Raw genomic sequence first — 55,265 nt, forward strand, 5'->3', positions numbered from 1 at the left:
GCGATCGATCGCGGTGCCCTGGCCGATACCGTCATTGGCAATGGCGTGAAGCTGGACAACCAGATCCAGATCGCCCACAACGTCCAGGTTGGTGATCACACCGCCATGGCTGCTTGTGTGGGGATCTCCGGCAGTACCAAGATCGGCAAGCACTGTATGCTCGCCGGTGGCGTTGGCCTGGTTGGGCATATCGATATTTGCGACAACGTATTCCTCACCGGGATGACCATGGTGACCCACTCGATTACCGAGCCGGGGGCCTACTCTTCCGGTACGGCCATGCAGCCTGCTGCCGAGTGGCGCAAAAGCGCGGCACGCATCCGCCAGTTGGATGACCTTGCACGGCGCTTGCGTCAATTGGAAAAGCGCGTTGGGGACGTGACCCCCGACGGCAATGCTTCATCTGATGGCTGATACCATTTCCATATCAAGTGTGCACAGCCGCTAGACTGCCTCCTTGATTTGCTAGAGGAGCGTGCGTTAGTCGCGCGCTCCCACTCTTTACTACAGGCTTCCCCCCGAAATGATGGACATCAACGAGATTCGCGAATACTTGCCTCACCGTTACCCTTTCCTGTTGGTGGATCGGGTAGTGGACCTGGATGTTGAAGGCAAGTGCATTCGTGCCTACAAGAATGTCAGCATCAACGAACCGTTCTTCAATGGTCACTTTCCTGCGCACCCGATCATGCCGGGCGTGCTGATCATCGAGGCCATGGCTCAGGCTGCGGGCATTCTCGGTTTCAAGATGCTCGACGTGAAGCCCGCCGACGGCACCCTCTATTACTTCGTCGGTTCCGACAAGCTGCGCTTCCGCCAGCCGGTGCTGCCGGGTGACCAGTTGATCCTTGAAGCCAAGTTCATCAGCTGCAAGCGCCAGATCTGGAAGTTCGAATGCCAGGCTTCGGTCGACGGCAAGCCGGTGTGCTCTGCCGAGATCATCTGTGCGGAACGCAAACTATGAGTTTGATTGACCCTCGCGCAATCATCGATCCGACGGCCGTCCTGGCCGACGACGTTGAGGTTGGCCCGTGGTCGATCGTCGGCGCTGGTGTGGAAATCGGCGAGGGTACAGTGATCGGGCCCCATGTGATTCTCAAGGGCCCTACCCGGATCGGTAAGCACAACCGCATCTACCAGTTTTCGTCGGTAGGTGAGGACACGCCTGATCTGAAATACAAGGGCGAGGAAACCCGCCTGGTGATCGGTGACCACAACGTGATCCGCGAAGGCGTGACCATTCACCGTGGCACCGTCCAGGATCGTTCCGAAACCACTCTGGGTGATCACAACCTGGTCATGGCCTATGCCCACATCGGCCATGACAGCGTTATTGGCAACCACTGCATCCTGGTCAACAACACCGCCTTGGCCGGCCATGTGCATGTGGATGACTGGGCGATTCTCTCCGGTTTCACCCTGGTGCATCAGTATTGCCATATCGGCGCCCACAGCTTTTCCGGCATGGGCACCGCGATCGGCAAGGACGTGCCGGCATTCGTCACCGTATTCGGCAACCCCGCCGAAGCCCGCAGCATGAACTTCGAAGGCATGCGCCGCCGCGGCTTCAGCGAAGATGCGATCCACGCGCTGCGTCGTGCCTATAAGACGGTCTATCGCCAAGGGTTGACGGTTGATCAGGCCTTGGCCGAGCTGGCCGAGCCGGCTGCACAGTTCCCTGAAGTCGCAGTCTTTCGTGACTCGATCCAGTCCTCGACTCGCGGCATCACCCGTTAATCATGAGCACTCTGCGTATTGCGCTGGTGGCTGGCGAAGCCTCCGGCGACATTCTCGGCGCCGGTTTGATGCGAGCTCTCAAGGCTCAGCACCCGGCTGTCGAATTCATAGGGGTCGGTGGTCCGCTGATGGAGGCCGAAGGCCTTGTTTCCTACTTCCCCATGGAGCGCCTGGCGGTCATGGGGCTGGTAGAGGTGCTTGGGCGCCTGCGTGAGCTGCTGGCTCGACGCAAGAAGCTGATCCAGACCCTGATTGCTGAAAAACCGGATGTGTTCATCGGTATCGATGCCCCGGATTTCACCCTGAATATCGAACTCAAGCTGCGTCAGGCCGGGATCAAGACCGTGCACTACGTCAGTCCTTCGGTCTGGGCCTGGCGGCAGAAGCGGGTGCTGAAGATCCGCGAAGGCTGCGACCTGATGCTGACCCTGTTCCCCTTCGAAGCCCGCTTCTATGAAGAGAAGGGGGTACCGGTGAAGTTCGTCGGTCACTCTCTGGCCGATGCCATTCCGCTGGAGGCCGACCGGGCCGCTGCACGCGCGGAGCTGGGGTTGCCGGACGGGCCGTTGGTGGCCTTGATGCCCGGTAGTCGCGGTGGCGAAGTAGGGCGCCTGGGCGCCTTGTTCCTCGATGCCGCTCAGCGCCTGCGGGCCATGCGCCCCGGCGTGCGTTTCATCATGCCTTGCGCCAGCCCGGAGCGGCGGGTACAGCTGGAGCAGTTGCTGGCCAATCGTGATCTGCCACTGACGTTGCTCGATGGCCAGTCCCACAAGGCCCTGGCTGCTTGCGATGCGGTGTTGATCGCCTCCGGTACCGCGACCCTGGAAGCCTTGCTCTACAAGCGCCCGATGGTCGTGGCTTATCGCCTGGCGCCGCTGACCTTCTGGATTCTCAAGCGCATGGTCAAGAGCCCGTACATTTCCCTGCCGAACCTGCTGGCCCAGCGCCTCCTGGTGCCTGAGCTGCTGCAGGACGATGCCACGGCCGATGCCCTGGCCCAGACCTTGTCGCCGCTGATCGAAGGTGGCCAAGAGCAGACTCGCGGCTTTGACGAGATCCACCGAACCTTGCGTCGCGACGCATCCAACCAGGCCGCGCAAGCCGTGCTTGGGCTGATCGGCAAATGACTGTGAGTAACCCGAAAATGCAAATGGGCCTGGATTTCACCCTGGTGGCGGATGCCGAGGACCTGGTGGCCGGGGTCGATGAGGTCGGTCGTGGCCCTTTGTGTGGGGCAGTGGTCACCGCGGCAGTGATTCTTGACCCGAAGCGACCGATTCTCGGCCTCAACGATTCGAAGAAGCTCACCGAAGCCCGGCGCGAGAAGCTGTTCGACGAAATCTGCGAAAAAGCCCTGAGCTGGTGCATCGCTCGGGCTGAGGTCGAGGAAATCGACGAGCTGAACATCCTCCATGCCACCATGCTGGCCATGCAGCGCGCCGTGGAGGGGCTGAGTGTGACCCCGAAACTGGCGATGATCGATGGCAACCGTTGCCCGAAGCTGGCGATGCCGGCTGAAGCTGTAGTCAAGGGCGACAGCAAGGTTCCGGCGATTGCCGCGGCATCGATCCTGGCCAAGGTCAGCCGTGACCGCGAAATGGCCGCTTTCGAGCTGATCTACCCGGGTTATGGCATCGGTGGCCACAAGGGCTACCCGACCCCGGTGCATCTGGAAGCCCTGGCCCGCCTGGGGCCGACGCCGATTCACCGGCGCTCTTTCGCTCCGGTGCGGCAAGCCTACGAAGCCCGCGAGGCGCTGGGCGAGATTCAGTCCTGAGGCTGATGTTTTAGTCGAGGCCCGGTACAATCCGGGCCTTGTTGTTTTCGCGCTTATTACAGGATCACTATGCCGGCTTCATTCGTTCACCTGCGCCTGCACACTGAATATTCCCTGGTCGACGGTCTGGTGCGGATCAAGCCGCTGGTCAAGGCGCTGGCCGGCATGGGCATGCCGGCGGTGGCGGTCACCGACCAGAACAACATGTGTTCCCTGGTCAAGTTCTATAAAACCAGCATGGGCGCGGGGATCAAGCCGATCTGCGGCGCCGACCTGTGGCTGTCGAACAAGGACCCGGATAACCCCCTGAGCCGCATCAGCCTGCTGGTGATGAACGCCGTGGGTTACCGCAACCTGACCGAGCTGATTTCCCGCGGCTTCATCGATGGCCAGCGCAACGGCCAGATCATCATCGAGCGTGAGTGGGTGGCGGAGGCCGCGGAAGGCCTGATCATGCTCTCGGCGGCCAAGGAGGGCGAGATCGGCATGGCCCTCATCGCCGGCGATCTCGAGGTTGCCGAGACCCTGGCCCGGGAGTGGATGGCGGTATTCCCCGAGCGCTTCTACCTGGAAGTACAGCGTACCAACCGCCCCAACGACGAAGAGCAATTGCACGCCGCGGTGGCCCTGGCCGACAAGATCGGCGCGCCGCTGGTGGCCACCAACGATGTGCGTTTCATCAAGCAGGAAGACTTCGAAGCCCACGAAACCCGGGTTTGCATCGGTGAAGGCCGGGCCCTGGACGATCCGCGGCGCTCAAAGAACTACAGCGATCAGCAGTACCTGAAAAGTGCCGAGGAAATGGCCGAGCTGTTCAGCGACCTGCCTGAGGCCTTGGAAAACACTGTCGAAATCGCCAAGCGCTGCAACATCGAGGTCAAGCTGGGCAAGCACTTCTTGCCTGACTACCCGATTCCCGATGGCATGACCATCGATGAGTACTTCCGCAAGGTTTCCTTCGACGGCCTGGAAGAGCGCCTCAGCGTGCTGCTGCCCAAGGACACCACCGAGGACTACGAGGCCAAGCGTCAGGTCTACGTCGACCGGTTGAATTTCGAACTGGATATCATCATCCAGATGGGCTTCCCCGGTTACTTCCTGATCGTTATGGACTTTATCCAGTGGGCCAAGAACAACGGCGTACCGGTAGGCCCGGGCCGGGGGTCGGGTGCCGGTTCCCTGGTGGCCTATGTGCAGAAGATCACCGACCTCGACCCGCTGGAATACGACCTGCTGTTCGAACGTTTCCTTAACCCGGAACGGGTCTCCATGCCCGACTTCGACGTCGACTTCTGCATGGACGGCCGCGACCGGGTGATCGACTACGTGGCCGAGAAATACGGCCGCAACGCGGTGAGCCAGATCATCACCTTCGGTTCCATGGCGGCCAAGGCGGTGGTGCGTGACGTGGCGCGGGTCCAGGGCAAGTCTTACGGCCTGGCCGACCGTCTGTCGAAGATGATCCCCTTCGAAGTCGGCATGACCCTGGAAAAAGCCTACGAGCAGGAGGAGATCCTGCGGGACTTCATCAAGGTCGATGAAGAGGCGGCGGAAATCTGGGAGATGGCGCGCAAGCTCGAGGGCGTGGTGCGTAACGTCGGCAAGCACGCCGGGGGCGTGGTGATTGCGCCGACCAAGCTTACCGACTTCTCGCCGATCTACTGCGACGAAGAAGGCGGCGGCCTGGTGACCCAGTTCGACAAGGATGACGTCGAGGCGGCCGGCCTGGTGAAGTTCGACTTCCTCGGTCTGCGGACCCTGACCATCATCGACTGGGCGCTGAAAACCATCAACCGCGACCGCGCCAAGGTCGGCGAGGAACCGCTGGATATCGCCTTTATCCCGCTGGACGACAAGCCGACCTACAGCCTGTTGCAGAAAGCTGAAACCACCGCGGTGTTCCAGCTTGAATCCCGGGGCATGAAGGAGCTGATCAAGAAGCTCAAGCCCGACTGCCTGGAAGACCTGATCGCACTGGTGGCCTTGTTCCGTCCGGGGCCGCTGCAATCGGGCATGGTGGATGACTTCATCAACCGCAAGCACGGCCGCGCCGAGCTGGCCTACCCGCACCCGGACTATCAGTACGACGGCCTGCAGCCAGTACTGGCGCCGACCTACGGCATCATCCTGTACCAGGAACAGGTGATGCAGATCGCCCAGGTCATGGCCGGCTACACCCTGGGCGGTGCGGACATGCTGCGTCGAGCCATGGGTAAGAAAAAGCCCGAGGAGATGGCCAAGCAGCGGGGCGGCTTCATTGAAGGTTGCGCCAGCAACAACATCGATGCGGACCTGGCGGGCAACATCTTCGACCTGGTGGAAAAGTTCGCCGGCTACGGCTTCAACAAATCCCACTCCGCCGCCTACGGCCTGGTGTCGTACCAGACCGCCTGGCTCAAGGCGCACTACCCGGCGCCGTTCATGGCGGCGGTACTCTCCGCGGATATGCACAACACCGACAAGGTCGTGACCTTGATCGAGGAAGTGCGGATCATGAAGCTGCGCCTCGACGCGCCGGACGTGAACACCTCCGAGTTCAAGTTCACGGTGAACGACGAAGGTCGCATCGTCTATGGCCTGGGGGCGATCAAGGGCGTCGGCGAGGGGCCGGTGGAAGCCATCACCGAAGCCCGCGAGGCAGGGCCTTTCAAGGATCTGTTCGATTTCTGCGCCAGGGTCGACCTCAAGCGCATCAACAAGCGGACCCTGGACGGCTTGATTCGAAGCGGCGCCCTGGACCGCCTGGGGCCGCACTTCTTCGATGAGCCCAAGGCCTACCAGGCCAATATCGACCAGAACCGCGCCGTGCTGCTGGCGGCCATGGAAGAGGCGATCAAGGCCGCGGAGCAGACCGCTCGTACCCACGACAGTGGTCACGCCGACCTGTTCGGCGGGGTCTTCGTCGATGAGGATGCGGATGTCTACGCCAACCATCGCAAGGCCAAGGAACTGACCCTCAAGGAACGCCTGAAAGGCGAGAAAGATACCCTGGGGCTGTACCTGACCGGGCACCCGATCGACGAGTATGAAGGCGAGATCCGTCGTTTCGCCCGCCAGCGCATCATCGACCTGAAGCCGGCCCGGGATACCCAGACCGTGGCCGGCATGATCATCGCCCTGCGGGTGATGAAGAACAAAAAAGGCGACAAGATGGGCTTCATCACCCTCGACGACCGCTCGGGGCGGATTGAGGCCTCGCTGTTTGCCGATGCGTTCCACTCGGCGCAGTCACTGCTGCAGACCGACGCCATGGTGGTGGTGGAGGGCGAGGTCAGCAACGACGACTTCTCCGGCGGCCTGCGCCTGCGGGTCAAGCGGGTGATGAGCATGGAGGATGCGCGGACCAACCTGGCGGAAAGCCTGCGCCTGAAAGTCCACAGCGATGCCCTGAAGGGCGATCAGCTACGCTGGCTGGGTGATCTGTTCAAGCGTCACCGCGGCGCATGCCCGATCACCATGGAGTACACCCGGGATGACGCCAAGGCCCTGCTGCAGTTTGGCGAGAACTGGCGGATCGATCCGGCGGACAGCTTGATTCAAGCCCTGCGTGACCAGTTCGGGCGAGACAACGTCTTCCTCCAATACCGTTGACGGTGAGGTGCCATCATTGCGCCTCATCGTCACTTGAATTTTTAATCTCGACCTCAACGCGTCCGTCCCTTAAGGTAGGGCGCGAATAGACAACCGGCCGGCCCAAGCTCCCTTGGACGTCGAGCCCAGACGGACGCCTATGAACCCGAATTTTCTTGATTTCGAACAGCCGATCGCCGACCTGCAAGCCAAGATCGAAGAGTTGCGCTTGGTCGGTAATGACAATTCGCTGAATATCGGCGATGAGATTTCCCGCCTGCAGGACAAGAGCAACACCCTGACCGAGGACATCTTCGGCAAGCTCACCAGCTGGCAGATCGCACGTCTGGCGCGGCACCCGCGTCGCCCGTACACCCTGGACTACATCCAGCACATCTTCACCGAGTTCGACGAGCTGCATGGCGATCGCCATTTCTCCGACGATGCGGCCATCGTGGGTGGCGTTGCTCGCCTGGACGAGCAGCCGGTGATGATCATCGGGCACCAGAAAGGCCGTGAAGTACGGGAGAAGGTCCGCCGCAACTTCGGCATGCCGCGTCCGGAAGGCTACCGCAAGGCCTGCCGCCTGATGGAAATGGCCGAACGCTTCAAGATGCCGATCCTGACCTTCATCGACACGCCGGGCGCCTACCCGGGCATCGACGCTGAAGAGCGCAACCAGAGCGAAGCCATTGCCTGGAACCTGCGGGTCATGGCGCGCCTGAAGACCCCGATCATCGCCACCGTGATTGGCGAGGGTGGTTCCGGCGGTGCCTTGGCTATTGGCGTTTGCGACCAACTGAACATGCTGCAGTACTCCACCTACGCGGTGATTTCGCCGGAAGGCTGCGCCTCGATCCTGTGGAAAACCTCGGAAAAGGCTGCCGATGCCGCCGAAGCCATGGGCATTACCGCCGAGCGTCTGAAAGGCCTGGGCATTGTCGACAAAGTCATCAGCGAGCCGTTGGGCGGCGCCCATCGTGATCCGGCCGCTGCGGCAGCCTCGATCCGTGCCGAACTGAGCTCGCAACTGGCAATGCTCAAGGAAATGGATAACGACACCCTGCTGGCCCGTCGTTATGACCGCCTGATGAGCTACGGTCTCTGATCGAGCACTGCCTCCTCTTGTAGCGGCACGCTCGTTCGCGACCCAGGCGCCGCCATCGATTCGATGGCGGCGTTGCTGTTTATACGGGCAAGCAGCATGCCACCTGGCCGCTCCTACAGGTCTTGAACACCTCATGAACGCTCTCGCCGCCAAACTGCTGCACAGCCTAGCGCCCTGGCGCGACTCCAGGCGTTGGCGCGTGGCGTTCTCCGGTGGTCTGGATTCCACCGTCCTCTTGCATCTGCTCGCCGATCTGGCGCAACACCATCGCTTTCCTCCACTTTCGGCCGTGCATATCCATCATGGGCTTCAGGCTGCGGCCGACGCCTGGCCGGAGCATTGTCAGGCGTTCTGCGATGCGCTGGGGGTGCCGCTGCAGGTGCTTCGCGTCCAGGTGCCAGCCGGTGCCAGCCTGGAGCGCGCCGCCCGCGAGGCACGCTATGGCGCTTTCGCGCGGCTCACGGCGAGCAGTGAAGTGCTGCTGACGGCGCAGCATCGTGACGACCAGGCGGAAACGCTGCTGTTTCGCCTGCTGCGCGGTGCCGGAGTCAGGGGCTTGTCGGCAATGCCGTCAGCGCGGCCGCTGGGCGACGGGCACCTGCTGCGACCCTTGCTTGATGTGTCACGTGCCGACCTGCAGTGCTACGCCGCGGAGCATCAGTTGAGCTGGGTCGAAGACCCATCCAACGCCGATCATCAGTATTCGCGCAATTACCTGCGCCACCAGGTCATGCCGGCGATTACCGCGCGCTGGCCCCAGGCGGCACTCAGCATGAGCCGCAGCGCCGCGCACTTGAATGAAGCCCAGGGCCTGCTCGATGAGCTGGCGATCATGGACCTGGAGGCAGCCCGGGGGGCTAGTGTCTGGCCCTGGCTGGATCTGCCCTCACTGGCCCTGGCACCTTTGCAGTCTTTGTCCGGCGCGCGTCAGCGCAATGCCTTGAGCCATTGGTTGAGCCGGTTTGGCCGTTTGCCGGATACCGATCACTGGCGTGGCTGGGACAGCCTGCGAGATGCGGGTGCCGAAGGACGACCGGTGTGGCGTTTGGCCGATGGCGAGTTGCATCGTGCGGCAGGGCGAATCTGGTGGCTGTCCGGCAGTTGGCTGCAACCGGTCGACGGACGGTTGCAGTGGCTCGATCCGCAAAAGCCCTTGCATCTGCCGGGCAACGGTCAGGTGTCGTTCCTTGGGCCAGTGCCGACCGGGTCGCTGCATATCCGCTATCGCCGGGGTGGCGAGATCATGCACCTGGACGGGCGCGGCCATCGGGACTTGAAACGCTTGCTCAATGAAAATGGGTTGCCGGGTTTCGTCCGTGGCAGATTGCCGCTGCTGTATCAGGATGACCGCTTGCTCGCGGTGGCGAACCTGCCGGCACTTGCGACAAACCCCCAGGCCGGCTGGACATTGCAATGGCTGCCACCAACCAGCGATCAAGGTTTGAGCTGAAAGGGGCTTTCCGGTAGACTACGCTCCCTTCTTGATACAACTTCTGTGGATTCGCCTGAATTGCAGGAGTTGCCGATTACCAAGCAGTCTTTGCTGGGCGATTCCAAAAAATGTGTAGCGAGCAACCTACCGGTGTTTTTGCATCCGGTCTGTCACCACGCGGCGGTTTTTTTGAAAGGTGCACTGTGATTAATGCAGGTGATCGGGGGCTTCGGCCTTCCTTCGCTTTCCCCGGCGGCACTGACCGCTTTAACGCAGACTTCTAGGGTTTTTCATGACGCGCTACATATTCGTCACGGGCGGTGTTGTTTCTTCATTGGGGAAAGGCATTGCCTCGGCTTCATTGGCGGCCATCCTGGAGGCGCGGGGGCTTAAGGTCACCATGCTCAAGCTGGACCCGTACATCAACGTCGACCCGGGCACCATGAGCCCGTTCCAGCACGGTGAAGTGTTCGTCACCCACGACGGCGCCGAGACCGACCTGGACCTGGGCCACTACGAGCGGTTCATCCGCACGACCATGACCCAGAACAACAACTTCACCACTGGCCGTGTCTACGAGCACGTACTGCGCAAGGAGCGCCGTGGTGATTACCTGGGCGCCACTATCCAGGTGATTCCGCACATCACCGACGAGATCAAGCGTCGCATCATCAAGGGCGCCGGCGATGCCGACGTGGCCCTGGTGGAAATCGGCGGTACCGTGGGTGACATCGAGTCGCAACCGTTCCTCGAAGCCATCCGTCAACTGCGTGTGGAAGTCGGTTCCAAGCGCGCGATGCTGATGCACCTGACCCTGGTTCCGTACATCGCCACCGCTGGCGAGACCAAGACCAAGCCGACCCAGCACTCGGTAAAAGAGCTGCGCTCGATCGGCCTGCAGCCGGACGTGCTGATCTGCCGCTCCGACCATCCGGTGGATGTGTCCTCGCGCCGCAAGATCGCGCTGTTCACCAACGTTGAAGAGCGTGCGGTGATTTCCCTGGAAGACGTCGACACCATCTACAAGATCCCGGCCGTGCTGCATGCCCAGGGCCTGGACGATTTCGTCGTCGAGCGTTTCGGCCTGCAATGCAACGGTGCTGATCTGTCCGAGTGGGAAAAGGTGGTGGACGCCAAGCTCAACCCAGAGCACGAAGTCACCATCGCCATGGTCGGCAAGTACATGGAGCTGCTGGACGCCTACAAGTCGCTGATCGAAGCGATGAGTCACGCCGGCATCACCAACCGCACCAAGGTCAACCTGCGCTACATCGATTCCGAAGACATCGAGAACCAGGGCACCGCGCTGCTCGAAGGCGTCGACGCGATCCTGGTTCCAGGCGGTTTCGGCCTGCGTGGCGTGGAAGGCAAGATCACCGCGGTGCAATACGCTCGCGAGAACAAGGTGCCCTACCTGGGTATCTGCCTGGGCATGCAAGTGGCGGTCATCGAGTTCGCCCGTAACGTCATGGGCTGGAAAGACGCCAACTCCACCGAGTTCGATCGCGCCAGTGGCCACCCGGTCGTCGGCCTGATCACCGAGTGGGAAGACGCCACCGGTGCCGTTGAGGTCCGTAACGAAGCTTCCGACCTGGGCGGCACCATGCGTCTGGGCGCTCAGGAATGCTTGCTGGAAGCGGGCTCCAAGGTTCACGACTGCTACGCCAAGGACGTGATCATCGAGCGTCACCGTCACCGTTACGAAGTGAACAACAAGCTGCTGCCGCAACTGATCGAGGCTGGCCTGAAGATCTCCGGTCGCTCGGGTGACGGCGCGCTGGTTGAAGTGGTCGAGGCCCAGGATCATCCATGGTTCGTCGCTTGCCAGTTCCACCCCGAGTTCACCTCGACTCCCCGTGACGGTCACCCACTGTTCAGCGGTTTCGTCAAAGCAGCATTGGCTCAACACCAGAAGAAGGCGTGACCCTGATGGCGCAGAAGATCATCCGCGTAGGCAGCATCGAGATCGCCAACGACAAGCCGATGGTACTGTTCGGCGGCATGAACGTGCTGGAAAGCCGCGACATGGCGATGCAGGTCTGTGAAGAATACGTGCGGGTCACCGAGAAGCTCGGTATCCCCTACGTGTTCAAGGCCAGTTTCGACAAGGCCAACCGTTCGTCGGTGACCTCCTACCGTGGCCCGGGCCTGGAAGAAGGCATGCGGATTTTCGAAGACGTGAAGCAGGCCTTTGGCGTGCCGATCATCACCGACGTCCACGAGCCGGCCCAGGCTGCCGTGGTCGCCGAAGTCTGCGACATCATCCAGCTGCCGGCCTTCCTTTCACGGCAGACCGACCTGGTGGTGGCCATGGCCAAGACCGGCGCGGTGATCAACATCAAGAAGGCCCAGTTCCTCGCCCCCCAGGAAATGAAACACATCCTGAGCAAGTGCGAAGAGGCGGGCAACGATCAGTTGATCCTCTGCGAGCGTGGTTCCAGCTTCGGCTACAACAACCTGGTGGTGGACATGCTCGGCTTCGGCATCATGAAGCAGTTCGAATACCCGGTGTTCTTCGATGTGACCCACGCCCTGCAGATGCCGGGTGGTCGCGCCGACTCCGCTGGCGGTCGCCGGGCCCAGGTCACCGACCTGGCCAAGGCCGGCATGAGCCAGTCTCTTGCCGGGCTGTTCCTCGAAGCCCATCCGGATCCGGACAACGCCAAGTGCGACGGTCCTTGCGCCTTGCGCCTGGACAAGCTCGAGCCGTTCCTGGCCCAGCTCAAGGCCCTGGACGAGCTGGTCAAGAGTTTTCCGACGGTAGAAACCGCGTAAAACCGATTTCTCCGGTAAAGTACCGCACGATTATTGCTCAGGCCCCCCGGCCTGAGCCTTCTCGTCTGCAAGACTGCCCGCTTTCCCCGCCTTGCCGACGGTAAAAGATTTCCTACAGCTGCGTCGTTTTCGTCAACTTTGGAGTGTTTACAACAATGGCAAAAATCGTCGACATCAAAGGTCGTGAAGTTCTCGACTCCCGTGGCAACCCCACTGTCGAAGCGGACGTGCTTCTCGACAACGGCATCATCGGCAGTGCATGCGCGCCGTCCGGTGCTTCCACCGGCTCGCGCGAAGCGCTGGAGCTGCGTGATGGCGACAAGAGCCGTTACCTGGGCAAGGGCGTGCTCAAGGCAGTAGCCAACATCAACGGTCCGATCCGCGACCTGCTGCTGGGTAAGGACCCGATCGATCAGAAGGCCCTGGATCAGGCCATGATCAAGCTCGACGGTACCGAGAATAAGGCCACCCTGGGCGCCAACGCGATCCTTGCCGTGTCCCTGGCTGCTGCCAAGGCCGCCGCTCAGGACCAGGACCTGCCGCTGTACGCCCACATCGCCAACCTCAATGGCACTCCGGGCGTCTACTCGATGCCGGTACCGATGATGAACATCATCAACGGTGGCGAGCACGCCGATAACAACGTCGACATCCAGGAGTTCATGGTGCAGCCGGTTGGCGCCAAGTCCTTCTCGGAAGGCCTGCGCATGGGCACCGAAATCTTCCATCACCTCAAAGCCGTGCTGAAGGCCCGTGGCCTGAACACCGCAGTGGGTGACGAAGGCGGTTTCGCACCGAACCTGGCTTCCAACGAAGACGCTCTGAAAGTGATCTCCGAAGCCGTGGCCAACGCCGGTTACACCCTGGGCACCGACGTGACCCTGGCCCTGGACTGCGCTGCCAGCGAGTTCTATGAAGATGGCAAGTACAACCTGTCCGGCGAAGGCCAGGTGTTCACCGCCGAAGGTTTCGCCGAGTACCTCAAAGGCCTGACTCAGCGCTACCCGATCATCTCCATCGAAGACGGCCTGGACGAGTCCGACTGGGCCGGCTGGAAAATCCTTACCGACAAGATCGGCGAGAAGGTTCAACTAGTCGGCGACGACCTGTTCGTGACCAACACCAAGATCCTGAAAGAAGGCATCGACAAGAAGATCGCCAACTCGATCCTGATCAAGTTCAACCAGATCGGCACCCTGACCGAAACCCTGGAAGCCATCCAGATGGCCAAGGCTGCCGGCTACACTGCGGTGATCTCCCACCGTTCCGGTGAAACCGAAGATTCGACCATCGCCGACCTGGCCGTGGGTACCTCGGCTGGCCAGATCAAGACCGGCTCCCTGTGCCGTTCCGACCGCGTTTCCAAGTACAACCAATTGCTGCGTATCGAAGAGCAATTGAACGGCAAGGCCAAGTACAACGGTCGTGGTGAGTTTCGCGGCTAAGCAGTAGATGGTAAAAAGACACCGGATTGTGTCGGGAAAATCGCTACAGCGAGTTTTTTGCCACTAATCTGATGCCTTAAGAGCACAAGCCTGGGTCTTCCAGGCTTCGTGCTATCAGTAGGTCCGAAGTTGTTGGCATGGCTGTCTTTTTTCACTGGATACCCGATATTCGATGCGCAGTCCCAATTGGTTGTTCCTGGTCTTGCTCTTGCTGCTGGCTGGCTTGCAGTACCGCCTGTGGGTGGGGAACGGCAGCTTGGCCCAGGTTGCTGACCTGACTCAGCAGATTGCCGACCAGCACGCTGAAAACGAGCGTTTGCTGGAACGAAATCGCGTACTCGATGCGGAAGTCATGGAGCTGAAAAAAGGCATGGAGACCGTGGAAGAACGGGCTCGCCATGAGTTGGGTATGGTCAAGGAGGGTGAAACCCTCTACCAGTTGGCCCAATGAGCGACGTATTGCCGGCCTTCTGGGCCGTGATTCCTGCCGCGGGCGTTGGGGCCCGCATGGCCGCGGACCGCCCCAAGCAGTACCTGCAACTGGGCGGACGCACAATTCTTGAACACAGCCTGGGCTGTTTTCTCGACCACCCCGGCCTCAAGGGGCTGGTGGTCAGCCTGGCGGTTGATGATCCTTACTGGCCGGCCCTGGCTTGCGCCCATGATTCGCGGATCCAGCGGGTCGAAGGTGGTGCTGAGCGTTCCGGCTCGGTGCTCAATGCCTTGCTCCATCTGCACGCCCAGGGCGCTGCCGATGACGACTGGGTGCTGGTTCACGATGCCGCCCGGCCCAATCTTTCCCGGGATGACCTGGACAAACTGTTGGGTGAGTTGGTGGATGACCCTGTGGGGGGGCTGCTCGCAGTTCCGGCCCGGGACACCCTGAAACGTGTGGACAAGCACGGTCGAGTGCTGGAAACCGTTGACCGCAGTTTGATCTGGCAAGCCTACACACCGCAGATGTTCCGCCTCGGTGCCCTGCATCGTGCCCTGGCCGACAGCCTGGTAGCCGATGTGGCGATCACTGATGAGGCTTCGGCGATGGAATGGGCCGGCCAGGCGCCGCGTCTGATCGAAGGCCGCTCGGATAACCTCAAGGTCACCCGTCCCGAAGACCTGGAATGGTTGCGCCAGCGCTGGTCCAACCGCCGCTGACTGCTGGCTTGCGCTGCGCCTTGTAGCCGCTGGTGCAGGCTGCGAACGATTTTTGAGGCCCTGCGGGCCTTTTCGCAGCCTGCGGCAGCGGCTACAAATCGCGGTATTCCGGGCGCTGCGCCAGGCCTTGTTTCAGATAATCCACCAGTTTGCGCACCTTCGGTGACAGATGCCGTTGCTGCGGGTAAAGCGCCCAGACTGCGGTGTTGGGCGGCTGGTGAGCTTCCAGCAAGGAAATCAGCGTGCCGTTCTGCAGGTGCTCCAGGACGTAGTAGTCCGGCAACTGGCACAGCCCCACCCCTTGCAAGGCCGCGTCCAGCACCGCCTGCCCGCTGTTGCAGCGCCAATTACCCTGCACCCGTTGCGAGAATTCGCGCCCATCGACTTCCAACTGCCAGATATCCGAGCTGCCGATCAGGCAGTTGTGCCGGCTCAATTCCGACAGGCTGTGCGGGCGTCCATAACGTTCCAGATAGGAGGGCGAGGCGCATAGGTACATGCGGCGTGGGGCCAGGCGAGTGGCGACCAGGCGCGAGTCCTGCAGGCGCCCCAAGCGAATCGCCAGGTCCAGCCCTTCGTGCACCAGATCCAGGGGGCGGTTGCTGAGCTCTATATCCACTCGCAACTGCGGATAAAGGCTCATGAACCGGGTAACCAGCGGCACGATAAAGCGCTCGCCGTAGGCCACTGCACAGGTCATGCGCAGCATGCCCTTGGGCTCGCTGGTCAAGTCCCCCACGGCCCGCAGGGCCTCCTCGCGACCATCCTGCAAGCGTTGGCAATGCTGGAGAAAGGTCTGCCCGGCCTCGGTCAGGGTCACCCGGCGGGTACTGCGATACAGCAGGCGAGTCTGCAAGCGTTCCTCGAGCCGCGCCACCTGACGGCTGATATGGGACGAAGAAACCCCCAGGCGCTCGGCGGCGGCGGTGAACTGGCTGCATTCGGCGACCGCGACAAATTCGTCGATACCTTCCCAACGGTTGTCATTCATTGATTGTCCCCATACAGCAATAATGTTTTGCTTTTGCCTGGATTATTCATCGCATTGCGCTGTTTTACACTCTGCGCCTCGTTTTTATTCGCTGGAGAGTCAGGATGATCAAGTCACGTGCTGCCGTAGCCTTCGAGGCCAAGAAGCCGCTGGAAATCGTCGAAGTGGATGTCGCCATGCCCAAGGCGGGCGAGGTGCTGCTGCGGGTCGTCGCCTCCGGCGTCTGCCACACCGACGCCTACACCCTGTCCGGCGCCGACCCGGAAGGCATCTTTCCGGCGATCCTCGGCCACGAGGGTGGTGCAGTCGTAGAAGCAGTGGGCGAGGGCGTGACCTCGGTGGCTGTGGGTGACCATGTGATTCCGCTGTACACCCCGGAGTGCGGCAAGTGCAAATTCTGCCTGTCGGGCAAGACCAACCTCTGTCAGGCCATTCGTGCCACCCAGGGCAAGGGTCTGATGCCTGATGGCACCACGCGCTTTTCCTACAAGGGCCAGCCCATTTTCCACTACATGGGTACCTCGACATTCTCCGAGTACACCGTGCTCCCGGAAATCTCCGTGGCCAAGATCCCCAAGGAAGCGCCGCTGGAAAAGGTCTGCCTGCTGGGTTGCGGCGTGACCACCGGGATCGGGGCGGTGATCAACACCGCCAAGGTCAAGGCCGGTGATACCGTGGCCATCTTCGGCCTCGGTGGCATTGGCCTGTCGGCGGTCATCGGTGCGGTCAAGGCCAAGGCCGGGCGCATCATCGCCATTGATATCAACCCGGCCAAGTTCGAGATCGCCAAGCAACTGGGCGCCACCGATTGCGTCAATCCCAAGGATTTCGATCGTCCGATCCAGGAGGTCATTGTCGACATGACCGACGGCGGCGTGGATTTCTCCTTCGAGTGCATCGGCAATGTGCAACTGATGCGTGCGGCCCTGGAGTGCTGCCACAAGGGCTGGGGCGAATCGGTAATCATCGGCGTGGCCGGTGCCGGCCAGGAAATTTCGACCCGTCCCTTCCAGTTGGTGACTGGTCGCGTATGGCGTGGTTCGGCTTTCGGTGGCGTGCGCGGGCGCAGCGAGCTGCCGAGCTACGTGGAAATGTCCCAGACCGGCGAGATCCCCCTGGATACCTTCATCACCCACACCATGGGCCTGGAAGATATCAACAAGGCGTTCGACCTGATGCACGAGGGCAAGAGCATTCGCTCCGTCATTCACTTCTAAGAGCAGCGGCAAGCGGCAAGCCACAGGCGCCAAGCGGGAGTTCCCGCTTGCGGCCCATGGCTTGCGACGTGCCGCTGGAGGTCTGCCATGAGTCTGGAAAACCTTTCTTGCCAGAAAAGCTTCGGCGGCTGGCATAAACGCTACAAGCATCATTCCCAGGTGCTGGGCTGTGACATGGTGTTCGCCGTGTATTTGCCGCCCCAGGCCGAGCAGGGCGGCAAGCTGCCGGTGCTTTACTGGTTGTCCGGCCTGACCTGTACCGACGAGAACTTCATGCAAAAGGCCGGGGCTCAACGCATGGCTGCCGAGCTGGGCTTGATCATCGTCGCTCCGGATACCAGCCCGCGTGGCCCCGGCGTCCCTGGTGACCCGGACGGTGCCTGGGATTTCGGTCTGGGGGCCGGGTTCTACCTGAACGCGACGCAGGAGCCCTGGGCCCAGCATTACCGGATGCACGATTATGTGGTGAACGAGCTGCCGGAGTTGGTGGAGGCGCATTTTCCCGCTTCGCACAAGCGTGGGATCAGCGGGCATTCCATGGGCGGCCACGGGGCCTTGGTGTGCGCGCTGCGTAATCCGGGGCGCTATCAGTCGGTTTCGGCCTTCGCTCCCATCAGCAACCCGATGGATTGCCCCTGGGGGCAGAAGGCGTTTTCCCGTTACCTGGGGGAGGAGCGCTCACGCTGGCGCGAGTGGGATGCCAGCGTTTTGATCGCCGAGGCCACCGAGAAGCTGCCGTTGCTGGTTGATCAGGGGGATCGTGACGACTTTCTCGCCGGCCAGCTTAAGCCTGAAGTGCTGCAGCAAGCGGCAAAGAACGCCGGGCATGAGCTGACGTTGCGGATGCAGCCGGGGTATGACCACAGCTACTTCTTTATCGCCAGTTTCATAGACGACCACTTGCAGCACCATGCACGTGCTCTTAACGCCTAATACCCGCCAAAGCAGGTAGAATCACGCCCTGACTTTTTCGGGGCGTTTTTTTATGCGTATTGGCCACGGCTACGATGTGCACCGTTTCGCTGAGGGCGATTTCATCACGTTGGGGGGGGTGCGTATTGCCCACCATTTCGGGCTGCTCGCGCACTCCGATGGTGATGTGCTGTTACACGCGCTCAGTGATGCCCTTCTGGGCGCTGCGGCGCTGGGTGATATCGGCAAGCATTTTCCGGACACCGATCCGCAATTCAAGGGCGCCGACAGCCGTGTCCTGCTGCGTCATGTTGTCGCGCTGATTCATGCCAAGGGCTGGAAGATCGGCAACGTCGACAACACCATCGTCGCCCAGGCACCGAAAATGGCACCTCACATTGAAACCATGCGGGCCTTGATTGCCGAGGACCTGCAGGTCGAGCTGGACCAGGTGAACGTGAAGGCAACCACCACCGAAAAACTCGGCTTTGTCGGCCGTGAGGAAGGCATCGCCGTGCATTCCGTGGCCTTGTTGCAACGCCCATGAATGAACTGCAATTGTTGGGTCCGCGGGCCTATGGCGATGCCCTGGGCAGCGCCATACTCAAGGCCACTGCCGAAGACTTCCAGGTTGACGAAGTACTCGATATCCCGCTGAGCGGGGAAGGCGAGCATCTGTGGCTGTGGGTGGAAAAACGCGGCTTGAACACCGAGGAAGCGGCGCGACGGATTGCCAAGGCGGCGGGGGTGTCGTTGCGCACCGTCAGCTATGCCGGGCTCAAGGATCGTCAGGCACTGACTCGCCAGTGGTTCAGTGTGCAACTGCCGGGCAAGGCCGACCCGGATCTTGGCGCAGCGGAAAACCACACTCTGAAGATTCTCAAGGCCACCCGCCATAAGCGTAAATTGCAGCGCGGGGCTCATGCCGCCAATGGCTTTACCCTGCGCCTGACAGAGCTCAAGGCGGATCAGGCTGCCATCGATGAGCGCCTGAAGTGCATTGCCGCTCAAGGTATTCCCAACTATTTCGGCGCCCAACGCTTCGGCCACGACGGTGGCAACCTGGTGGACGCCCGTAGCTGGGCTGCCCGCCAGGCGCTGCCGGAGCAGCGCAATGTGCGTTCGCGCCTGCTGTCCACCGCCCGCAGCTACCTGTTCAACCAGGTGCTGGCGGCGCGAGTGGCGGACGGCACTTGGCAGCAGGCGCAAGTGGGCGACTTGCTGGCATTTACCGACAGCCGCAGTTTTTTCATGGCCGGTCCGGATGAATGCTCGGATCCGCGCCTGGCGATTCTAGACTTGCATCCCACTGGTCCATTGTGGGGCGAAGGCGAGTCTGCGGCGGGTGGTGCGACTCATGAACTTGAACAGCAGGTGGCCGACCGCGAGGCGGCGCTGTGCGAATGGCTGATAAAAGCCGGCATGAGCCACGAACGACGCATCCTGCGGCTGCCCATTGGCGGTTTGACGTGGCATTATCCCGAGCCTGATATTCTGCAACTGGAATTCGTCCTCCCGGCCGGATGTTTCGCCACCGCCTTGGTGCGTGAACTCGTCGATCTGGTGCCGGTGGGGCAGACGGACAGCTCATGCGCATTCTGATTTCTAACGATGATGGGGTAACTGCACCCGGTATCGCGGCGTTGCACGCTGCGCTGGCGGATTACGCCGAGTGCGTGGTTATCGCTCCGGATCAAGACAAAAGCGGCGCCAGCAGCTCGCTGACGCTCGACCGTCCGTTGCATCCGCATACCCTTGGCAACGGCTTTATCAGCATCAATGGCACCCCCACCGACTGTGTTCACCTGGGGCTCAACGGCCTGCTGGAGCATGACCCGGACATGGTGGTGTCGGGCATCAACCTGGGGGCCAACCTCGGTGATGACGTGCTGTATTCCGGGACGGTCGCCGCGGCATTGGAAGGGCGCTTCCTGCAACGCCCTGCGATCGCCTTTTCACTGGTCTCGCGCCAGGTGGAGAACCTTGCGACCGCAGCCTATTTCGCGCGCAAGCTGGTGCAAGCCCAGGGCTTGCTGGATTTACCACCACGGACGGTGTTGAACGTGAATATTCCCAACCTGCCGCTTGATCATATTCGGGGCATCCAACTGACCCGCCTGGGCCATCGCGCCCGTGCTGCGGCACCGATGAAGGTGGTGGACCCCCGCGGCAAGGCGGGTTACTGGATCGCTGCCGCCGGCGACGCCGAGGATGGCGGGCCCGGCACCGACTTTCATGCGGTGATGCAGGGCTATGTATCGGTCACGCCGCTGCAGCTGGATCGCACCTTCAATGAGGCGTTCAGGAGCCTGGATGGCTGGTTGGAGGGGCTGCGCTGATGGCTCGCGAGCAAGACGACCTGCTGCGGCGGGGAATCGGCATGACTTCCCAGCGTACCCGCGAACGCCTGATCCAGCGCCTGTATGACGAGGGGCTGTCCAACCCTCAGGTGCTGGAAGTGATTCGGCGCACACCGCGGCATCTGTTTGTCGATGAGGCCCTGGCCCATCGTGCCTATGAAGACACGGCACTGCCGATCGGCCACAACCAGACCATCTCCCAGCCTTATATGGTGGCCCGCATGAGCGAGCTGCTGCTGGCGGCCGGGCCGCTGGACAAGGTGCTGGAGATCGGCACCGGCTCGGGCTACCAGACGGCGGTGTTGTCGCAACTGGTGGAGCGGGTGTTTTCGGTGGAGCGGATCAAGGTCCTGCAAGACCGGGCCAAGGAGCGCCTGCAGGAGTTGAACCTGCGCAACGTCGTATTTCGCTGGGGCGATGGCTGGGAAGGCTGGCCGGCGCTGGCACCTTATAACGGCATCATCGTCACTGCCGTCGCCACCGATATCCCCCAGGCCCTGCTCGATCAACTCGCGCCTGGCGGGCGCCTGGTGATTCCGGTGGGGGCAGGGGAGGTGCAGCAGCTGATGCTGATCATCCGTGAAGAACAGGGCTTTGCCCGGCACGTCCTGGGGGCGGTGCGTTTTGTGCCGTTGCTCAATGGTCCCCTGGCCTGAAGGCATTTATCAGGCTGGGGTGAATTCTGTCCGGCGGGCTGTGTCTTAGTGCCGTATCGATCGTCAATGAGTGATGCGACGGTCAGAGGCAGGTTCTTGCGGCTCTCCTTGTGCTGGGCCAGCGGTAAAGCGCCTGTGTCCAGTTATACTTGCGTCACTTCACGCCTGAGTCAGGCAATCTATATCGTCAACCACCACAAAGGGAGCGGCGGGTGAGTCTCACAGTCATTGCGCAGCGTATAGGTACAACAAGCTTTCAGCGACTGATGATTGGCCTTGCCTTGAGTTCCTTGTTGGTCGGTTGCTCCAGCACCAAATCCAGCAGCGTGGGGGTGGTCGAGCGCAGTAACACTGTTGCGCCGCAGCGTCCTACGGTGACCACCGGGCAGTACGCCGTGCGTCGTGGAGACACCTTGTTTTCCATTGCCTTCCGCTATGGCTGGGACTACAAGGCGCTGGCCGCTCGTAACAACATCGCCGAGCCCTATACCATCCATCCCGGGCAGGTCATTCGCTTTGACGGCCGCACTGGTACTACGCCGGCGACGGTCGTTACCAGCACCCAGTCCAGTGCCTCTTCTTCCAGCAAGACCACGGTCATTCGTCGCCCGGCAGGCGCCACGACAACGCCTGCAACGGTCACCACCACCAGCCCAGCGAGCAAACCAGCGCCTGTTCCGGTTACGCCCGCAGGCCCCGCTCCTACCGGTTGGGGCTGGCCTTCGAACGGTGTTCTGATTGGAAAATTTTCTTCAAACGGTAGTTTGAATAAAGGCATTGATATCGCCGGAGATTTGGGACAGCCTGTTTTAGCTGCGTCTGATGGGACGGTGGTTTACGCCGGGAGTGGCTTAAGGGGCTACGGCGAATTAGTCATCATCAAACACAACGAAACCTACGTCAGTGCTTACGGCCACAACCGCAAGCTATTGGTTCGGGAGGGACAGCAGGTCAAAGTCGGACAGACAATTGCCGAGATGGGATCAACTGGTACAGACCGGGTGAAACTGCACTTTGAGATTCGCCGACAAGGTAAACCTGTAGATCCGCTGCAATTCCTGCCACGTCGTTGATCCGTTACCAGCCTGTTCCGCTCACGTAGAGGGAACAGGCTCCAGCGTTGCCAGGGATAAAGGCGCCGCTTGAGCCTGAGGTCGAACTCACCAAAGGACTATAACAATGGCTCTCAGTAAAGAAGTGCCGGAGTTTGACATCGACGATGAGGTTCTCCTTATGGAGAGCAGCATCGATATGGATTCGATGTCGAATAATGAGGGGGCAACTCCACCTTCCGTTCGCACCAAATCCAAAAGCTCCGCTTCATTAAAGCAACACAAATACATTGATTACACGCGAGCACTCGATGCGACGCAGCTGTACCTCAATGAAATCGGTTTTTCTCCATTGCTCTCCCCCGAAGAGGAAGTGCACTTTGCTCGGTTGTCGCAAAGTGGTGATCCGGCCGGGCGCAAGCGCATGATTGAAAGCAACTTGCGGCTGGTGGTGAAAATCGCCCGGCGCTATGTCAATCGTGGCCTGTCGCTGCTGGACCTGATCGAAGAGGGCAACCTCGGGCTGATCCGAGCGGTGGAGAAGTTCGATCCGGAACGCGGTTTCCGCTTCTCGACCTATGCCACCTGGTGGATTCGTCAGACCATCGAGCGGGCCATCATGAATCAGACCCGGACCATCCGGCTGCCGATCCATGTGGTCAAAGAACTCAACGTCTACTTGCGCGCCGCCCGTGAGCTGACGCAAAAACTCGATCATGAACCCTCCCCCGAAGAAATCGCCAACCTGCTGGAGAAGCCGGTGGCCGAAGTCAAACGCATGCTCGGCCTGAACGAGCGGGTTTCTTCGGTTGATGTCTCCCTGGGCCCGGATTCGGACAAGACCCTGCTGGATACCCTGACCGACGACCGCCCGACAGATCCTTGTGAGCTGTTGCAGGACGACGATCTGTCACAAAGTATTGATCAGTGGCTTTCCGAATTGACCGAGAAGCAGCGCGAAGTGGTGGTTCGACGCTTCGGCCTGCGAGGACACGAGAGCAGTACCCTTGAAGATGTGGGCCTGGAGATCGGTCTGACCCGTGAACGGGTCCGGCAGATCCAGGTTGAAGGTCTCAAGCGCCTTCGGGAGATTCTCGAGAAGAATGGATTGTCCAGTGAGTCGCTGTTTCAGTAGCCGCTGGATCGATTCACAAGAGCCCCGATCGACTCGGGGCTTTTTATTGCATGCAGGTTTTGATTTTGAATGGGCTATTGCCAACGAAGTTGGCTTAACTCTCAACCGTCATGTAAGCCAAAGATTACTTTTTCGTACGCATTCGGTTCTCGGCCACTTCTGCGTTGTCTAGTTTTGCGTAGGCTGTTTTTTATGTTGTTGATTTATATAATATTTTTTAAGAGTGACTAAGGGTTTTGACAAAGTTTCACACCAATAGTGCGATTGCTCTTGCCGGGGAACTCTTTAATATCAGTCCTGTGTCGACGGATAGACACAACCATCAAGGACGATGGTCAGGACATCGCAGGAAGCGATTCATCAGGACGATGAAAAGGAACACAGGGACTAGGGAAAAATGTGGGCGGGTCATACCGCCCCTTTTTTTCGTCTGTCGAAAAGTCCCGCGGGTGTTTCCTTGCCCCAGAAACGCAAAAAGGCCCGCAAGGGGCCTTTTGGGAACGCGGGGGGGAATCAGCGTTCGAGATCCTTGATCTTGCCTTTGACACCATCCCACTCTTCGGCATCCGGCAACGGATCTTTCTTTTCAGTGATGTTCGGCCAGATCTCTGCCAGCTCGACGTTCAACTGAATGAATTCTTGCATCTCTTCCGGGACTTCATCCTCGGAGAAAATCGCTACAGCGGGGCATTCAGGCTCACACAGTGCGCAGTCAATGCACTCATCCGGGTGAATCACCAGGAAGTTCGGGCCTTCGTAAAAGCAGTCCACCGGACAGACTTCTACGCAGTCGGTGTACTTGCACTTGATGCAGTTGTCGGTGACGACGAAGGTCATTTCTAATTCTCTCCTCAGGCGGCGGCAGCGGAGCCCCTACGTGACGGGGTCGCCAGGTTTGGGAGCGATAGTCTGCGCAACCAGGCTAATAGTCCGCAGCATCCCAAACCGCGCGAGATTCTAACAGCTTGAAGGCGTTCGCGTTAGATGCGTGTCTTCAATGTATAGAGCATTTCCAGCGCTCGGCGTGGCGTCATGTCATCCAGATCCAGCTTGGCCAGGTCATCGAGCACCGGGTGCGGCAGGCTGGCGAACATGTCGCTTTGTTGCGGAACCTGGGGTTTGCCCGGTGCCTGAGGCGCCACTTCATGGGGCAAGCTGGTGGTTTCCAGGCGGCTCAAGTGCTCCCGGGCGCGGGTGATGACCGCGCTGGGAACCCCGGCCAGCTGGGCTACCGCCAGCCCATAGCTCTGGCTGGCCGGGCCTGGAAGTACATGGTGCAGGAACACAATGCGCTCATTGTGCTCGGTGGCATTGAGGTGCACGTTGGCCACCAGCGGCTCGCTTTCCGGCAGGACCGTCAGTTCGAAATAGTGGGTGGCGAACAGGGTATAGGCGCGCAGGTGGGCGAGACGTTCTGCCGCAGCCCAGGCCAGGGAAAGTCCATCAAAGGTGCTGGTACCGCGTCCCACTTCGTCCATCAGCACCAGGCTGCGTTCCGTGGCGTTGTGCAGGATGTTCGCGGTTTCGCTCATTTCCACCATGAAGGTCGAACGGCCGCCGGCCAGGTCGTCGCTGGAGCCGATACGGGTGAAGATCCGGTCCACCAGGGACAGCTCGCAGCTCGCCGCAGGGACGAAACTGCCGATATGGGCCAGCAGCACGATCAGGGCCGTCTGGCGCATATAGGTAGATTTACCGCCCATGTTCGGGCCGGTGATCACCAGCATCCGCGTGTTGTCGTCCAGGCTCAGGTCGTTGGCCACGAACGGCGTGGTCAACACTTGCTCCACCACCGGGTGACGACCCTGGGTGATGCGCATGCAAGGCTCGCTGACAAAACGTGGGCAGTTGAGGTCCAGGTTCAAGGCGCGCTCGGCCAGGTTGCTCAGTACGTCCAGCTCAGCCAGGGCACCAGCGGTATCCTGCAACGGCGGCAAATGGCTGATCAGGGTTTCCAGCAGCGCGTCGTAGAGCATCTTTTCCCGGGCCAGGGCACGGCTCTTGGCCGATAGCGCCTTGTCTTCGAACTCCTTGAGTTCCGGAGTGATGAAGCGCTCGGCGCCTTTCAATGTCTGGCGGCGAATGTAGTCTGCCGGGGCTTGTTCGGCCTGCTTGCTTGGCAGCTCGATGAAATAGCCATGGATACGGTTGTAGCCGACCTTGAGGTTGGCCAGGCCGGTACGGGCTTTCTCGCGGACTTCCAGGTCAATCAGGAACTGTCCGGCGTTCTCGCTCAGCGACTGCAACTCGTCGAGCTCGGCGTCGTAGCCAGTCTTGAGTACACCGCCGTCACGGATCACCGCCGGCGGGTTGTCGATGATGGCCTTGGCCAGCAGAGCGGCCAGTTCCGGGTAGGTGCTGGTGGTGGCGGCCAGCTGATTGAGGTGAGCGGCCTCTAGCTCGGTCATGGCTTCTTGCAGCTCCGGCAGTGCGGCCAGGGCATCACGTAGGCGGGCCAAGTCCCGTGGACGGGCATTGCGCAGGCCGATCCGCGCCAGAATCCGCTCGATATCGCCGATTTCCTTCAACTGCGGTTGCAGCCGTTCGAAACGGTAGCCGTCCAGCAGGCAAGTAATAGAGGACTGGCGCGCTTCCAGGACCTTGAGGTCGCGCAGCGGGCGGTTCAGCCAGCGGGTCAGCAAACGGCTGCCCATGGCGGTCTGGCAACGGTCGACCACCGATTGCAGGGTGTTGTCGCGCCCGCCCGCCAGGTTGGTGTCCAGTTCCAGGTTGCGACGGCTGGCGCCGTCCAGCACCACGGTGTCATCCAGGCGCTCATGACGCAGGCTGCGCAGGTGGGGCAGGGCGGTACGCTGGGTTTCCTTGGCATAGGCGAGCAGGCAACCGGCGGCGCCGATGGCCAGGGTCAGGGTTTCGCAGCCAAAGCCCTTGAGGTCCTGGGTAGAGAACTGCTGGCAGAGGCTCTTGTGCGCCGAGTCCCGCTCGAAATCCCAGGGGGCACGGCGTCGCACACCGCGGCGTTTTTCCGCCGGCAAGCCTTGTGGCCAGTCATCGGGGATCAAAAGTTCCACTGGGTTGATCCGCTCCAGCTCGGCCAGCAGGTTCTCCCAGCCCTTGATCTCCAGGACGCTGAAGTTGCCGCTGGTGATGTCCAGCACCGCCAGGCCGAACAGACGCTCGTTGCCCAGCACGGCGGCGATCAGGTTGTCGCGGCGCTCATCCAGCAGAGCCTCGTCACTCACGGTGCCTGGCGTGATGATACGCACCACCTGGCGTTCCACCGGGCCCTTGCTGGTCGCCGGGTCCCCCACCTGCTCGCAGATCACCACCGACTCGCCGAGCTTCACCAGTTTGGCCAGGTAACCCTCAACCGAGTGGTAGGGAATGCCGCACATGGGAATCGCCTGGCCCGCCGACTGCCCGCGCGCCGTCAGGGTGATGTCCAGCAGCTTGGCGGCCTTCTTCGCGTCTTCATAGAAGATCTCGTAGAAGTCGCCCATGCGGTAGAACATCAACTGATCAGGGTGCTGGTTCTTGAGGCGCCAGTACTGCTGCATCATCGGCGTGTGGGAGGACAGATCGGAGGTATTTTTACTCATCGGTATTCAGGCGGATTCGTTGAATGGGTGAAGCAAAGGAGCGCTGAGCTCGGCTTTTTGCAGATGGCGGCAAGGTTACCATGGGTGCCCCAGCCTCGCAGGCACCAAGGCGCTCCGGTGGGTGTCCGGTAAATGCATTACATATATGCAAATCAGCATTTGTCATTGCGCAAAAGATCAAGCAATATGCGTTCTATGCAAATACGCAATGTTTCTACCGTCTTAAGAGAGCTGCTGGATCGTGACGGAATCTCCCCCACGGAGCTTCACCGTCGCACCGGTGTGCCTCAATCCACCCTCTCGCGGATTCTCAGCGGGAAGATCGTCGATCCGTCGGATAAACACATCTCGCGGATCGCCGAATACTTCCAGGTGAGCACCGACCAGTTGCGTGGGCGCGTGGATATCGCGCCTGCCCGGGCTGCTGCGCCCCGTGACGAGATTCATTCGGAACTCAAGGACATAAGCCTGTGGGACGACGATACCCCTGTCGATGACGACGAGGTGTCGGTTCCCTTTCTGCGCGAGGTTGAATTGGCTGCTGGATCAGGAAGATTCGTCATCGAGGAAAGCGAGCGCGCCAGCCTGCGCTTCGGCAAGCGCAGCCTGCGGCACAACGGCGTGCAGTTCGACCAGGCCAAGTGCGTCACGGTGCGGGGCAACAGCATGTTGCCGGTGCTGCGGGACGGCGCGACGGTGGGCGTCAATGCGGGCAAATGCGCAATTGGCGACATCGTCGATGGCGACCTCTACGCCATCAACCACAACGGCCAGCTGCGAGTGAAGCAGCTGTATCGCCTGCCCACCGGGATTCGCCTGCGCAGCTTCAACCGCGATGAGCACCCGGACGAGGACTACAGTTTCCAGGAGATCCAGGAGGAGCAGATCAGCATCCTCGGTCACGTCTTCTGGTGGGGCATGTACGCCCGCTAAGCCCTCTCTGTCAGACAAAGCCCGCCACTGAGCGGGCTTTTTTTCGCCTTCGAAAACCCTCCCACCCTGCATTTATGCGGCCTCCATGCGTTCGTGCAAATCCTGCGCATAAATAAATGCATTTACGCATTGACTGGATATGCATGGATGCATATTATCCATCTCAAGCCGTTCAACTACGGCTGCAACGACGCTCTTTAGTGGCAAAGCAAAGGCAGCGATGAATCGGCCTCGACGGTTCAGAGGGTTGGCAACTGGCCCGGGTGTGCAGCGTAAAGCACCAGAAGCAGTTATCCGGCGGACAGGGTCGCGGTCGGAGGAACAATTTGAATGGGTCCGTACCGCACCAGTAGTGCCGAAAGACCAAGGTTTGCATTACTGAAAAGCCCGGGCGACCGGGCTTTTTGGAATGCCTGCCTAACGTGGGCCACCGACAGACAGGGACCCTTTGAAACATCGTTATCAGCCTTCTATCAACCGGCCATTTCGCTGGCCTCAATCCGCACGGGAGACGTGAATGACAAACGAGCAACAAGCGTTGCTGGACATGCCGATCTGGCTGGTCATCGTCCTGGCCCTGGTCGGTGGCGTTTCCGGCGAAATGTGGCGCGCCGACAAGGAGGGCGCCCGTGGCTGGTCGCTGCTGCGGCGCCTGGCGCTGCGCTCCGGAGCCTGCGTGGTCTGCGGGGTCTCGGCGATCATGCTGCTGTATGCCGCTGGCGTGTCGATCTGGACCGCCTGCGCCTTCGGTTGCCTGACCGCCATGGCCGGCGCCGACGTCGCCATCGGCCTTTATGAGCGCTGGGCGGCCAAGCGCATCGGGGTATGCGAACCGCCTTCGCGGGATTCCCATTCGGACCAGCCTTGACTCACCGGGCGGCTACCGCCCTCAACACGGTCGTGCGCCCCGGGCTGTCGCAGCCGGGGCCGTTTCGACCTGATTCTGGAAGCAGACAATGAGCGTACTGACGCAGCTACCCGAGGCCATCACGTCCACGATCAAGTCGGCCATGCCGCATCTGCATAGGGTCGAGGCATTTCCCGAGACCGTTGATGGCTCCGCCGAGACAGCAATCTACGTTGCAATCACCGGCATTGACCCGGGAGCTGATCCGGGCGACGGCCGGAGTTGCCTGCAGGCGACCTTCGAGGCCCGGGTGCGGGTTGACCCGAGCCTTGCGCAAGCTTCTTTGCAGGCGGTCGTTCTGGCAGCGCAGCTCATGGACCTGCTGCGTTGCCAGTACTGGAATCTTGATTCTGTCGATAGTGCGAAGGCGGTGTGGGCCAAACCTGCCGGCACGGCCGTGGATTCGGCGCCGAAAACCGAGTGGACCGTGCAATGGCAGCAGTCCATCTACCTGGGCGAGGAACAATGGCCCTGGCCCGAGCAACCCCCGGGAACCCTGGTATTGGGTTTCAGCCCCGAGACCGGCCCCGGTCACGAGGGGCACTACCAGGCGCCGGAGCAGATGTCGTGAGTTACGTCACTGCAACTCACGACCGAATGCTTTCTGGCTTGATCCTGCCTTGCGCAGTGGTCGGCGTGGACCTTGCCGCGGGCAGAGTGCGGGTATCCGATGGCGCCGGCTGGACCAGCGCCTGGGTTCGCTGGCACAGCCAGGCCGCCGGCAAGGCCCGGCACTGGCGGGCGCCGAGCCTGGGCGAGCAGGGCGTGCTGATCAGCCCCAGTGGCGAGCCGGCCCAGGGCACCTTCGTTCCCGGCCTCTATGGCGATGCCGGTGCCCAGCCGGATAACCGCGACCACGTCGAGGTCTGGCGTTTCGATGATGGCGGCTCGCTGGTCTACGACTGGCAGGCCAGGAGCTACAGCATCTCCCTGCCCAGCGGCACCGTGACGATTCAGGTCGGCGCCAGTTCCGCCGTGGTGACGGACAACAGCATTACCGGCAAGGCCGACAGCATCACCCTGACGGGGGCAATCACCTTGAATGGCGAGGTGCAAATCAACGGTGCGAGCTTGAAGCATAACGGGGTGAATGTCGGCTCGACCCACATCCACCCGGGCGTGATGCCCGGCCCCGGAGCAACTGCTCCACCGCAGTGACGCCTTGGCGATCAACGCCGGCCACCCAACCTGCAACGCCGATAAACCCGATCAATCCGCCGAATGCGGATTTTTGTACCCGGAGAAAAGCATGGCAATCCCGAAAAAAAAGCCCGGCCGCACGGCCACCAGTGGCACTGCGGTCTTTCGCGACACCCTCTACACCTCGCGCATTCTGATCCTGGCGGACGGCCGCGCGCTGTCGGTGGCCCAGGGCGAGGTATCGGTACCGGTCAGCGACACCCTCGCCCGAGGTTACCTGGAGCAGCACCCGGACCTTCAGTTGCAGGAGTAACACCATGATCGGAATGGATCGCCGTACCGGCTTGCCGCTGTCCGGCATCGAGCATTTGCGGCAGTCCATCGAGGACATCCTGACCACGCCGTTGGGCAGCCGGCGGATGCGCCCGGAGTATGGCTGCAACCTGCGCCGTTATGTCGACTTGCCGGTGACCGGTGGCTGGAAAAGCGCGGTGCAGGCCGAAGTCGCCCGGGCGCTGTTGCGCTGGGAGCCCCGCTTGAAACTGGAGCGGGTAAAGGTTGTAGCGGTGGTGGAGGGCCAGGTCAGTTTCCAACTGACGGGCCGCTACCTGGGTAATGACGCGGTTTTGGAGGTGACGGCATGAGCATGCTGGATTTATCGGCACTGCCGGCGCCGCAGGTGCTGGAAGCCCTGGATTTTGAAGCGCTGTATCAGGGCAAGCTGGCGACCTTTCGCCGCTATATGGGCGACAACTGGACGGCCAATCTGGAAAGCGATCCGGTCACCAAGCAACTGGAGCTATCGGCCTACGGCGACATGCTGTTGCGGGCCCGGGTCAACGATGCGGCCAAGGCGCTGCTGCTGGCCCATGCCCAAGGCACGGACCTGGATCAGCTGGCGGCCAACGTCAATCTGCAGCGCCTGGTGATCCAGGCTGGCGACCCGCAAACGGTGCCGCCTGTAGTGCAGGTCAAGGAAGCCGACGACGCACTGCGCGAGCGTGTCCAACTGGCCTATGAAGGCCTGACCACCGCCGGGCCGCGCAACAGCTACATCCTGCATGCCCGCAATGCCTCGGCCCGGGTGGCGGACGCCGAGGCCGAAAGCCCGTCACCGGCCTGCGTCACGGTTACGGTGCTGAGCCTGGAAGGTGACGGTGCAGCAGAGCCTGAACTGCTGGCGACGGTCGCTGCGGCCCTCAATGACGAGGACGTGCGACCGCTGGGGGATCGGGTCACGGTGAACAGCGCCCAGATACTGCCGTATCGCATCGACGCGGTGCTGTACATGAAAGGGCCGGGCCCGGAAAGCGATGCCGCCCTGGCAGAGGCCGAGCGCAAGCTGGCCGCCTGGGTCAACCCACGTCGGCGCCTGGGCATCGAGGTGGCGCGCTCAGCCATCGATGCCCAGCTGCATGTGGCCGGCGTGGCCCGGGTTGAACTGCGGGGTTGGCAGGACATAGTCCCGAGCAAGGCCCAGGCCGCGTATTGCACCGGCTACAGCGTTACCTTGGGGAGCTGATATGACCAGCCTGCTGCCAAGCAACAGCACATTCCTGGAACGCGCCCTGGAGGCGACCAACAGCAGCGACGCCGCCACCATGTTGCGCACCCTGTACAACCCCTCGACCTGCCCGGTGCACTTGCTGCCCCAGCTGGCCTGGGCCTGGTCGGTGGATCGCTGGGACCCGCGCTGGAGCGAGACGGTCAAGCGCAATGCCATTCGCGCCTCGTTCTTCATCCATGCCCGCAAGGGCACCATCGGCGCTTTGCGCCGTGTGGTGGAGCCGCTGGGTTACCTGATTGAAGTGGTCGAGTGGTTCAACCTGGAGCCTGAAGGCGTTCCCGGAACTTTCATGCTCAAGGTCGGCGTTTCTGACGGTGGTATCAGCGAAGAAACCTATCGCGAATTGGCAGCGCTGCTCGATGACGCCCGTCCCGTCAGTAGGCACATGATCGGGTTGGCCATCAGCCTAGACACGGCCGGCGGGTACTACATCAACGGCTCTGTAAGCGAGGGCGACGTGCTTGACGTATATCCGCCGATCCCGCGTGAGATCGAGGCCACAGGCCGAATCGGTCGCGGTGGTCGTGAACACACCATTGACACCCTGGACATTGCACATGGTTGACCAGAATTCCCAGTTTTACGCCATCCTCACGAACGTAGGGGCGGCCAAGCAAGCCAACGCCGATGCCCTGGGCATCCCGTGGAAGATCACACAGATGGGCGTGGGCGACGCCAACGGCACCGACCCTGCCCCCAACGCGACGCAAACCGCGCTAATTAGTGAGTGGCGCCGGGCGCCTCTGAATCAGCTCAAGGTCGATGATAAGGATTCTTCGATCATCATCGCCGAACAAGTCATTCCGGCGGATGTGGGGGGGCGTTGGATTCGAGAGATTGCATTGTATGACGCCGACGGCGACATGATCGCCGTGGCCAACTGTGCACCGACCTACAAGCCTCTGCTCAGTCAAGGTTCGGGACGCACCCAGATAGTGCGGATGAATCTGATCGTCAGCAGCTCCAGCAATGTGCAGCTCAAGATCGACCCGTCCGTGGTGCTCGCAACTCGCGAGTATGTAGATGCCGCAATTCTTGCCGTGCTGCCCAGGAACAAGCCCGCGGGGACCTATGGCAAGGTCACCATCGACGCACGGGGTATTGTGACCGGAGGAGAGAGTCCGGTCACGCTTGCCGGCCATGGCATTGCTGACGCCTTCACGATGGCCGAGACGAACCAGAAAGTCGCAGATGCAATCAGCACACTTCGTGGACCAGTTCCGGCCAATCTGGACCAACTGAGCAAAATCGCCGCTTCGCTCAACAATGACCCGCAGTTTTCCGCAAACATGCTGTTGGCATTGGCGGGCAAAGCCAGCAAGGGCACGACGCTCGGGGAATACGGCATAATCGATGCCATACCGAATCGAAACCCCATTGCCAACGGTATGGATGTTTATGGCGGCGACTTGGCATTCCTGACGGCCAATGCCGAAGCGTCGATTGCGCTCAACTGCTACTACACGGGCCAGAAATGGTTGCGTCGTGATACGACCAAGAGTGCTATCTGCCTTGGGGTTTCCCGTTCGCAAGGGCTGTTTGTTGCCCGGGCGGATGCGGGTACGGGGCCGATCGCCTGGACGAGCAGTGGGCTGCTCGACAGCAGCCTAGCGTTCACCAAGGACGAAGTATTAACTCTCTTGGCCGACCGACTCAAGGCAGGCGATTTCGGGCTTGGTGGGTATGCTCCATTGTTCCCGGGTAACGACTTGAACAAGCAGTACGACGGCACATCGTGGTTCCGAACCATCGCAGGTTGTCTCAATGCACCGCCCGGAGCCAATACGCAAGGCTCGCAAGTACGCCATGAAGTGTTGGCTCCGGGCGTCACTCAACAGACTTTTCGTGAGCACTTGACGGCGCGTGAGTGGCACCGGGCCAGTGATGCCTATGCATTTGGCCCCTGGATCGAGGTTGTCACAAATATGGTGGGAGCGGTCCAGGCCTTTGCGTCGACCGTACCGCCGACTGGTTGGCTTGTGGCCGACGGCTCGCAAGTGCTACGCGCCAATTATCCCGCCCTGCTGGCGGCAATCAATGGCGCGTTCGGGTGGGGCAATGGCTCAACCACGTTCAATCTGCCCGACATGCGCGGCGAAGTAATCCGAGGGCTGGACCTGGGGCGCGGTATCAACCCTGGACGGGCTCTTGGCTCCATCGAGCTGGATGCGATGCAGGGGCACGGTCATGCCAATACCAACCAGATCATCGGTATGTCCGGCGGGTCGGGGGAGTTCCTGTCTCACAACAACGGCATAAGCAGCTCCACTAGCACCACGCGGATCTTGGGGCCTGTGGATCTCGCGGGTTACGGGGCCGTGCGTGTCGCCAGTGAAACCCGTATGCGCAACGTGGCGATGCTCTGGTGCATCAAATACTGAGAGTGAGGTGAACATGCAAGCCGATACACCCATTGATCGCACGATCTACCACGCTCACCCTGAAACGGGTGAGTTTCTAGGCGAGGGCGAAGCGCGGCTGGATCCGATCGAAGACAGTTTTCTGCTGATCCCGGCGCATGCCACGCAGGCGAAGCCTCCGGCCGCCAGCGGGCATCAGGCGGCCGTCCTGCAGGCCGGTGAGTGGCTGTTGAAGCCTGACTATCGTGGCCTGGTCTACTCTACCGCCGACGGCAGTGCCGTGCAGCATTTCGACCTGGGCGACCTGCCCGAGGGCTTCACTCACCTTGTCCCTCCAGGCGAGGACTTTGCGTGGTCCGACAAGGGGTGGGTACTGGATGAAGAAGCCAGGTCGATTCGTCTGGCGGATGCTGAGCGCGTTTGGCGAAACGGTGAGGTCGACAACGTGAAGTGGTTGCGGGAGCGCCATCGTGACGAACAGGATCTGCAGAAGACCACGACATTGAGTGATGCGCAGTTTACTGAGCTGCTGAGCTACCTACAGGCACTGCGGGATTGGCCGCAGTCAGATGTTTTTCCCGACGTCGCCGAACGTCCCGCGGCCCCGCCTTGGATCGCCGATCAAACGCAATGACGCCCCGCACAGTCGGGGCGTTTTCATTTCCGTTGTACTACCTGGCCCTGCTGTGCAGGGCTTTTCCACATCTGGAGTAAACATGGCTGGATTCTTTCACGGCGTTACTGTCACCAACGTCGACACCGGCGCACGCACCATCTCGCTGCCCACGTCTTCGATCATCGGCCTGGTGGACACCTTTACCGAAGGCCCTGACTTCAGCGCCAAGGCCAACGACCTGCTGCTGATCACTAACGAGCGTGAGGCTATCGCGGCCTGGGGCCCGGATGCGGCGATCACCAAGGCCTGCCAGGCCATCTACCAGCGGGCCAAGGCGGTGATCGTCGCTTGCGGCGTGGCCAAGGTGGCGGATGCGGCCGAGCAGACCTCGGCGATCATCGGTGGGGTGCTGGCGGACGGCAAGCGTACCGGCCTGCAAGCCTTGCTGGATGGCAAGAGCCGTTTCAACGCCCAGCCGCGCTTGCTGGTGGCGCCCAAGCACAGCTCGACCCAGGCGGTCGGTACTGCGCTGGTGGCCCTGGCCGACAAGCTGCGTGGCCTGGCGATCATCGATGGCCCCAACAGCACCGATGAAGCGGCCATGGCGTACGCCAAGCACTTCGGCGCCAAGCGCGCCTATATGGTCGACCCGGGCATCCAGTACTGGGACAACGGCGCCAGCGCCACCGTCGATGCGCCGGCTTCGGCCTGGGTCGCCGGTCTGTTCGCCTGGACCGACAACGAGTACGGCTTCTGGGCTTCGCCGTCGAACAAGGAGTTTGTCGGCATCACCGGCACCTCGCGTGCCATCGAGTTCCTGGACGGCGATGAAACCTGCCGCGCCAACCTGCTGAACAACGCCAACATCACCACCATCATTCGTGATGAAGGTTTCCGCCTGTGGGGCAACCGCACGCTGTCCAGCGATCCGAAGTGGGCCTTCGTTACCCGGGTACGGACCATGGACATCGTCATGGACGCGATCCTCTACGGCCACAAATGGGCCGTGGACCGCTCGATCACCGCGACCTACGTCAAGGACGTTACCGAGGGCCTGCAGGCGTTCATGCGTGATCTGAAGAACCAGGGCGCGATCATCAACTTCGAGGTCTACGCCGACGCCGAACTCAACACCGCCAGCCAGCTGGAGCAGGGCAAGGTGTACTGGAACATCCGCTTCACCGACGTGCCACCGGCCGAAAACCCCAACTTCCGCGTCGAGGTCACCAACCAGTGGCTGACCGAAGTCCTCGAACACACCGCTTAAGGAGCAGCAGCAATGGCAATGATTCCCGAAACCCTGGCGAACATGAACCTGTTCGTCGATGGCATCAGCTTTCAAGGCGACGTACCGAGCCTGACCCTGCCCAAGTTGACCCTCAAGACCGAGGAACATCGGGTCGGCGGCATGGATGTGCCCGTCGAGCTGGACATGGGCATGGAAAAACAGGATGCCGGCTTCACCACCACCGGTGTGCGGCGTGAGTCGCTGAAGCTGTTCGGCCTGGCCGATGGTAGCGGTTTCAATGGCGTGTTCCGTGGTGCCTTCAAGGGCCTCAAGGGCAAGGTCACGCCGGTGATCGTGACCCTGCGCGGCTTGCTCAAGGAAGTCGACATGGGCGATTGGAAATCCGGCGACAAGGCCGAGATCAAGCACAACGTGGCCCTGACCTACTACAAGCTGGAAGTCGACGGTCGCCTGATCTACGAGATCGATGCCCTGGGCATGAAGCGCGTGATCAACGGTGTCGACCAACTGGCCGCGCAACGTTCGGCCCTGGGCCTGTAAGGAAACCACCAGCATGACTCAAGCAATCAACAAGACCCCGGCGTGGATGACCCTGAGCGCGGAAAACGTCGTGATCAGCCTCAGCAAGCCGGTGGAGATGAACGGCGTGGTCTGCGACAAGGTCACCTTGCGCACCCCCACCGTGCGTGATGTGCGTGCGGCCAACTCCGGGGCTGCCGGCGATGATGAGCAGCGCGAACTGATGCTGTTTGCCAGCCTGGCGCAAATCAGTGCCAAGGATCTGGAGGGCATGGCGCTCAAGGACTATCAGCGCCTGCAGGCTGGCTATTTTCGCCTGGTGCAAGACGACGAGCTTTGACCCTGCGGTGATGAAGATGGTGGCGAAGCGGCTCGCCAGCGAGCTGCATTTTTCCGCCGAGGAAATCATGACCATGAGGTTTTCCGACATGGTCTGGTGGCTCACGGATTGAGCCCGTCACCCAAGGATCAGGAGAAGCAGATGGCGAGCAAGCTGGAATCAGGGCTGGTGGTGGTGGGTACTGCCCTCAGTTCGACGTGGGACGCTGCCTTCAAGACGGTGGAAGGCCGGATCAAGCAGCTGGAGCTGCAGGGCAGCAAGGCCCGGGGGCTGGAAAAGACCATTGGCCAGACCCTGCGCCTGCAGGATGAATGGAAAAAGGCCCATGACACCGGCGCCGCTTCTGCCGCCGGGCTGTTGCGCCGGTTGGAACAGAGCCGTGATGGCCTGCGCCAGCAGGGTATTCAGGTGCACAAGTTGCGCCAGGAATATCAAGCGCTGGGCAAGGTGGCCCGGGGTTCTGAGCTTCAGGCCCGAGGACTGCAGCAGGTCGCCCAGGGCAAGGCCGAATTCAAGGCAGCTTATGACTGGGCAAAGTTCGGCGTCGATAAACTGCGTGCCCCGGTCAAGATCAGCGCCGACTATCAGGCGCTGATCCGCGACATGGCGATCAAGGCCAATGTGGTCAACCAGCCTCAGGAAGCGCAGCTGAGCCGTACGGTGATTCAGACCTCCCGTGACACGGGCATGGCCCGTAACGATGTGGCGGCTTTGGTGAGCCAGATGATGGCCAGCGGTATGTCGCTGGACAAGGCGCAGGGCTACGCAGGGCTGGCCGCCAAGTTTGCGGTGGGGCAGGGCGCGAGTGTCGACGACACGGCGAAGTTGATGCGGGCCCTGGAGCTGAAGGCCGGGATCAGCGATCCCAAGGTCATGGAGCAGGCCCTGGAGGCCATCGCCTTGCAGGGGCAGGCGGGCAATTTCGAGGCGGCCGACATGGCGCGCTTGCTCCCGGCGCTGCTCGCGAGTGCGAGCAACTTGAAACTCACCGGCATGGAGGCGGTGAGCCAGTTGGGATCGATGCTGCAAGTGCAGATGAGCAACGCGGCAAGTCCTGATGAGGCCGCAGGCCAACTGCAAAACTGGATCGAGAAAATCGGCTCCAGTGAGGCAGTCAAGGCTTATGAAGATGCGGGTATTGACTACCAGGCCTCGCTGAACACCGGCATTCAGAAGGGTATGTCGAGCCTGGAGGCGAGCTTTGCCCTGGCCATGCGCTATGTCAGGGCCATCGATCCGGCCAAGGCCGCGAAGATGTCCGAGGCCCTGGCGCAGATCAGCCAGGAAACCGATCCGGCGAAGGCCAAGGACACGCTCGAGGCTCTGGAGGAGTCCCTGCGCACCGGTGACCTGTTCACCGATATGCAGATCAAGGCGGCCTTGCTGGCTCACACCCAGGGCCGGCAGCAGTACGAGCAAGTGAAGAAGGACTCGTTGAGTGCTTCGGGGGTTATCGACAAGAACCTGGCCGAGCGTCGGCAAGCCTCCGCCCAGCTGTGGAAGGAAACCGAGCAGGCGGTCGACGGTGGCATGCTTGCCGTGGGGAAGGCCCTGCAACCGGCCACGGATTTGGTGGCCCAAAGCATCACGCTGGTGGTCGGCAAACTGACCGAACTGGCGGAGAAGGAACCCTCATTGGTACTGGGGGTGACAGCCCTGGGCGCCGCTTATGTCGCGGTGCAAAAGCTGATGGCTGTCTACACCATTGGCAAGGGCCTGCTGAATGTCGCTCGAGGTTCACTGCAGGTTGGCCGCAAAATGGCGAAGCGCTCCTCTGGTGGCACTGCGAGCGGTATCGACTGTTGTGCGCCCATGCTCGATTGCGGCCCGGACAAAAAACGCCGCAAGGGCCGTGGCGGGCGCAAGACGCCCCGGCGCGAGCCTCGTTCGAGGGGCATGGGCAGCAAAGGCTTCAAGAGCCCTTTGACGCCCAGCGGCCTGGAGAGAGTGGCCAGAGGGGCTGCCACCTCTGGTGCCGTAATGAAAGGCGCCGGCTCCCTGGCCAAGGGAGTCGCCCCCTTGCTCAAGGGCGGTGCGATCCTTTCGGTGCTCGGTGCAGGCTTCCAGGTGGCGGACACTTACCTCAATGCCCAGACCCAGGATGAAAAAGCCGAAGGCTACGGCGAGGCGGCGGGCAATCTTGCTGGCGCCGCCGCGGGTGCAGCAGCAGGGGCCGCCATCGGCTCCGTGGTGCCGGTGATCGGTACGGTGATTGGCGGGCTAGTGGGCGGCGCCCTGGGTGCCTGGGGCGGCTCGGCCGCCGGTGGTGCCTTGGGTAAAAAGCTGTTCGGCTCCGACGAGTCGCTCAAGCACTTGCCCGCCGCCGGTCCGCTGATGATGGGCAACGCTGGACAGAACATCCCGCCGGTCATGGGCGATATCGCCAAATCCTTCCAGAAAGGCCAGACGCCCCCGCTGATGGGGCAGGCGGCGCGCTCGATGCTTAGCCCATCGTCGTCTGCTGCGGCGCCGGCCACGATCACTGTGCCTGAGTCGCTCAAACCCCAGGTACCTCCTGTCATCGAGCAGCAGTTCAGCTTCGCGCCCTATTTGTCGATCTCGGTTCAGGGTGATGTGCGCGACCCCGCGCAACTGGCCCGGGAACTGGAACCCCACCTGCGCTGGCAGTTCGACGAGTTCAGCCGCCAGGCTGCCGCTCGCCAGCTGTTCGACGCCGCACACGTCTAAGGAGATCGCATGGCTTACATGGAACAGCTGCAATCGGGGCTGGGTTCCCTGGTGGCGGCAGCGGAAGCGGGCCGGCGCAGCGCCGATGAAATGCTCGGGCCCATGAACGGCGCCATCAGCGACATCAGCGGCGCCGCCCTGGAGCTTGAAAGCCTGCCCGTGGTCGGGCCGGCGCTGGGCGCGAAGCTGCAACGCACGATGCGCAGTATCGGTGCGGCGCAGTCGGTGGTGGGGGAAGTCGCGGCCAAGTACAGCCAGGCAGTGACCGTGGCCGGGCAGATGCAGCAGCGTCTTGGCGCCCTGCAGGAACAGGTGGCCAAGGCCGGCGCGGCGATCAATCGGATCGGCGGGCAGATCAGTCCTTCCCTGGGCAACATCTTCCCGACCGCCGCATTTGCCGAACAGACCACACCGGCGGCCGAGGCGGTGAAGCCCTTCGCGCACCTGTTGATCCTGCAACCGCTCGGGGCGGGCGCTCAGCCCTACTACTTCAACGTCGATACCGCAGCCTTCGAGGCGCTGCGCCGGCAGAGCGGATTCCGCTGGGCCGCTCAGGAGCGCTTGAGCCGCAGTGTCGCCCAGCAGGCAGTGGGCCAGGGTGAAGAACGGATCTCCCTCAAGGGCACGGTGTTTCCCGGGTTCAAGGGCGGCCTGGGGCAGTTGCAGACCTTGCGCAGCATCGGGCGGCGCTTGCAGCCGCTGAGCCTGACCACCGGCTACGGCGAAGTGCTGGGCACCTGGTGCCTGACCAGCATCGAGGAAGATCAGAGCCACCTGCTGGCCGGCGGTATCCCGCGCAAACAAGGTTTTTCATTGGAGTTCGTAAGCTATGGCGACGACTTGCAGAACGTCTGACGGGGATCTGCTCGATACCTTGTGTTACCAGTATTACGGCCACCTCAACGGCTGTGTCGAGGCGGTGCTGGACGCCAACCAGGGGTTGGCCGACGAGGTACAGCCGTTTCGCGCCGGGCTGCTGATCCGGCTGCCGGCGCTGCCGGCCCGGGCCGACGCCATGGTCCAGCTATGGGATTGAGCCCCAACCCCTTTACCCAACCCCGTCGAGCACGGGGTTGGCTTTTTCTGGAGTACGGCACATGACCCCAGCGTTTCGCATCGTCGCTGATGGCCGGGACATCACCGCGCAGATCAACGACCGCTTGCTGAGCCTGCGCACCACGGACAAGCCCGGCCTGGAGTCGGACGAATTCGAGCTGCGCATCGATGACCGCGACGGCGCCGTGGTGCTGCCCCGGCGCGGCGCGAGCATCGAAGTGTTCCTCGGTTACGCCGGCCAGGAGCTGACTCGCCTGGGGCGCTACACGGTGGACGAAGTGGTGGTGAACGGGCCACCCGATACGCTTGAGATCCGTGGCAAGGCCAGCGACATGCGCGGCAGTGGCAAGACCACCCGCAGCGGTAGTTGGGAGAACGTTGCGCTGCAGCTCATCGTCCGTGACCTGGCGGCGCGCAATGGATGGCAGCCGGTCTGCCCGCTCGCTATCAAGGTACCGCGCATCGATCAGCTCAACGAGTCGGATTTCAACTTCATCACCCGCCTGGCCCGACAGTACGACTGCACCGCCAAGGTGGCCGAAGGCAAGTTGCTGGTGCTGCCCCGCCAGGCCGGACAGAGCGCCAGCGGCAAGGCCCTGGGGGTTGTCACCCTCGGGCGTGGCGATGTCAGCCGCTACCAGTTCCGCCTGAGTGACGGCAGCACCCACAAGGCAGTGCAGACCCGGCACCAGGACCCCAGGAGCGGAAAGCTGCGGGTCATCGACCTGGGTAACGATGGCTCGCCGGATGATTCGCCCGCCGTGCACACCGACCGCCACCTCTACCCGAACCAGTCTGCCGCCGAGCAGGCCGCCAAGGCGCGCCTGGCGGCCTTCAACCGCAGCACCGCCAGCCTGCGCCTGGACCTTGCGGGGCGCACCGATTTGTTCGCCGAGCGAATGATCAATGCCCAGGGCTTTAAGGCCGGGCTCGACGGTGACTATCTGGTGGATTCGGTCGAACAGTTGTTCACCCAGTCCGGCTGGACGACCACGGTCGAGTGCAACGGCGGCAAGCAAGGCAAAGCCAAGGCCAAGGGCAAGCCGCCCCAGGCCCGCAAACCCCTCAGGGTCGAGCAGCTTTGAGCCTTGATCCCATTCCCACTGACGGGGCAACCCGCCCACAGGAGTATTCATGAAACCAGGCATCATCCTGCCGATCCGGCATTTTCTCCGGACCTTGATCGCCGGTTGCAGCTTGCTGCTGGCCATTGGCGCCCATGCGGCACCCTTTGTCCTGGCCTATACCGACGGCCAGGTCGAAGCGTCCTACAGCAACCTGCAGGCGTTCCACCGCAACCTGTCCGCCGTCGGCCTGGGCAGCACCTACGGCCTGACCGTCACCGGCAAACTGCATCAGGACGGCATGAACGAAACCACGCAGAACATCATCCGTTTTGCCAAGAGCCAATCCCTGCCGCTGTACCCGACTGTTTCCGACTACAACGAAGACATCGGCGCCTTCGATCCGGCTATTTCCCTCTCCATCCTCAACGACCGGGCCTTGAGCGCCGGCACCGTCAAACAGTTGGTCAAGCTGGCCAAAGAGGGCGGATTCGCCGGCATCAACCTGGACTTCGAGAAGGTCGAACCCAGGAACCGCGCCGCGTTTTGCGCCTACGTCAAAACCCTGGGCGACGCCCTGCATGCCGGCAACAAGAAGCTGATCATCAGCATCCCGCCCAAGCTCAGCGACACCGAGCCTGAGTACCTGCAGGGCTACGACTACAAGGCCCTGGGCGCGGCGGTGGACTACTTCCAGGTGATGACCTACGACCAGGTCGGGCCGGGCTGGAGCAGCGGCGGCTTTCACAATGAAGCCTGGCCTGGCCCCGAATCGGGCTTGGACTGGCAGCAGGCGCTGCTCAGTTACGCCGTTTCCCGAGTCCCGGCGAGCAAGGTCCTGGCGGGGTTGCCCGCATACGGCCAGGACTACAGCATCGGCAACCGGGTGCACTGGTCGGCCTATCAGGAAATCATTGCCGAGCACCGGGCAGCCACTCACCGGGATGCCGCCTCTGCGACACCCTATGCCACCTGGGGGCCGGTCAAGAGCTTCGCCGACGGCGTGGAATGGACCCCGGAACGAGCGCAACCCGTGCTCTGGTACGACGATGCCGCCAGCATCAAGACCAAGACCGCACTGGTGGCCCAGCTGGGCCTGGGCGGCACCAGCGTCTGGGCCATGGGCTATGAAAATGCCGAGTTCTGGACGGCGTTGCAGGCCGGGTTCAAGGCCAGCAATGAGCTCTTGCCGGCGGGGCGGGAGTGACTGGCCGAATGGGCTCTGGAACTGGCTGCCACAGATTTTGCAGCACGCCTGGGGCCGTGATTCCAGGGCGCTTTTGCGAAACCCGTCTCGACGGGTTTTTTCATGCTCGTCAGAAACAAGCCTCACCGCAGCCTCATCCCGTTCCAGGAGCCTTGTCATGAAACTCTCGGCTGTTCTCGATCAGCTACAAGCACAGTGCCCGAGCTTTACCGGGCGCATCGTTGTCGGCACCCATGCCGATTCTGCTTCAGATGTTGGTGCGCCAATGCCAGCCGCCTATCTGGCGCCCAGCAACGATCTGGCCAGTGCCAGCGCCGGGCAGAACATCATTCGCCAGACCATCCGCGACCGCTTCGACGTGGTCCTGGCGCTGGGCGCCGCCGAGCCTGCAAAAGCGCTGAATCCGCTGCACGACCTGCGTGCCGAACTCTGGCGCGCCCTGGTCGGTTTCAAGCCCGGCGCCGAGTACAACCCGATCCAATACGACGGCGGTGAACTGGTGTCGCTCGACGCCACCCGCCTGCTCTACCGCCTGCGTTTCTTCGCCGAGTTCCAACTCGGTCGCAACTTGCCCAGCCAGCCGGCGGAAACCTGGCATGAGCGTGAACTCGACGGCTTGCCGTCCTTGACCGGGGTCACGGTGCGGGTCGATGCCATCGATCCGGCGGACCCCAATCTGCAACGCCCAGGGCCCGACGGGCGCCTGGAGCTGACTTTTTCAGGAGAGCTGAAGCAATGAGCAAACGCATCACCGTGCTGCCGGTCGCCGGCCGCGCCGTACCGGACCCGGAAGCAGGCGATCTGCTGCCCGCCTCTGGCCGTGAAGTGTCGGACAGCGCCTGGTGGCGCCGGCGTCTGGCCGATGGCGATATCACTAGCAAAGCCGTGAAAGCGGCGAAATCTCAAGGAGCCAAATAATGGCGATCGGTTTCAGTAATATCCCGGCGGACATCCGTGTGCCGCTGTTCTATGCCGAGATGGACAACTCGGCGGCCAATAGCGCGTCCTCGGCCATGCGCCGTCTGATCGTCGCCCAGGTCAACGACAACCAGGCTGGCGATGACCTCGGCAAGCTGGTGCTGGTGTCCAGCGTGGCCCTGGCCAAGAGCATCGGCGGGCAAGGTTCGATGCTCGCTTCTATGTACGAAACCTGGCGCAAGACCGACCCGGTGGGCGAGATCTGGTGCCTGCCGCTGCACAGCACCGAGGGCAGCGTGGCCAAGGCCGAGCTGAAGATCAGCGGTAGCGCCAGCGCCGCCGGCCTGCTCAATCTGTATGTCGGTGGGGTGCGGGTGCAAGCCTCTATCGTCAGCGGCGCCAGTGCCGCACAAGCGGCCAGCGCCCTGGCCTTGAAGGTCAACGCTGCAGTAGATCTGCCGGTGACCGCCACCGCGGCCGAGGGCACTGTGACCCTGAGCGCCAAGTGGACCGGCGACAGCGGCAACGACATCAGCTTGCAACTCAATCGCCTGGGCAAGAGCAATGGCGAAGAAACCCCGGCCGGCCTGACCCTGGTGCTGGGCAAGATGGCCGGCGGCACCGGCGTGCCGGATCAGGTCGCGGCCTTGGCGGCCCTGGGCGACGAGCCGTTCGAGTTCATCTGCATGCCCTGGACCGACACCGCCAGCCTCAATGCCTGGCAAGCGGTGATGGACGACAACACCGGCCGCTGGTCCTGGGCCAAGCAGCTGTTTGGCCATGTCTACAGCGCCAAGCGCGGCACCGTCGGCACCCTGGTGGCGGCCGGCCAGGCGCGCAACGATCAGCACATCACCATCCAGGCCCTGGAAACCGGCGTGCCTCAGCCGGTGTGGATCCAGGCCGCAGCGCTGGCGGCGCGGACCTCGGTGTTCATCTCCGCCGATGCCAGCCGTCCGACCCAGAGCGGTAGCCTGCCGGGGATCGATCCGGCCACGGCCAGCGAGCGCTTCACCCTGACCGAGCGCCAGTCGCTGCTGAGCTACGGCATCGCCACCGCCTACTACGAAGGCGGCTACATGCGCATTCAGCGGGCGATCACCACCTACCAGAAGAACGCCTACGGCCAGGCCGACAACTCCTACCTGGACAGCGAAACCATGCACCAGTCGGCGTTCATCGTGCGTCGCCTGCAAAGCGTGATCACCAGCAAGTACGGGCGCCACAAGCTGGCTGCCGACGGCACCCGTTTCGGCGCCGGCCAGCCGATCGTCACCCCGAGCACCATTCGCGGTGAGCTGATTGCCCAGTACGCCAAGCTGGAGCTGGAGGGCCATGTGGAGAATGCTGAGCTGTTCGCCGAGCACCTGATCGTCGAACGCGATGTGCAGGACCCGAGCCGGGTCAACGTGCTGTTCCCGCCGGACTACATCAACGGCCTGCGAGTGTTCGCGCTGCTCAACCAATTCCGCCTGCAGTACGACGCGGCGGCCTGAGCCGGACCTGCATCACTGCGCTTTTTCAGCCCGCCTTGAGCGGGCTTATTTTTTGGGAGAAACAACATGGGTCAACTGATCGCGGGCACCTGCTACGTCAAAGTGGACGGCGCTCAACTGACCATCAGCGGCGGCTGCGAAGCACCACTGATGGCCGTCAAGCGGGAAACCGTGGTTCCGGGTTTCTACAAGGAAACCGACCTGACGCCGTCGTTCAAAGTCACCGCGCTGCACACCCCGGACTTTCCGCTCAAGCAGTTGATTGCGGGTTCCGACATGACCGTCACCTGCGAATTCGCCAACGGCAAGGTCTACGTGCTGGCCGGCGCCTACCTGGTGGACGAGCCTATTGCCAAGGGCGACGACGCCAGCATCGAGCTGAACTTCCAAGGGCAGAAGGGGACCTGGCAATGAGCAATACGGTAAAGCTGCAAGTGCCGATCGAGGCTCACGGCGAGCCCCTGGCCGAACTCAGCCTGCGCCGCCCGACGGTGCAGGAAGTGCGGGCGATCAAGGCGCTGCCGTACAAGATCGACAAGAGCGAAGAAGTCAGCCTCGACATGGACGTCGCGGCCAAATACATCGCGGTCTGCGCCGGCATTCCACCGTCCTCGGTGAACCAGCTCGACCTGGTGGACCTCAACGCCTTGAGCTGGGCGGTGGCGAGTTTTTTCATGAGTGCGGCATCGCAGCCATCGCCGACCTGATCGCTGTCGCCTATGACCTGGCCTGGTTCTGGAAGGTCGACCCCGAACAGATGATGGCCAGGCCACTGGATGTGCTCCGTGAATCCCTGGAGCACGCGCAACGGATCAATGCGATGCAGCAGGTGCAGTGATGGCAGACACACAAACCGTAGAGAAGAAGTCGGTGCTGTTGACCGGCATCGACCAGCTGTCACCCAAACTCGTCGCCCTTCAAGGCAAGGTCGACTCGTTCAAGAAAAACCTTGAGCAGACCGGGCTGGGCAAGCTGGATATCAGGGGGCTGTTCAAGGGCGGCAGCCTGATCACCCCGTTTCTGGACGGGATCAAAGCCTGCGATGCGTTCAAGGGCAAACTGGCCGAGGTCGGCGATTCCAGCGCGCCGGCCGACGCGGCCAAAGGCATGAATGTATTCAGTCAGTCCATGGCCAAGGTGTCCTCGGCCATTGATGCCGCGCTGGCGCCGGCGGTGGGGGCGCTGGTGGTCGGTCTGGAGCCCATGCTCAACAGCGTGGGGACATTGCTCGACGACAACCCGAAACTGGTCGAAGGACTGGCGATGGGCGCCATTGCCTTCTCGGCGATGCAAACGGCCGTGACCGGTGCGACCCAGGTGCTCGACCTGATGGGCACGGTGGCCAAGGCCAACCCGCTGATGCTGATTGCCATGGGCATTGCGCTGGCCGCCGGGGTGATCATTGCCAACTGGACGCCGATCTCGGCCTTTTTCGTCAGCCTCTGGGAAGGTGTTAAGAGCTTCGCAGCGCAGGCGATGGAGGTGCTCAGTACCCTGTTTGGCTGGACGCCCCTGGGCATGCTGATTGGCAACTGGGGGGCGATCACGGCGTTCTTTGCCGGGCTCTGGGACAGTATCCAGGCGATGACGGCTTCGATCGTCGGCTTCCTCAAGGAGGTGTTCTCCTGGTCGCCTCTGGGGCTGATTATCGATAACTGGGCTGGGTTGACGGGGCTTTTTGCGTCGATCTGGGAGTTGCTCAAGGCTTTGACGGTACCGGCAATGGCCTTTCTAAAAGGCCTGTTCGACTGGGTGCCGATGGACATGATCACCAAGAGCTGGGGGGCCGTCACCGGCTTCTTCGCGTCGATCTGGGGAGCGTTGCAAACGGGCATCCAGGCGATCAAAACGGTGTTCCAGACGCTGTTCGACTTTTCTCCGTCCGTGTTGCTTTACAACAACTGGGGGGCTGTCAGCAGCTTCTTCAGCTCGATCTGGGCGGCGCTGCAACCGGGTATCGATGCGATCAAGAAGGTCCTGCAAACGCTATTCGACTTCTCTCCGCTGGTGATTCTTTACAACAACTGGGGCGCGGTTACGGGCTTCTTCGGTTCGATCTGGGCCGAGCTGCAACCGGGTATCGACTCGATCAGGAAGGCCATTGAGGTCCTGTTCGACTGGTCGCCGATGGAGCTGATCATGACCAATTGGGCCCCTATCGCCGATTGGTTTTCCGGGCTGTGGAGCAAGCTTCAAGAGTTGATGGTGCCAATCAAGGAGCTGTTCGAGGGAGGTTTCGGAGGGCTGATTGCCACGGTCACCGGTAAGGTCGAAGGCTTTACCGAAGCGCAAAAGCAGATCAACGCCGAGGGTAAAGGCGGGCTGGCATCACCTTTTGCCGCAACCCAGGGCAGCTCGCTGACCCAGAATTCCAGTGCCCTGATCCAGCAGAACGCCGCGAACAACCGCACCCAACTCGAAGGCGGGTTGACCCTGCGTTTCGAAAACGCCCCGGCAGGCCTGCGCGCCGAACAGGCCAAGACCAATCAACCAGGCTTGAACGTGGCTTCGACCCTGGGCTATCGCTCACTTTCCCTAGGAGGTTCCCATGGCGGATAACTGGCGTGATCGTTTGTTGCCCGCATCCTTTCGCGGCGTGCCGTTCTGGGTCGATCAGGCGAAAACCCCGGTGGGCCAGAAAGGCCAGTTGCACGAGTACCCACAGCGCGACCAGCCGTTTTTCGAGGGCCTTGGCCAGCAGGCGAAAGTCCATGACCTGACGGCCTTCATCGTCGGCGCCGATTGCCTGGAGCTGCGCGACAGGCTGTTCAAGGCCCTGGAGGAGGGCAGCGGCGAGCTGGTGCACCCTTGGCTCGGGCGGATGCAGGTCAAGGTCGGCGAGTGTGAGATGACCCAGAGCCGCCAGGACGGCGGCCTGGTGACCTTCAGCCTGAAGTTCTACCCGGACCAGCCGCTGCGCTTTCCCTCGGCGGTGGTCAACACCCAGCAGCAGGTGCTGGTGGCCAGCGATACCTTGCTGGGCTCGGCGGTGCTGCGCTTCGAGTTCGCCACCAACCTGATCAAGCAGGCGCGGATCGGCGTGGATTCGCTGCGCAAGGGATTGACCGAGGTGTACGCGGTCATCGAACACGAGTTCAAACCGTTGATCGAGTTCTATGGCGACCTCAACACCCTGGTCACGGCGGTCAAGGAAATACCCAAGGAGCTGAGCACGGAGTTCAAGGGGGTGCTGGAGGAGGTACGCGGGCTCAAGGATTTTGCCCGCACCGGCTATCGGCAGATGCTCGCCGATATTTCCCAGCAGGTGGAGGCGGCCCGGCGCATCGATGCGCCGAAGCTGACCTCCGGCAAGGACACCACCGCGGCGGCCGAGGCGGTAGCGAACCTGGTCCAGGATGCGTTGCTGGTGCAGATCGCCCGGTTGGTGTCGGCCTTGCCGGTGGCCACGCCCGTGGTGAAGCTCAAGAGCACGCCGCCCCTGGCGCAGCAGGCCAGCCAGCCGGTGCAGCGCCTGGAGGTACCGGTGGCCGACGATGTACTGGCCCTGCGTGACCAGCTCAACGAAGTGATCTGGCAAGCCGCGCTCAAGGCCGACCCGATGCATTACCAGGCGCTCAACACCCTGCGCCAGCAACTGCAGGGCCACCTCAATGCCGTGGCTTCATCGGGGGTGCGGCTGGTCAGTCTCAGCCCCAAAAGTAGCATGCCGGCGCTGGTCCTGGCTTATGAGCGGTTTGCCGATGCGACGCGGGTCGGTGAAGTGGTACAGCGCAACCGGGTGGCCCATCCGGGCTTCCTGCCGCCGGCCGATCTGCAGATTGCGCGGGAGTGACCCATGGACGAACTGGCAAATATCGTCACCCTGACGGTGGACGGGCTGGACTACAGCGGCTGGAAAAGCGTGGAGATCACGGCAGACCTGGAGCGCCAGTTCCGCACCTTCAGCCTCAACATCACCTGGCAATGGCCGGGGCAGGACTCGCAGGTGCGGATCCGCCCGGGCGCTCGCTGCCAGGTGCGCATCGGTTGCGACCTGGTGCTCACCGGGCATGTCTACAAGGCGCCGATCAGTTATGACGGCAAGCAGATCAGCCTGAGCATCCAGGGCGGTTCGCTGACCCAGGATCTGGTGGACTGCGCGGCCATCAACCGGCCGAGCCAGTGGCGCCAGCAGGACGTGCTGAGCATCGTTCGCGCCCTGGCTGCATCCTACGGGGTCGGGGTGCGCAGCGAGATCGCCCCAACCGGCAAGTTGCACACCCACAGCATCGTGCCGGGGGAGACGGTGTTCGCCTCCATCGACCGTTTGCTGACGCTGTACCGGGTGTTCTCCACCGATGACGCCGACGGTTACCTGCTGCTGGCGGCACCGGGCAGCGGCGGGCGCGCCAGCGATGCTCTGGAGCTGGGCAAGAACATTCTCTCGGCCAATGCAGCGATGGATTTTTCCGCGGTGTTTTCCGAGTACCGGGTGATCGGCCAGCACAAGGGCAGCGACCAGAGCAGCGGGGCGGCGGTCAGCGAGGTGTCTGGCCGGGCCAGCGATGCCCGGGTTTCCCGCAAGCGGGTCACGCTGATCAACGAAGCCGCCCAACTGAGCGCCGAACTGGCTCAGCAGCGCGCTGACTGGGAGTGCGGCACCCGCACCGGCAAGGCCCTGACCACCACCTATCAGGTGCAGGGCTGGCGCCAGAGCAATGGCGACCTGTGGAAGCACAACACCCTGGTGCGAGTGATCGATCCGGTGCTGGGGTTTGATCAGGACATGCTGATCTCCAAGGTCACCTGGTCGCTGTCCGACCAGGGCTCCATCACCACCTTGCAGGTGGCGCCGCCGCAGACCTTCGACGCCAACCCGACCCCCGCCAAAACCTGAAACCTGCGCCCAACCGTAGGAGCCAGCTGGCCGGCGAAGTCACCCGGCACGAAACCGCGCAACCCCTGTTCGCCGGCAAGCCGGCTCCTACCCTCCAAGGAACTCAGCATGAGCCTACTGACACGCCTGTTGGCGCGGGGCACCGTGGTGCTCGCCCATTCGGCCAACAAACTGCAATCGCTGCAAATGCGCCTCACCGCCGGCGAGGTCAACGACGACATGGAGCATTTCGAGCCTTACGGTTTTACCAGCAATCCCCTGGCCGGCGCCGAGGGCATCGCCACCTTCCTCGGTGGCGATCGCTCCCATGGGGTGGTGCTGGTGGTGGCCGACCGGCGCTACCGCCTCAAGGCCCTGGCCGCCGGTGAAGTGGCGATTTACACCGATGAGGGCGACAAGATCCACTTCAAGCGCGGGCGGGTCATCGACATCGACACCGCGACCTTGAATATCCGCGCCAGCAGCGGCGTCACCATCGACAGCCCGACCCTGAGCATGAGCGGCAAGATCCTCTCCCAGGGCGATCAGGTCGCCGCCGGCATCAGCCAGATCAACCACGTCCACAGCGGCGTGCAACCCGGTCCGGGCCAGACCGGCGTACCCGTGGGAGGTTAAGCATGTTCGCCACCTATGACCTGAAGAACGCCCTGACCCGGGCCGTGGAAATCAGCCTGTTCACCTGGCGCCGCGCCGCCGATGACGACGCCCTGGATGACGACCAGCGCTATGGCTGGTGGGGCGACAGTTTTCCCAGCGTGGCCGACGACCGCATCGGCTCGCGGCTGTGGCTGCTGCGCCGGGTCAAGCTGAGCCGGCAGACTCAGCTCGATGCCGAGTTCTATGCCCGCGAGGCCCTGCAATGGCTGATCGACGATGGCCACTGCAACGCCGTGGAGATCATGACCGAGCGCCTCGATGCTCAGCGCCTGAACCTGCGCACGGTGCTGATCCTGGCCGACGGCGAACGCCTGGACCTCAACCCCATTCACAGTTGGCAGGTGACCTATGCCGTTTGAAACGCCTTCGCTGCCGGTGCTGATTCAGCGCACCCAAAGCGACCTGGCCAGCGATTCGCTGCGCCAGTCCGATGCCCAAGTGCTGGCCCGCACCCTGAGCGGCGCCGCCTTTGGCCTGTATGGCTACCTGGATTGGATCGCCGAGCAGATCCTTCCGGACAAGGCCGATGAGTCGACCCTGGAGCGCATCGCCGCGCTGCGCCTGAACCAGCCGCGCAAGGCCGCCCAGGCGGCCAGTGGCAGCGTCAGTTTCAACGCGGCAGCCGGTGCCGTGCTGGATGTCGACACCCTGCTGCAAAGCAGCGACGGTCGCAGCTACAAGGTGACCGCCGCCCGCACCACCAGCGCAGGCCTCAACAGCACCACGATCCAGGCCGTCGACGGCGGTACCCTGGGCAATGCCGATGCCGGCCTGGAGCTGACCGCGGTGCAGCCGGTACAGGGCATCAGCAACTCGTTCACCGTCCTGGCCCCGGGCCTGAGCGGTGGCGTGGCCCGGGAAAGCCTCGAATCCCTGCGCTCCCGGGTGATCCGTTCCTATCGGATCATTCCCCATGGCGGCTCGGCGGACGACTACGAAACCTGGGCCATGGAGTGCCCCGGAATTACCCGGGCCTGGACCCGGCGCAACTACCTGGGGCCGGGCACCGTGGCGGTGTTCGTAATGCGCGACGACGATATCGATCCGGTGCCAACAGCTGAACAGCTGGCCGAGGTGAAGCAGTACATCGAGCCGCGGCGCCCGGTAACGGCTGAGGTGTATGTCCTGGCCCCCACACGCAAATCGGTGGTGTACAGCATCCTGCTGAATCCGGATACCTCTGCAGTTCGGGCGGCAGTCGCTGCGCAATTGCGTGATCTGCATGCGCGGGAGGCGGCCCTGGGGGAGCCCCTTTTGCTGACTCACATCGCCGAAGCCATCAGCGGGGCCGCTGGTGAGTGGGACCACCAACTGGTGGCGCCGGTTGCTGATGTAACAGCGAAGCCTAACGAGTTGCTGACGTATGGGGGCTGCCTATGGCTGGCTTAAGAACAGCGGATCAATACCGCGCCCAGTTGAGGGCGTTGCTCCCCGCGGGGCCGGCCTGGGAGCCTGAGCGCGTCCCTGAGTTGGCGTCAGTGCTGACGGGCTTGTCGCAGGAGCTGGCGCGCATGGATGCCCGGGCCTTCGCCCTGCTGAATGAGATGGATGCCGGCGGCGTGAATGAACTGGTGCCTGACTGGGAGCGGGTCATGGGGCTGCCGGATCCCTGCATCGGGCTTGAACCGGTATTTGAGGACCGCCGTCTGGCGGTGCGCCAACGGCTGATGGCGGTCGGCGGGCAATCCTGTGGCTACTTCATCGAGATCGCGGTGCGCCTCGGCTATCCCGAGGCCACCATCACGGAACGCCGGGCGCCGAGGTTTGGCCGCTCCCGATTTGGCGCAGCCCACTTCGGTACCTGGTCCGCTCAGTTTATGTGGACGCTCAACACGGGGCCGCGCCGCCGTTTGGGTCGGCGCTTCGGTGCCAGCTATTGGGGTGAGCGCTTCGGGGTCAACCCGAGCGGCGCTCTTGAATGCGTTATCCGTCGCAGCGCTCCGGCGCATGCACTGGAATCAATCAATTATGGGGTGAGTGTGTAAATGGATTATCCGAAGAGTGTGCCCAACGTGGGGTTGGTCAACGGCAAGTTTGTTGATGAGAACACCACCACCGGGCAAGTCGGCTCTCTGATTCCGGCGACCTGGGGCAACGGGGTTACTGATGAACTGTTGAACGTCATTCGGGCCGGCGGTAAGCAGCCTGCAGAGAACAATAATGACCAGTTGTTAGGTGCAATTAATTCGATTGTTAGAGCTGCTATCCCCCCTAAAGAAAACAAAACTACTTTGGCGGAGTACGGTATCAATGATGCCTATACTAAGGCTCAGACGGATGGCGAACTAAATAAGTGTATAAAAGTCGGTCAGGACGTTCCGGCCTACTCAAATCCCATATTTAACTCGAATTTATCATCCGATATTGCTTCAATTCCTGGTAATACAGGAAGTATGGAGGTCAGTGGCGGGGCAGGCGAGGCGTCTGCAGTCATTGCATTTCACCGGCCTGGAAAATTTGCATCTTACTTTGGTCTTGATACTGATAATCAATTTAAAGTTGGCGGCTGGTCGATGGGCAAAAATGCCTATGTTTTGTGGCATGCAGGGAATTTTAATCCCGCGACTAAAGCTGATGTAGCAACGCTGCCTAAAGGAATTGGTGTTGGCCAAACATGGCAGGACGTAACTGCAGCGCGGGCGCGAGATGTTGCCTATACCAACACGACCGGACGATCAATTGCGGTTTCCGTATGGCCTTCGAATAACACCCGCAACGTAATGCAACTTTTGGTTGATGGGGTTGAGGTTTCAAGATCTACTATCAACGACTCATCTTTAGGTGCCATTAGTACTATCAGTGCAATTATCCCACCTGGAAGCTCATACATGGTGACATCGACAACTGCTTCATACATAGGTAAATGGTCGGAGCTACGCTGATGAAATATTACATTGAACGCACTTCAGGCACGGTATTCGCGTATGAGTCTGATGGTTCTCAAGACGAATTTATAAAGGAAGGCCTTGAGCGCCTGACCGATAGCGAATTCGCGAAAATCAGACAGGCGCAAGAGGCTGCATTGATTCCAACGCCCGAGCAAGTATTGCTGGATGTAAATGCACAGCGCGATAGGTTGCTCGCTTTCGCGGGGTTACGTATTGCCCCGCTTCAGGATGCCGTTGATTTAGACGAGGTAACCGCCGCTGAGCTTGCAAGCCTTAAGGCTTGGAAACAATACCGTGTTGCGGTCAATCGTGTGCCCGAGCAGCAGGGATACCCAGGTTCGGTTGACTGGCCTCGGCAGCCAGGTGAAGCCCAGTAAACGCCCCGCACTAACGGGGCGTTCTTATTTCTGACCTATGAGGTTTTACCTATGCCTATGACACCGCAACAGCTGCTGCAGATCCTCCCCAACGCCGGCGCTAAAGCCGGCGTTTTTGTTCCGGCTCTCAACGCCGCCATGAGCAAGTACGGCATCGTCACCCGCCTGCGCATGGCGGCGTTCATCGCGCAGATCGGCCACGAGTCGGGCCAGTTGCAGTGGGTGCGCGAGCTGGGCAGTGATCAATACCTTGGCAAGTACGACACGGGCCCTCTCGCCGCGCGCCTGGGCAATACCCCCGAGGCGGATGGTGACGGCCAGCGGTATCGCGGGCGTGGGCTGATCCAGATCACCGGGCGCAGCAACTATCGCCAGTGCAGCCTCGGGCTGTTTGGCGATGAGCGCCTGCTGGAGTTGCCGGAACTGCTGGAGCAGCCGCAATGGGCCGCCGAGTCGGCGGCCTGGTTCTGGGAGCGCGGTGGGCTCAATGCCCTGGCTGACCGCGATGAGTTCAACAGCATTACCCGGCGGATCAATGGGGGCCTGAATGGCTTGCAGGACCGCCTGGAACTCTGGGCCAGGGCGCGGGCGGTGCTGTGTTTGCCGGTGGTGTGAGGGCTGCCGTCTGAAGGTCCTGCGGACCTTTTCGCAGCCTGTGGCAGCGGCTACAGGTTTTTTGGCAGGCTGGGTGATTCATTTCATGCTCGCCTCAGGAGGGCTTGATGAATATCCGTGGCTGGCTGGCCATCGCGGTGGCGGCCGGGTTGCTTTATGCACTCGGCTACCTCAGCGGTGCCGGCAGTGAGCGCAGTAACAACCAACGCCTCGATGAGGCTCGTCTCAAACAATCCTTTGAACAAGGCCGGGCCCTGGGCACGGTCAGGGAAAAGGTGGTGGTCGAGTACGTCGACCGTATCGTCAAGGTCTATCAGGCGGGCGCCACCATCACCAAGGAGGTTCCTGTCTATGTCTCGAAAGCGGCTGATAGAGCCTGCGTTGTGCCTGCTGGTTTTGTCCGGGTGCACGACGCCGGCGCCGCCAACCTGCCCGTGGCCGCAGGCCCCAGCGTCACTGATGGCGCCGCCTCGGGCCTTGCACTCTCTACCGTCGCCGCCAGCGTCGTCGACAACTACAGCGAATGCCACGCCAATGCCGAGCAATTGAAGGCGTTGCAGCAGTGGGTGCGCGAATCCCAGGCTTTGCTGCGCATCTCTACGGGGACGTTGCTGCAGCCCTGAGAGCAGGTTTTCGATCAACTCTCAGGTTCCATTGGAGCCGACCGGGTTGGGATGCATCCAGGTGGAAGGGAGGAGTGACAAAGTGGCGGCCAGTGACAGCCAGTAAAAGTGCTATCGCATCACCGATGACATTGGCTTATGGCCTCGGATACTTGGGGATTTATATGAAGTACGCATTATTTGGCCGTTTCAGGATTGCCGAATGCGCACGGCTTTGTTTGAAAAATGAGCATGTATGCTCGGAATGAGAACTAATGGAGAAATTATGCAGAATACTAAAACCATCTTGCTGATGAGCTTGTTTGCACTGATGGGGATCTCCTTCA

General features: G+C 61.8%; 59 protein-coding genes (2 of these 59 only partly in view). 56 read left to right on the top strand and 3 right to left on the bottom strand.

Annotated features, from left to right (window positions below):
* The 13 genes from lpxD to ispD form a co-directional block, all read left to right on the top strand.
* Positions 1 to 414: the 3' portion of a UDP-3-O-(3-hydroxymyristoyl)glucosamine N-acyltransferase gene (gene lpxD / locus KCG88_RS14380; RefSeq protein ID WP_047284116.1), read on the top strand. The gene continues 642 nt to the left of window position 1, outside the view; 414 of the gene's 1,056 nt are visible here — the last part of the coding sequence; its start codon lies off the left edge, out of view; it ends in the stop codon at positions 412 to 414.
* 109 nt (positions 415 to 523) lie between these two features.
* The gene (gene fabZ, locus KCG88_RS14385; protein ID WP_007924058.1) at positions 524 to 964 is read left to right on the top strand and encodes a 3-hydroxyacyl-ACP dehydratase FabZ; all 441 of its coding nucleotides are present in this window, start codon (positions 524 to 526) and stop codon (positions 962 to 964) included.
* Positions 961 to 1,737: an acyl-ACP--UDP-N-acetylglucosamine O-acyltransferase gene (gene lpxA, locus KCG88_RS14390; RefSeq protein ID WP_011059535.1), complete on the top strand. Its 777-nt coding sequence runs from the start codon at positions 961 to 963 to the stop codon at positions 1,735 to 1,737. Before fabZ ends, lpxA begins: the two co-directional genes overlap by 4 nt.
* The gene (gene lpxB / locus KCG88_RS14395; protein WP_199521936.1) at positions 1,737 to 2,864 is read left to right on the top strand and encodes a lipid-A-disaccharide synthase; all 1,128 of its coding nucleotides are present in this window, start codon (positions 1,737 to 1,739) and stop codon (positions 2,862 to 2,864) included. Before lpxA ends, lpxB begins: the two co-directional genes overlap by 1 nt.
* A 17-nt stretch (positions 2,865 to 2,881) precedes the next feature.
* Positions 2,882 to 3,514 carry a ribonuclease HII gene (rnhB, locus tag KCG88_RS14400; RefSeq protein ID WP_080774169.1) on the top strand — a complete coding sequence of 211 codons (633 nt, stop codon included), beginning with the start codon at positions 2,882 to 2,884 and terminating at the stop codon, positions 3,512 to 3,514.
* 69 nt (positions 3,515 to 3,583) lie between these two features.
* Positions 3,584 to 7,105 carry a DNA polymerase III subunit alpha gene (gene dnaE / locus KCG88_RS14405; protein WP_047284119.1) on the top strand — a complete coding sequence of 1,174 codons (3,522 nt, stop codon included), beginning with the start codon at positions 3,584 to 3,586 and terminating at the stop codon, positions 7,103 to 7,105.
* 139 nt (positions 7,106 to 7,244) lie between these two features.
* Complete coding sequence (locus KCG88_RS14410; protein ID WP_016964689.1) at positions 7,245 to 8,192, top strand: acetyl-CoA carboxylase carboxyltransferase subunit alpha; 948 nt, start codon at positions 7,245 to 7,247, stop codon at positions 8,190 to 8,192.
* Between the two features lie 133 nt (positions 8,193 to 8,325).
* Entirely contained in the window at positions 8,326 to 9,642 is a 1,317-nt protein-coding gene (gene tilS, locus KCG88_RS14415; protein ID WP_047284120.1) for a tRNA lysidine(34) synthetase TilS, read from the top strand.
* A 274-nt stretch (positions 9,643 to 9,916) separates the two neighbouring features.
* On the top strand, positions 9,917 to 11,548 hold the full coding sequence (locus KCG88_RS14420) for a CTP synthase (RefSeq protein WP_047284121.1): 1,632 nt from the start codon (positions 9,917 to 9,919) through the stop codon (positions 11,546 to 11,548).
* Positions 11,549 to 11,553: 5 nt separating this feature from the next.
* On the top strand, positions 11,554 to 12,399 hold the full coding sequence (gene kdsA / locus KCG88_RS14425; protein WP_047335857.1) for a 3-deoxy-8-phosphooctulonate synthase: 846 nt from the start codon (positions 11,554 to 11,556) through the stop codon (positions 12,397 to 12,399).
* 155 nt (positions 12,400 to 12,554) lie between these two features.
* On the top strand, positions 12,555 to 13,844 hold the full coding sequence (gene eno, locus KCG88_RS14430; RefSeq protein WP_011059543.1) for a phosphopyruvate hydratase: 1,290 nt from the start codon (positions 12,555 to 12,557) through the stop codon (positions 13,842 to 13,844).
* Between the two features lie 172 nt (positions 13,845 to 14,016).
* On the top strand, positions 14,017 to 14,295 hold the full coding sequence (gene ftsB / locus KCG88_RS14435) for a cell division protein FtsB (protein ID WP_011059544.1): 279 nt from the start codon (positions 14,017 to 14,019) through the stop codon (positions 14,293 to 14,295).
* A complete protein-coding gene (ispD, locus tag KCG88_RS14440; protein WP_019093200.1) occupies positions 14,292 to 14,999 on the top strand; it encodes a 2-C-methyl-D-erythritol 4-phosphate cytidylyltransferase in 708 nt (235 codons plus the stop codon). Before ftsB ends, ispD begins: the two co-directional genes overlap by 4 nt.
* Before the next feature lie 91 nt (positions 15,000 to 15,090).
* On the opposite strand, the gene KCG88_RS14445 is transcribed toward ispD, so the two are convergent.
* On the bottom strand, positions 15,091 to 15,990 hold the full coding sequence (locus KCG88_RS14445) for a LysR substrate-binding domain-containing protein (protein ID WP_047284122.1): 900 nt from the start codon (positions 15,988 to 15,990) through the stop codon (positions 15,091 to 15,093).
* Between the two features lie 104 nt (positions 15,991 to 16,094).
* Here KCG88_RS14445 and KCG88_RS14450 point away from each other — a divergent pair, with 104 nt between their 5' ends.
* The 8 genes from KCG88_RS14450 to rpoS all read left to right on the top strand — a co-directional run bounded on the left by KCG88_RS14450 (position 16,095) and on the right by rpoS (position 23,322).
* Complete coding sequence (locus KCG88_RS14450; protein WP_011059547.1) at positions 16,095 to 17,207, top strand: S-(hydroxymethyl)glutathione dehydrogenase/class III alcohol dehydrogenase; 1,113 nt, start codon at positions 16,095 to 16,097, stop codon at positions 17,205 to 17,207.
* A gap of 87 nt (positions 17,208 to 17,294) precedes the next feature.
* The gene (gene fghA / locus KCG88_RS14455) at positions 17,295 to 18,140 is read left to right on the top strand and encodes an S-formylglutathione hydrolase (protein WP_210712584.1); all 846 of its coding nucleotides are present in this window, start codon (positions 17,295 to 17,297) and stop codon (positions 18,138 to 18,140) included.
* Positions 18,141 to 18,192: 52 nt separating this feature from the next.
* Positions 18,193 to 18,666 (top strand): 2-C-methyl-D-erythritol 2,4-cyclodiphosphate synthase, encoded by a 474-nt coding sequence (gene ispF / locus KCG88_RS14460; protein ID WP_011059549.1) that lies wholly within the window; start codon positions 18,193 to 18,195, stop codon positions 18,664 to 18,666.
* The gene (gene truD, locus KCG88_RS14465; protein WP_047284124.1) at positions 18,663 to 19,721 is read left to right on the top strand and encodes a tRNA pseudouridine(13) synthase TruD; all 1,059 of its coding nucleotides are present in this window, start codon (positions 18,663 to 18,665) and stop codon (positions 19,719 to 19,721) included. The genes ispF and truD overlap by 4 nt, the downstream gene beginning before the upstream one ends.
* The gene (gene surE / locus KCG88_RS14470; protein WP_047284125.1) at positions 19,709 to 20,458 is read left to right on the top strand and encodes a 5'/3'-nucleotidase SurE; all 750 of its coding nucleotides are present in this window, start codon (positions 19,709 to 19,711) and stop codon (positions 20,456 to 20,458) included. Before truD ends, surE begins: the two co-directional genes overlap by 13 nt.
* A 41-nt stretch (positions 20,459 to 20,499) precedes the next feature.
* A complete protein-coding gene (locus KCG88_RS14475) occupies positions 20,500 to 21,135 on the top strand; it encodes a protein-L-isoaspartate(D-aspartate) O-methyltransferase (RefSeq protein WP_169892832.1) in 636 nt (211 codons plus the stop codon).
* A 212-nt stretch (positions 21,136 to 21,347) separates the two neighbouring features.
* Positions 21,348 to 22,208 (top strand): peptidoglycan DD-metalloendopeptidase family protein, encoded by an 861-nt coding sequence (locus KCG88_RS14480; RefSeq protein WP_047284126.1) that lies wholly within the window; start codon positions 21,348 to 21,350, stop codon positions 22,206 to 22,208.
* 106 nt (positions 22,209 to 22,314) lie between these two features.
* On the top strand, positions 22,315 to 23,322 hold the full coding sequence (gene rpoS / locus KCG88_RS14485) for an RNA polymerase sigma factor RpoS (RefSeq protein ID WP_011059554.1): 1,008 nt from the start codon (positions 22,315 to 22,317) through the stop codon (positions 23,320 to 23,322).
* Positions 23,323 to 23,835: 513 nt separating this feature from the next.
* Here rpoS and fdxA read toward each other — a convergent pair.
* Entirely contained in the window at positions 23,836 to 24,159 is a 324-nt protein-coding gene (gene fdxA / locus KCG88_RS14490; RefSeq protein ID WP_011059555.1) for a ferredoxin FdxA, read from the bottom strand.
* Between the two features lie 143 nt (positions 24,160 to 24,302).
* The gene (mutS, locus tag KCG88_RS14495; protein ID WP_210712585.1) at positions 24,303 to 26,882 is read right to left on the bottom strand and encodes a DNA mismatch repair protein MutS; all 2,580 of its coding nucleotides are present in this window, start codon (positions 26,880 to 26,882) and stop codon (positions 24,303 to 24,305) included.
* 186 nt (positions 26,883 to 27,068) lie between these two features.
* Here mutS and KCG88_RS14500 point away from each other — a divergent pair, with 186 nt between their 5' ends.
* The 35 genes from KCG88_RS14500 to KCG88_RS14670 form a co-directional block, all read left to right on the top strand.
* The gene (locus KCG88_RS14500) at positions 27,069 to 27,815 is read left to right on the top strand and encodes an XRE family transcriptional regulator (protein ID WP_019093195.1); all 747 of its coding nucleotides are present in this window, start codon (positions 27,069 to 27,071) and stop codon (positions 27,813 to 27,815) included.
* Positions 27,816 to 28,332: 517 nt separating this feature from the next.
* On the top strand, positions 28,333 to 28,683 hold the full coding sequence (locus tag KCG88_RS14505) for a phage holin family protein (RefSeq protein ID WP_011059558.1): 351 nt from the start codon (positions 28,333 to 28,335) through the stop codon (positions 28,681 to 28,683).
* 88 nt (positions 28,684 to 28,771) lie between these two features.
* The gene (locus tag KCG88_RS14510) at positions 28,772 to 29,293 is read left to right on the top strand and encodes a hypothetical protein (protein WP_210712586.1); all 522 of its coding nucleotides are present in this window, start codon (positions 28,772 to 28,774) and stop codon (positions 29,291 to 29,293) included.
* Positions 29,290 to 29,880 carry a phage baseplate assembly protein V gene (locus tag KCG88_RS14515; RefSeq protein WP_210712587.1) on the top strand — a complete coding sequence of 197 codons (591 nt, stop codon included), beginning with the start codon at positions 29,290 to 29,292 and terminating at the stop codon, positions 29,878 to 29,880. Before KCG88_RS14510 ends, KCG88_RS14515 begins: the two co-directional genes overlap by 4 nt.
* Positions 29,881 to 29,971: 91 nt before the next feature.
* A complete protein-coding gene (locus KCG88_RS14520) occupies positions 29,972 to 30,175 on the top strand; it encodes a hypothetical protein (RefSeq protein WP_210712588.1) in 204 nt (67 codons plus the stop codon).
* A gap of 4 nt (positions 30,176 to 30,179) precedes the next feature.
* A complete protein-coding gene (locus KCG88_RS14525; protein WP_210712589.1) occupies positions 30,180 to 30,506 on the top strand; it encodes a GPW/gp25 family protein in 327 nt (108 codons plus the stop codon).
* Positions 30,503 to 31,384: a baseplate J/gp47 family protein gene (locus tag KCG88_RS14530; protein WP_210712590.1), complete on the top strand. Its 882-nt coding sequence runs from the start codon at positions 30,503 to 30,505 to the stop codon at positions 31,382 to 31,384. The genes KCG88_RS14525 and KCG88_RS14530 overlap by 4 nt, the downstream gene beginning before the upstream one ends.
* A gap of 1 nt (position 31,385) precedes the next feature.
* Positions 31,386 to 31,994: a phage tail protein I gene (locus KCG88_RS14535; RefSeq protein WP_210712591.1), complete on the top strand. Its 609-nt coding sequence runs from the start codon at positions 31,386 to 31,388 to the stop codon at positions 31,992 to 31,994.
* Positions 31,987 to 33,810: a phage tail protein gene (locus tag KCG88_RS14540; protein ID WP_210712592.1), complete on the top strand. Its 1,824-nt coding sequence runs from the start codon at positions 31,987 to 31,989 to the stop codon at positions 33,808 to 33,810. The genes KCG88_RS14535 and KCG88_RS14540 overlap by 8 nt, the downstream gene beginning before the upstream one ends.
* Positions 33,811 to 33,823: 13 nt before the next feature.
* A complete protein-coding gene (locus tag KCG88_RS14545; protein WP_246882696.1) occupies positions 33,824 to 34,423 on the top strand; it encodes a phage tail assembly chaperone in 600 nt (199 codons plus the stop codon).
* A gap of 82 nt (positions 34,424 to 34,505) precedes the next feature.
* The gene (locus KCG88_RS14550; protein WP_210712593.1) at positions 34,506 to 35,672 is read left to right on the top strand and encodes a phage tail sheath family protein; all 1,167 of its coding nucleotides are present in this window, start codon (positions 34,506 to 34,508) and stop codon (positions 35,670 to 35,672) included.
* Positions 35,673 to 35,684: 12 nt separating this feature from the next.
* Positions 35,685 to 36,194, top strand: coding sequence for a phage major tail tube protein (locus KCG88_RS14555; protein WP_210712594.1), 510 nt, complete (start codon positions 35,685 to 35,687; stop codon positions 36,192 to 36,194).
* 13 nt (positions 36,195 to 36,207) lie between these two features.
* Positions 36,208 to 36,513 carry a phage tail assembly protein gene (locus KCG88_RS14560; protein WP_210712595.1) on the top strand — a complete coding sequence of 102 codons (306 nt, stop codon included), beginning with the start codon at positions 36,208 to 36,210 and terminating at the stop codon, positions 36,511 to 36,513.
* Positions 36,514 to 36,654: 141 nt separating this feature from the next.
* Entirely contained in the window at positions 36,655 to 39,201 is a 2,547-nt protein-coding gene (locus KCG88_RS14565) for a phage tail tape measure protein (RefSeq protein WP_210712596.1), read from the top strand.
* 9 nt (positions 39,202 to 39,210) lie between these two features.
* On the top strand, positions 39,211 to 40,056 hold the full coding sequence (locus KCG88_RS14570) for a phage tail protein (RefSeq protein ID WP_210712597.1): 846 nt from the start codon (positions 39,211 to 39,213) through the stop codon (positions 40,054 to 40,056).
* Positions 40,031 to 40,237 carry a tail protein X gene (locus KCG88_RS14575; RefSeq protein WP_210712598.1) on the top strand — a complete coding sequence of 69 codons (207 nt, stop codon included), beginning with the start codon at positions 40,031 to 40,033 and terminating at the stop codon, positions 40,235 to 40,237. Before KCG88_RS14570 ends, KCG88_RS14575 begins: the two co-directional genes overlap by 26 nt.
* A 61-nt stretch (positions 40,238 to 40,298) precedes the next feature.
* Positions 40,299 to 41,342: a contractile injection system protein, VgrG/Pvc8 family gene (locus KCG88_RS14580; protein WP_210712599.1), complete on the top strand. Its 1,044-nt coding sequence runs from the start codon at positions 40,299 to 40,301 to the stop codon at positions 41,340 to 41,342.
* 49 nt (positions 41,343 to 41,391) lie between these two features.
* The gene (locus tag KCG88_RS14585) at positions 41,392 to 42,528 is read left to right on the top strand and encodes a glycosyl hydrolase family 18 protein (RefSeq protein ID WP_210712600.1); all 1,137 of its coding nucleotides are present in this window, start codon (positions 41,392 to 41,394) and stop codon (positions 42,526 to 42,528) included.
* A gap of 157 nt (positions 42,529 to 42,685) precedes the next feature.
* A complete protein-coding gene (locus KCG88_RS14590; protein WP_210712601.1) occupies positions 42,686 to 43,267 on the top strand; it encodes a hypothetical protein in 582 nt (193 codons plus the stop codon).
* The gene (locus KCG88_RS14595; RefSeq protein WP_011059562.1) at positions 43,264 to 43,446 is read left to right on the top strand and encodes a DUF2635 domain-containing protein; all 183 of its coding nucleotides are present in this window, start codon (positions 43,264 to 43,266) and stop codon (positions 43,444 to 43,446) included. The genes KCG88_RS14590 and KCG88_RS14595 overlap by 4 nt, the downstream gene beginning before the upstream one ends.
* Positions 43,446 to 44,942, top strand: coding sequence for a phage tail sheath subtilisin-like domain-containing protein (locus KCG88_RS14600; protein WP_210712602.1), 1,497 nt, complete (start codon positions 43,446 to 43,448; stop codon positions 44,940 to 44,942). Before KCG88_RS14595 ends, KCG88_RS14600 begins: the two co-directional genes overlap by 1 nt.
* A 66-nt stretch (positions 44,943 to 45,008) precedes the next feature.
* On the top strand, positions 45,009 to 45,356 hold the full coding sequence (locus KCG88_RS14605) for a phage tail tube protein (protein WP_210712603.1): 348 nt from the start codon (positions 45,009 to 45,011) through the stop codon (positions 45,354 to 45,356).
* Complete coding sequence (locus KCG88_RS14610) at positions 45,353 to 45,649, top strand: phage tail assembly protein (RefSeq protein ID WP_011059565.1); 297 nt, start codon at positions 45,353 to 45,355, stop codon at positions 45,647 to 45,649. Before KCG88_RS14605 ends, KCG88_RS14610 begins: the two co-directional genes overlap by 4 nt.
* A gap of 130 nt (positions 45,650 to 45,779) precedes the next feature.
* Positions 45,780 to 47,501 (top strand): phage tail protein, encoded by a 1,722-nt coding sequence (locus tag KCG88_RS14615; protein ID WP_210712604.1) that lies wholly within the window; start codon positions 45,780 to 45,782, stop codon positions 47,499 to 47,501.
* A complete protein-coding gene (locus tag KCG88_RS14620; protein ID WP_210712605.1) occupies positions 47,491 to 48,735 on the top strand; it encodes a DNA circularization N-terminal domain-containing protein in 1,245 nt (414 codons plus the stop codon). The genes KCG88_RS14615 and KCG88_RS14620 overlap by 11 nt, the downstream gene beginning before the upstream one ends.
* 3 nt (positions 48,736 to 48,738) lie before the next feature.
* Positions 48,739 to 49,779 carry a phage baseplate assembly protein gene (locus tag KCG88_RS14625; protein ID WP_210712606.1) on the top strand — a complete coding sequence of 347 codons (1,041 nt, stop codon included), beginning with the start codon at positions 48,739 to 48,741 and terminating at the stop codon, positions 49,777 to 49,779.
* Between the two features lie 108 nt (positions 49,780 to 49,887).
* Positions 49,888 to 50,394, top strand: coding sequence for a phage baseplate assembly protein (locus tag KCG88_RS14630; RefSeq protein WP_210712607.1), 507 nt, complete (start codon positions 49,888 to 49,890; stop codon positions 50,392 to 50,394).
* Between the two features lie 2 nt (positions 50,395 to 50,396).
* A complete protein-coding gene (locus tag KCG88_RS14635) occupies positions 50,397 to 50,795 on the top strand; it encodes a phage GP46 family protein (RefSeq protein WP_047284148.1) in 399 nt (132 codons plus the stop codon).
* Entirely contained in the window at positions 50,785 to 51,825 is a 1,041-nt protein-coding gene (locus KCG88_RS14640; protein WP_210712608.1) for a baseplate J/gp47 family protein, read from the top strand. Before KCG88_RS14635 ends, KCG88_RS14640 begins: the two co-directional genes overlap by 11 nt.
* Complete coding sequence (locus tag KCG88_RS14645; RefSeq protein ID WP_210712609.1) at positions 51,813 to 52,421, top strand: putative phage tail protein; 609 nt, start codon at positions 51,813 to 51,815, stop codon at positions 52,419 to 52,421. Before KCG88_RS14640 ends, KCG88_RS14645 begins: the two co-directional genes overlap by 13 nt.
* Positions 52,422 to 53,318, top strand: a complete 897-nt coding sequence (locus tag KCG88_RS30955; protein WP_246882697.1) for a hypothetical protein — start codon at positions 52,422 to 52,424, stop codon at positions 53,316 to 53,318.
* Entirely contained in the window at positions 53,318 to 53,701 is a 384-nt protein-coding gene (locus tag KCG88_RS14655; RefSeq protein WP_246882698.1) for a tail fiber assembly protein, read from the top strand. The genes KCG88_RS30955 and KCG88_RS14655 overlap by 1 nt, the downstream gene beginning before the upstream one ends.
* A gap of 51 nt (positions 53,702 to 53,752) precedes the next feature.
* On the top strand, positions 53,753 to 54,316 hold the full coding sequence (locus tag KCG88_RS14660; protein WP_210712611.1) for a glycoside hydrolase family 19 protein: 564 nt from the start codon (positions 53,753 to 53,755) through the stop codon (positions 54,314 to 54,316).
* Between the two features lie 107 nt (positions 54,317 to 54,423).
* Complete coding sequence (locus tag KCG88_RS14665; protein WP_210712612.1) at positions 54,424 to 54,939, top strand: hypothetical protein; 516 nt, start codon at positions 54,424 to 54,426, stop codon at positions 54,937 to 54,939.
* Positions 54,940 to 55,204: 265 nt separating this feature from the next.
* Positions 55,205 to 55,265, top strand: the start of a protein-coding gene (locus KCG88_RS14670; RefSeq protein ID WP_210712613.1) for a hypothetical protein. 581 nt of this gene lie beyond the right edge of the window; only the first 61 of its 642 coding nucleotides appear in the window; the start codon lies at positions 55,205 to 55,207; its stop codon lies off the right edge, out of view.

The sequence above is a fragment of the Pseudomonas sp. MWU349 genome, assembly GCF_017947325.1.
Taxonomy (GTDB): domain Bacteria; phylum Pseudomonadota; class Gammaproteobacteria; order Pseudomonadales; family Pseudomonadaceae; genus Aquipseudomonas; species Aquipseudomonas protegens.

What these genes read in the sequence shown, in the direction of transcription:
- dnaE (WP_047284119.1), top strand. Translation starts at nt 3,584, where the DNA reads ATGCCGGCTTCATTCGTTCACCTGCGCCTGCACACTGAATATTCCCTG.
- KCG88_RS14505 (WP_011059558.1), top strand. Translation starts at nt 28,333, where the DNA reads ATGACAAACGAGCAACAAGCGTTGCTGGACATGCCGATCTGGCTGGTC.
- fabZ (WP_007924058.1), top strand. Translation starts at nt 524, where the DNA reads ATGATGGACATCAACGAGATTCGCGAATACTTGCCTCACCGTTACCCT.
- KCG88_RS14420 (WP_047284121.1), top strand. Translation starts at nt 9,917, where the DNA reads ATGACGCGCTACATATTCGTCACGGGCGGTGTTGTTTCTTCATTGGGG.
- KCG88_RS14625 (WP_210712606.1), top strand. Translation starts at nt 48,739, where the DNA reads ATGGACGAACTGGCAAATATCGTCACCCTGACGGTGGACGGGCTGGAC.
- fdxA (WP_011059555.1), bottom strand. Translation starts at nt 24,159, where the DNA reads ATGACCTTCGTCGTCACCGACAACTGCATCAAGTGCAAGTACACCGAC.
- surE (WP_047284125.1), top strand. Translation starts at nt 19,709, where the DNA reads ATGCGCATTCTGATTTCTAACGATGATGGGGTAACTGCACCCGGTATC.
- KCG88_RS14610 (WP_011059565.1), top strand. Translation starts at nt 45,353, where the DNA reads ATGAGCAATACGGTAAAGCTGCAAGTGCCGATCGAGGCTCACGGCGAG.
- KCG88_RS30955 (WP_246882697.1), top strand. Translation starts at nt 52,422, where the DNA reads ATGGATTATCCGAAGAGTGTGCCCAACGTGGGGTTGGTCAACGGCAAG.
- tilS (WP_047284120.1), top strand. Translation starts at nt 8,326, where the DNA reads ATGAACGCTCTCGCCGCCAAACTGCTGCACAGCCTAGCGCCCTGGCGC.
- mutS (WP_210712585.1), bottom strand. Translation starts at nt 26,882, where the DNA reads ATGAGTAAAAATACCTCCGATCTGTCCTCCCACACGCCGATGATGCAG.
- KCG88_RS14600 (WP_210712602.1), top strand. Translation starts at nt 43,446, where the DNA reads ATGGCGATCGGTTTCAGTAATATCCCGGCGGACATCCGTGTGCCGCTG.
- fghA (WP_210712584.1), top strand. Translation starts at nt 17,295, where the DNA reads ATGAGTCTGGAAAACCTTTCTTGCCAGAAAAGCTTCGGCGGCTGGCAT.
- KCG88_RS14615 (WP_210712604.1), top strand. Translation starts at nt 45,780, where the DNA reads ATGGCAGACACACAAACCGTAGAGAAGAAGTCGGTGCTGTTGACCGGC.
- KCG88_RS14645 (WP_210712609.1), top strand. Translation starts at nt 51,813, where the DNA reads ATGGCTGGCTTAAGAACAGCGGATCAATACCGCGCCCAGTTGAGGGCG.
- KCG88_RS14445 (WP_047284122.1), bottom strand. Translation starts at nt 15,990, where the DNA reads ATGAATGACAACCGTTGGGAAGGTATCGACGAATTTGTCGCGGTCGCC.
- KCG88_RS14540 (WP_210712592.1), top strand. Translation starts at nt 31,987, where the DNA reads ATGGTTGACCAGAATTCCCAGTTTTACGCCATCCTCACGAACGTAGGG.
- KCG88_RS14510 (WP_210712586.1), top strand. Translation starts at nt 28,772, where the DNA reads ATGAGCGTACTGACGCAGCTACCCGAGGCCATCACGTCCACGATCAAG.
- KCG88_RS14560 (WP_210712595.1), top strand. Translation starts at nt 36,208, where the DNA reads ATGACTCAAGCAATCAACAAGACCCCGGCGTGGATGACCCTGAGCGCG.
- KCG88_RS14640 (WP_210712608.1), top strand. Translation starts at nt 50,785, where the DNA reads ATGCCGTTTGAAACGCCTTCGCTGCCGGTGCTGATTCAGCGCACCCAA.
- ispD (WP_019093200.1), top strand. Translation starts at nt 14,292, where the DNA reads ATGAGCGACGTATTGCCGGCCTTCTGGGCCGTGATTCCTGCCGCGGGC.
- KCG88_RS14595 (WP_011059562.1), top strand. Translation starts at nt 43,264, where the DNA reads ATGAGCAAACGCATCACCGTGCTGCCGGTCGCCGGCCGCGCCGTACCG.
- KCG88_RS14620 (WP_210712605.1), top strand. Translation starts at nt 47,491, where the DNA reads ATGGCGGATAACTGGCGTGATCGTTTGTTGCCCGCATCCTTTCGCGGC.
- ftsB (WP_011059544.1), top strand. Translation starts at nt 14,017, where the DNA reads ATGCGCAGTCCCAATTGGTTGTTCCTGGTCTTGCTCTTGCTGCTGGCT.
- KCG88_RS14660 (WP_210712611.1), top strand. Translation starts at nt 53,753, where the DNA reads ATGCCTATGACACCGCAACAGCTGCTGCAGATCCTCCCCAACGCCGGC.
- truD (WP_047284124.1), top strand. Translation starts at nt 18,663, where the DNA reads ATGAATGAACTGCAATTGTTGGGTCCGCGGGCCTATGGCGATGCCCTG.
- KCG88_RS14585 (WP_210712600.1), top strand. Translation starts at nt 41,392, where the DNA reads ATGAAACCAGGCATCATCCTGCCGATCCGGCATTTTCTCCGGACCTTG.
- KCG88_RS14665 (WP_210712612.1), top strand. Translation starts at nt 54,424, where the DNA reads ATGAATATCCGTGGCTGGCTGGCCATCGCGGTGGCGGCCGGGTTGCTT.
- KCG88_RS14630 (WP_210712607.1), top strand. Translation starts at nt 49,888, where the DNA reads ATGAGCCTACTGACACGCCTGTTGGCGCGGGGCACCGTGGTGCTCGCC.
- eno (WP_011059543.1), top strand. Translation starts at nt 12,555, where the DNA reads ATGGCAAAAATCGTCGACATCAAAGGTCGTGAAGTTCTCGACTCCCGT.
- KCG88_RS14535 (WP_210712591.1), top strand. Translation starts at nt 31,386, where the DNA reads ATGACCAGCCTGCTGCCAAGCAACAGCACATTCCTGGAACGCGCCCTG.
- KCG88_RS14550 (WP_210712593.1), top strand. Translation starts at nt 34,506, where the DNA reads ATGGCTGGATTCTTTCACGGCGTTACTGTCACCAACGTCGACACCGGC.
- KCG88_RS14410 (WP_016964689.1), top strand. Translation starts at nt 7,245, where the DNA reads ATGAACCCGAATTTTCTTGATTTCGAACAGCCGATCGCCGACCTGCAA.
- KCG88_RS14530 (WP_210712590.1), top strand. Translation starts at nt 30,503, where the DNA reads ATGAGCATGCTGGATTTATCGGCACTGCCGGCGCCGCAGGTGCTGGAA.
- rnhB (WP_080774169.1), top strand. Translation starts at nt 2,882, where the DNA reads ATGCAAATGGGCCTGGATTTCACCCTGGTGGCGGATGCCGAGGACCTG.
- KCG88_RS14555 (WP_210712594.1), top strand. Translation starts at nt 35,685, where the DNA reads ATGGCAATGATTCCCGAAACCCTGGCGAACATGAACCTGTTCGTCGAT.
- KCG88_RS14605 (WP_210712603.1), top strand. Translation starts at nt 45,009, where the DNA reads ATGGGTCAACTGATCGCGGGCACCTGCTACGTCAAAGTGGACGGCGCT.
- KCG88_RS14565 (WP_210712596.1), top strand. Translation starts at nt 36,655, where the DNA reads ATGGCGAGCAAGCTGGAATCAGGGCTGGTGGTGGTGGGTACTGCCCTC.
- kdsA (WP_047335857.1), top strand. Translation starts at nt 11,554, where the DNA reads ATGGCGCAGAAGATCATCCGCGTAGGCAGCATCGAGATCGCCAACGAC.
- KCG88_RS14520 (WP_210712588.1), top strand. Translation starts at nt 29,972, where the DNA reads ATGGCAATCCCGAAAAAAAAGCCCGGCCGCACGGCCACCAGTGGCACT.
- ispF (WP_011059549.1), top strand. Translation starts at nt 18,193, where the DNA reads ATGCGTATTGGCCACGGCTACGATGTGCACCGTTTCGCTGAGGGCGAT.
- KCG88_RS14500 (WP_019093195.1), top strand. Translation starts at nt 27,069, where the DNA reads ATGCGTTCTATGCAAATACGCAATGTTTCTACCGTCTTAAGAGAGCTG.
- KCG88_RS14570 (WP_210712597.1), top strand. Translation starts at nt 39,211, where the DNA reads ATGGCTTACATGGAACAGCTGCAATCGGGGCTGGGTTCCCTGGTGGCG.
- KCG88_RS14590 (WP_210712601.1), top strand. Translation starts at nt 42,686, where the DNA reads ATGAAACTCTCGGCTGTTCTCGATCAGCTACAAGCACAGTGCCCGAGC.
- KCG88_RS14475 (WP_169892832.1), top strand. Translation starts at nt 20,500, where the DNA reads ATGACTTCCCAGCGTACCCGCGAACGCCTGATCCAGCGCCTGTATGAC.
- KCG88_RS14450 (WP_011059547.1), top strand. Translation starts at nt 16,095, where the DNA reads ATGATCAAGTCACGTGCTGCCGTAGCCTTCGAGGCCAAGAAGCCGCTG.
- KCG88_RS14575 (WP_210712598.1), top strand. Translation starts at nt 40,031, where the DNA reads ATGGCGACGACTTGCAGAACGTCTGACGGGGATCTGCTCGATACCTTG.
- lpxA (WP_011059535.1), top strand. Translation starts at nt 961, where the DNA reads ATGAGTTTGATTGACCCTCGCGCAATCATCGATCCGACGGCCGTCCTG.
- KCG88_RS14525 (WP_210712589.1), top strand. Translation starts at nt 30,180, where the DNA reads ATGATCGGAATGGATCGCCGTACCGGCTTGCCGCTGTCCGGCATCGAG.
- KCG88_RS14580 (WP_210712599.1), top strand. Translation starts at nt 40,299, where the DNA reads ATGACCCCAGCGTTTCGCATCGTCGCTGATGGCCGGGACATCACCGCG.
- KCG88_RS14655 (WP_246882698.1), top strand. Translation starts at nt 53,318, where the DNA reads ATGAAATATTACATTGAACGCACTTCAGGCACGGTATTCGCGTATGAG.
- KCG88_RS14635 (WP_047284148.1), top strand. Translation starts at nt 50,397, where the DNA reads ATGTTCGCCACCTATGACCTGAAGAACGCCCTGACCCGGGCCGTGGAA.
- KCG88_RS14545 (WP_246882696.1), top strand. Translation starts at nt 33,824, where the DNA reads ATGCAAGCCGATACACCCATTGATCGCACGATCTACCACGCTCACCCT.
- rpoS (WP_011059554.1), top strand. Translation starts at nt 22,315, where the DNA reads ATGGCTCTCAGTAAAGAAGTGCCGGAGTTTGACATCGACGATGAGGTT.